General features: G+C 71.5%; 53 protein-coding genes (1 of these 53 running past the window's edge). 21 read left to right on the forward strand and 32 right to left on the reverse strand.

Annotation, left to right across the window (positions count from 1 at the left end; genetic code table 11):
* Positions 1-198 precede the first annotated feature (198 nt).
* Positions 199-615 carry an SSI family serine proteinase inhibitor gene (locus ACIGXX_RS32020; RefSeq protein ID WP_399980829.1) on the forward strand — a complete coding sequence of 139 codons (417 nt, stop codon included), beginning with the start codon at positions 199-201 and terminating at the stop codon, positions 613-615.
* Positions 616-651: 36 nt separating this feature from the next.
* On the opposite strand, the gene ACIGXX_RS32025 is transcribed toward ACIGXX_RS32020, so the two are convergent.
* From ACIGXX_RS32025 to ACIGXX_RS32045, 5 genes are all read right to left on the reverse strand, one after another.
* On the reverse strand, positions 652-813 hold the full coding sequence (locus ACIGXX_RS32025) for a hypothetical protein (protein WP_351164318.1): 162 nt from the start codon (positions 811-813) through the stop codon (positions 652-654).
* An 85-nt stretch (positions 814-898) separates the two neighbouring features.
* On the reverse strand, positions 899-1,849 hold the full coding sequence (locus ACIGXX_RS32030; RefSeq protein ID WP_351164319.1) for a cytochrome c oxidase assembly protein: 951 nt from the start codon (positions 1,847-1,849) through the stop codon (positions 899-901).
* Between the two features lie 129 nt (positions 1,850-1,978).
* Positions 1,979-3,004, reverse strand: a complete 1,026-nt coding sequence (locus tag ACIGXX_RS32035; protein ID WP_351164320.1) for a 6-phosphofructokinase — start codon at positions 3,002-3,004, stop codon at positions 1,979-1,981.
* A 143-nt stretch (positions 3,005-3,147) separates the two neighbouring features.
* Positions 3,148-3,876 carry a glutamine amidotransferase gene (locus ACIGXX_RS32040; protein ID WP_351164321.1) on the reverse strand — a complete coding sequence of 243 codons (729 nt, stop codon included), beginning with the start codon at positions 3,874-3,876 and terminating at the stop codon, positions 3,148-3,150.
* Between the two features lie 40 nt (positions 3,877-3,916).
* A complete protein-coding gene (locus ACIGXX_RS32045; protein WP_249585950.1) occupies positions 3,917-5,155 on the reverse strand; it encodes a MurT ligase domain-containing protein in 1,239 nt (412 codons plus the stop codon).
* Positions 5,156-5,297: 142 nt separating this feature from the next.
* Here ACIGXX_RS32045 and def point away from each other — a divergent pair, with 142 nt between their 5' ends.
* A complete protein-coding gene (def, locus tag ACIGXX_RS32050) occupies positions 5,298-5,837 on the forward strand; it encodes a peptide deformylase (RefSeq protein WP_399980838.1) in 540 nt (179 codons plus the stop codon).
* A gap of 39 nt (positions 5,838-5,876) precedes the next feature.
* Here def and ACIGXX_RS32055 read toward each other — a convergent pair whose 3' ends face one another.
* Complete coding sequence (locus ACIGXX_RS32055; RefSeq protein ID WP_351164324.1) at positions 5,877-6,524, reverse strand: TetR family transcriptional regulator; 648 nt, start codon at positions 6,522-6,524, stop codon at positions 5,877-5,879.
* Between the two features lie 167 nt (positions 6,525-6,691).
* Between ACIGXX_RS32055 and ACIGXX_RS32060 the strand changes: the two genes are divergently transcribed.
* The 3 genes from ACIGXX_RS32060 to ACIGXX_RS32070 all read left to right on the forward strand — a co-directional run bounded on the left by ACIGXX_RS32060 (position 6,692) and on the right by ACIGXX_RS32070 (position 9,161).
* Positions 6,692-7,918: an acyl-CoA dehydrogenase family protein gene (locus tag ACIGXX_RS32060; protein ID WP_351164325.1), complete on the forward strand. Its 1,227-nt coding sequence runs from the start codon at positions 6,692-6,694 to the stop codon at positions 7,916-7,918.
* Positions 7,919-8,080: 162 nt separating this feature from the next.
* A complete protein-coding gene (locus ACIGXX_RS32065; RefSeq protein ID WP_399980843.1) occupies positions 8,081-8,524 on the forward strand; it encodes a MarR family winged helix-turn-helix transcriptional regulator in 444 nt (147 codons plus the stop codon).
* A gap of 88 nt (positions 8,525-8,612) precedes the next feature.
* Positions 8,613-9,161 carry an isochorismatase family protein gene (locus tag ACIGXX_RS32070; protein WP_351164327.1) on the forward strand — a complete coding sequence of 183 codons (549 nt, stop codon included), beginning with the start codon at positions 8,613-8,615 and terminating at the stop codon, positions 9,159-9,161.
* 103 nt (positions 9,162-9,264) lie between these two features.
* Here ACIGXX_RS32070 and ACIGXX_RS32075 read toward each other — a convergent pair whose 3' ends face one another.
* From ACIGXX_RS32075 to ACIGXX_RS32090, 4 genes are all read right to left on the reverse strand, one after another.
* The gene (locus ACIGXX_RS32075) at positions 9,265-10,053 is read right to left on the reverse strand and encodes a GNAT family N-acetyltransferase (protein ID WP_351164328.1); all 789 of its coding nucleotides are present in this window, start codon (positions 10,051-10,053) and stop codon (positions 9,265-9,267) included.
* Positions 10,054-10,103: 50 nt separating this feature from the next.
* Positions 10,104-11,144, reverse strand: a complete 1,041-nt coding sequence (locus ACIGXX_RS32080; RefSeq protein WP_399980846.1) for a PhlD — start codon at positions 11,142-11,144, stop codon at positions 10,104-10,106.
* Between the two features lie 114 nt (positions 11,145-11,258).
* Positions 11,259-12,080 carry a helix-turn-helix domain-containing protein gene (locus tag ACIGXX_RS32085; protein WP_351164330.1) on the reverse strand — a complete coding sequence of 274 codons (822 nt, stop codon included), beginning with the start codon at positions 12,078-12,080 and terminating at the stop codon, positions 11,259-11,261.
* A gap of 455 nt (positions 12,081-12,535) precedes the next feature.
* On the reverse strand, positions 12,536-13,423 hold the full coding sequence (locus ACIGXX_RS32090) for a Gfo/Idh/MocA family oxidoreductase (protein WP_366464322.1): 888 nt from the start codon (positions 13,421-13,423) through the stop codon (positions 12,536-12,538).
* A gap of 221 nt (positions 13,424-13,644) precedes the next feature.
* Between ACIGXX_RS32090 and ACIGXX_RS32095 the strand changes: the two genes are divergently transcribed.
* The 3 genes from ACIGXX_RS32095 to ACIGXX_RS32105 all read left to right on the forward strand — a co-directional run bounded on the left by ACIGXX_RS32095 (position 13,645) and on the right by ACIGXX_RS32105 (position 16,267).
* On the forward strand, positions 13,645-15,123 hold the full coding sequence (locus tag ACIGXX_RS32095; RefSeq protein WP_351164332.1) for an MFS transporter: 1,479 nt from the start codon (positions 13,645-13,647) through the stop codon (positions 15,121-15,123).
* A 22-nt stretch (positions 15,124-15,145) separates the two neighbouring features.
* Complete coding sequence (locus ACIGXX_RS32100; protein WP_351164479.1) at positions 15,146-15,751, forward strand: TetR family transcriptional regulator; 606 nt, start codon at positions 15,146-15,148, stop codon at positions 15,749-15,751.
* A gap of 69 nt (positions 15,752-15,820) precedes the next feature.
* Complete coding sequence (locus ACIGXX_RS32105) at positions 15,821-16,267, forward strand: cupin domain-containing protein (RefSeq protein WP_351164334.1); 447 nt, start codon at positions 15,821-15,823, stop codon at positions 16,265-16,267.
* Here the strand turns inward: ACIGXX_RS32105 and ACIGXX_RS32110 are convergent.
* Positions 16,240-17,184 carry a DMT family transporter gene (locus ACIGXX_RS32110; RefSeq protein WP_399980852.1) on the reverse strand — a complete coding sequence of 315 codons (945 nt, stop codon included), beginning with the start codon at positions 17,182-17,184 and terminating at the stop codon, positions 16,240-16,242. The genes ACIGXX_RS32105 and ACIGXX_RS32110 overlap by 28 nt on opposite strands.
* A gap of 182 nt (positions 17,185-17,366) precedes the next feature.
* Between ACIGXX_RS32110 and ACIGXX_RS32115 the strand changes: the two genes are divergently transcribed.
* Both ACIGXX_RS32115 and asnB read left to right on the forward strand, forming a co-directional pair.
* Positions 17,367-17,942: a TetR/AcrR family transcriptional regulator gene (locus tag ACIGXX_RS32115; RefSeq protein ID WP_399981050.1), complete on the forward strand. Its 576-nt coding sequence runs from the start codon at positions 17,367-17,369 to the stop codon at positions 17,940-17,942.
* Between the two features lie 176 nt (positions 17,943-18,118).
* Positions 18,119-19,960: an asparagine synthase (glutamine-hydrolyzing) gene (gene asnB, locus ACIGXX_RS32120; RefSeq protein WP_399980855.1), complete on the forward strand. Its 1,842-nt coding sequence runs from the start codon at positions 18,119-18,121 to the stop codon at positions 19,958-19,960.
* A gap of 24 nt (positions 19,961-19,984) precedes the next feature.
* On the opposite strand, the gene ACIGXX_RS32125 is transcribed toward asnB, so the two are convergent.
* From ACIGXX_RS32125 to ACIGXX_RS32140, 4 genes are all read right to left on the reverse strand, one after another.
* A complete protein-coding gene (locus tag ACIGXX_RS32125) occupies positions 19,985-20,311 on the reverse strand; it encodes a plasmid mobilization protein (RefSeq protein ID WP_399980858.1) in 327 nt (108 codons plus the stop codon).
* A 224-nt stretch (positions 20,312-20,535) separates the two neighbouring features.
* On the reverse strand, positions 20,536-21,183 hold the full coding sequence (locus ACIGXX_RS32130; protein ID WP_399980861.1) for a formylglycine-generating enzyme family protein: 648 nt from the start codon (positions 21,181-21,183) through the stop codon (positions 20,536-20,538).
* Positions 21,184-21,197: 14 nt separating this feature from the next.
* Entirely contained in the window at positions 21,198-22,418 is a 1,221-nt protein-coding gene (locus ACIGXX_RS32135; protein WP_399980864.1) for an RNA polymerase sigma factor, read from the reverse strand.
* Between the two features lie 11 nt (positions 22,419-22,429).
* Positions 22,430-22,846: a YciI family protein gene (locus ACIGXX_RS32140; RefSeq protein WP_351164341.1), complete on the reverse strand. Its 417-nt coding sequence runs from the start codon at positions 22,844-22,846 to the stop codon at positions 22,430-22,432.
* Positions 22,847-23,047: 201 nt separating this feature from the next.
* Between ACIGXX_RS32140 and ACIGXX_RS32145 the strand changes: the two genes are divergently transcribed.
* A complete protein-coding gene (locus ACIGXX_RS32145; protein ID WP_399980867.1) occupies positions 23,048-23,860 on the forward strand; it encodes an isocitrate lyase/phosphoenolpyruvate mutase family protein in 813 nt (270 codons plus the stop codon).
* 16 nt (positions 23,861-23,876) lie between these two features.
* Here ACIGXX_RS32145 and ACIGXX_RS32150 read toward each other — a convergent pair whose 3' ends face one another.
* Together ACIGXX_RS32150 and lpdA are read right to left on the reverse strand one after the other, a co-directional pair.
* Positions 23,877-26,054: an MMPL family transporter gene (locus ACIGXX_RS32150; protein ID WP_399980870.1), complete on the reverse strand. Its 2,178-nt coding sequence runs from the start codon at positions 26,052-26,054 to the stop codon at positions 23,877-23,879.
* A 208-nt stretch (positions 26,055-26,262) separates the two neighbouring features.
* A complete protein-coding gene (gene lpdA, locus ACIGXX_RS32155; RefSeq protein WP_351164344.1) occupies positions 26,263-27,666 on the reverse strand; it encodes a dihydrolipoyl dehydrogenase in 1,404 nt (467 codons plus the stop codon).
* 203 nt (positions 27,667-27,869) lie between these two features.
* Between lpdA and ACIGXX_RS32160 the strand changes: the two genes are divergently transcribed.
* The 4 genes from ACIGXX_RS32160 to ACIGXX_RS32175 all read left to right on the forward strand — a co-directional run bounded on the left by ACIGXX_RS32160 (position 27,870) and on the right by ACIGXX_RS32175 (position 32,676).
* The gene (locus ACIGXX_RS32160) at positions 27,870-29,273 is read left to right on the forward strand and encodes an 8-oxoguanine deaminase (RefSeq protein ID WP_399980873.1); all 1,404 of its coding nucleotides are present in this window, start codon (positions 27,870-27,872) and stop codon (positions 29,271-29,273) included.
* A gap of 129 nt (positions 29,274-29,402) precedes the next feature.
* Entirely contained in the window at positions 29,403-30,251 is an 849-nt protein-coding gene (locus ACIGXX_RS32165) for an SAM-dependent methyltransferase (RefSeq protein WP_383821637.1), read from the forward strand.
* 260 nt (positions 30,252-30,511) lie between these two features.
* Positions 30,512-31,387, forward strand: coding sequence for a TauD/TfdA dioxygenase family protein (locus ACIGXX_RS32170; protein WP_399981053.1), 876 nt, complete (start codon positions 30,512-30,514; stop codon positions 31,385-31,387).
* A gap of 56 nt (positions 31,388-31,443) precedes the next feature.
* Complete coding sequence (locus ACIGXX_RS32175; protein WP_399980877.1) at positions 31,444-32,676, forward strand: epoxide hydrolase family protein; 1,233 nt, start codon at positions 31,444-31,446, stop codon at positions 32,674-32,676.
* A 27-nt stretch (positions 32,677-32,703) separates the two neighbouring features.
* Here ACIGXX_RS32175 and ACIGXX_RS32180 read toward each other — a convergent pair whose 3' ends face one another.
* Positions 32,704-33,234, reverse strand: a complete 531-nt coding sequence (locus ACIGXX_RS32180; RefSeq protein WP_383821634.1) for a GNAT family N-acetyltransferase — start codon at positions 33,232-33,234, stop codon at positions 32,704-32,706.
* A 138-nt stretch (positions 33,235-33,372) separates the two neighbouring features.
* On the opposite strand from ACIGXX_RS32180, the gene ACIGXX_RS32185 reads away from it, so the two are divergent.
* Positions 33,373-33,759 (forward strand): hypothetical protein, encoded by a 387-nt coding sequence (locus ACIGXX_RS32185; protein ID WP_383821262.1) that lies wholly within the window; start codon positions 33,373-33,375, stop codon positions 33,757-33,759.
* Entirely contained in the window at positions 33,756-34,289 is a 534-nt protein-coding gene (locus tag ACIGXX_RS32190) for an AAA family ATPase (RefSeq protein ID WP_399980881.1), read from the forward strand. Before ACIGXX_RS32185 ends, ACIGXX_RS32190 begins: the two co-directional genes overlap by 4 nt.
* Before the next feature lie 8 nt (positions 34,290-34,297).
* On the opposite strand, the gene ACIGXX_RS32195 is transcribed toward ACIGXX_RS32190, so the two are convergent.
* The 5 genes from ACIGXX_RS32195 to ACIGXX_RS32215 all read right to left on the reverse strand — a co-directional run bounded on the left by ACIGXX_RS32195 (position 34,298) and on the right by ACIGXX_RS32215 (position 40,343).
* On the reverse strand, positions 34,298-35,533 hold the full coding sequence (locus ACIGXX_RS32195) for an RNA polymerase sigma factor (protein ID WP_383821259.1): 1,236 nt from the start codon (positions 35,531-35,533) through the stop codon (positions 34,298-34,300).
* On the reverse strand, positions 35,533-35,883 hold the full coding sequence (locus tag ACIGXX_RS32200) for a YciI family protein (RefSeq protein ID WP_361466942.1): 351 nt from the start codon (positions 35,881-35,883) through the stop codon (positions 35,533-35,535). The genes ACIGXX_RS32195 and ACIGXX_RS32200 overlap by 1 nt, the downstream gene beginning before the upstream one ends.
* A gap of 152 nt (positions 35,884-36,035) precedes the next feature.
* Positions 36,036-36,977: an aminoglycoside phosphotransferase family protein gene (locus ACIGXX_RS32205; RefSeq protein WP_399980886.1), complete on the reverse strand. Its 942-nt coding sequence runs from the start codon at positions 36,975-36,977 to the stop codon at positions 36,036-36,038.
* 143 nt (positions 36,978-37,120) lie between these two features.
* Positions 37,121-37,564: an SSI family serine proteinase inhibitor gene (locus ACIGXX_RS32210; RefSeq protein WP_351164360.1), complete on the reverse strand. Its 444-nt coding sequence runs from the start codon at positions 37,562-37,564 to the stop codon at positions 37,121-37,123.
* A gap of 334 nt (positions 37,565-37,898) precedes the next feature.
* Complete coding sequence (locus ACIGXX_RS32215; RefSeq protein WP_399980890.1) at positions 37,899-40,343, reverse strand: polysaccharide lyase 8 family protein; 2,445 nt, start codon at positions 40,341-40,343, stop codon at positions 37,899-37,901.
* Between the two features lie 156 nt (positions 40,344-40,499).
* Here ACIGXX_RS32215 and ACIGXX_RS32220 point away from each other — a divergent pair, with 156 nt between their 5' ends.
* Positions 40,500-41,183 carry an alpha/beta hydrolase gene (locus ACIGXX_RS32220; protein WP_351164363.1) on the forward strand — a complete coding sequence of 228 codons (684 nt, stop codon included), beginning with the start codon at positions 40,500-40,502 and terminating at the stop codon, positions 41,181-41,183.
* Between the two features lie 89 nt (positions 41,184-41,272).
* Here ACIGXX_RS32220 and ACIGXX_RS32225 read toward each other — a convergent pair whose 3' ends face one another.
* Both ACIGXX_RS32225 and ACIGXX_RS32230 read right to left on the reverse strand, forming a co-directional pair.
* Positions 41,273-42,100: a hypothetical protein gene (locus ACIGXX_RS32225; protein WP_366464304.1), complete on the reverse strand. Its 828-nt coding sequence runs from the start codon at positions 42,098-42,100 to the stop codon at positions 41,273-41,275.
* 227 nt (positions 42,101-42,327) lie between these two features.
* Complete coding sequence (locus ACIGXX_RS32230; protein ID WP_351164366.1) at positions 42,328-43,158, reverse strand: slipin family protein; 831 nt, start codon at positions 43,156-43,158, stop codon at positions 42,328-42,330.
* Between the two features lie 120 nt (positions 43,159-43,278).
* Here ACIGXX_RS32230 and ACIGXX_RS32235 point away from each other — a divergent pair, with 120 nt between their 5' ends.
* Positions 43,279-44,007 (forward strand): class I SAM-dependent methyltransferase, encoded by a 729-nt coding sequence (locus ACIGXX_RS32235; RefSeq protein WP_351164483.1) that lies wholly within the window; start codon positions 43,279-43,281, stop codon positions 44,005-44,007.
* Between the two features lie 20 nt (positions 44,008-44,027).
* On the opposite strand, the gene ACIGXX_RS32240 is transcribed toward ACIGXX_RS32235, so the two are convergent.
* A complete protein-coding gene (locus tag ACIGXX_RS32240; RefSeq protein WP_351164367.1) occupies positions 44,028-44,966 on the reverse strand; it encodes a helix-turn-helix domain-containing protein in 939 nt (312 codons plus the stop codon).
* 244 nt (positions 44,967-45,210) lie between these two features.
* On the opposite strand from ACIGXX_RS32240, the gene ACIGXX_RS32245 reads away from it, so the two are divergent.
* On the forward strand, positions 45,211-45,720 hold the full coding sequence (locus tag ACIGXX_RS32245) for a hypothetical protein (RefSeq protein ID WP_351164368.1): 510 nt from the start codon (positions 45,211-45,213) through the stop codon (positions 45,718-45,720).
* 98 nt (positions 45,721-45,818) lie between these two features.
* On the forward strand, positions 45,819-46,817 hold the full coding sequence (locus tag ACIGXX_RS32250; protein WP_399980898.1) for a D-2-hydroxyacid dehydrogenase: 999 nt from the start codon (positions 45,819-45,821) through the stop codon (positions 46,815-46,817).
* A 31-nt stretch (positions 46,818-46,848) separates the two neighbouring features.
* Here the strand turns inward: ACIGXX_RS32250 and ACIGXX_RS32255 are convergent, their stop codons facing one another.
* From ACIGXX_RS32255 to ACIGXX_RS32280, 6 genes are all read right to left on the reverse strand, one after another.
* Complete coding sequence (locus ACIGXX_RS32255) at positions 46,849-48,051, reverse strand: type III PLP-dependent enzyme (protein WP_399980902.1); 1,203 nt, start codon at positions 48,049-48,051, stop codon at positions 46,849-46,851.
* Positions 48,048-49,865: an IucA/IucC family protein gene (locus tag ACIGXX_RS32260; protein ID WP_399980905.1), complete on the reverse strand. Its 1,818-nt coding sequence runs from the start codon at positions 49,863-49,865 to the stop codon at positions 48,048-48,050. Before ACIGXX_RS32260 ends, ACIGXX_RS32255 begins: the two co-directional genes overlap by 4 nt.
* Positions 49,865-51,091, reverse strand: a complete 1,227-nt coding sequence (locus ACIGXX_RS32265) for an MFS transporter (RefSeq protein WP_399981057.1) — start codon at positions 51,089-51,091, stop codon at positions 49,865-49,867. Before ACIGXX_RS32265 ends, ACIGXX_RS32260 begins: the two co-directional genes overlap by 1 nt.
* Positions 51,091-52,791 carry an IucA/IucC family protein gene (locus tag ACIGXX_RS32270; protein ID WP_399981060.1) on the reverse strand — a complete coding sequence of 567 codons (1,701 nt, stop codon included), beginning with the start codon at positions 52,789-52,791 and terminating at the stop codon, positions 51,091-51,093. Before ACIGXX_RS32270 ends, ACIGXX_RS32265 begins: the two co-directional genes overlap by 1 nt.
* A gap of 512 nt (positions 52,792-53,303) precedes the next feature.
* Positions 53,304-54,518 (reverse strand): acetyl-CoA carboxylase biotin carboxylase subunit family protein, encoded by a 1,215-nt coding sequence (locus ACIGXX_RS32275; RefSeq protein ID WP_399981063.1) that lies wholly within the window; start codon positions 54,516-54,518, stop codon positions 53,304-53,306.
* 107 nt (positions 54,519-54,625) lie between these two features.
* A protein-coding gene (locus ACIGXX_RS32280) for an ABC transporter substrate-binding protein (RefSeq protein WP_399980908.1) crosses the window boundary here: on the reverse strand, positions 54,626-55,390 show its 3' portion. 240 nt of this gene lie beyond the right edge of the window; only the last 765 of its 1,005 coding nucleotides appear in the window; the start codon falls outside the window, past its right edge; the stop codon is at positions 54,626-54,628.

The raw sequence follows: 55,390 nt of genomic DNA on the forward strand, positions 1-55,390 counted from the left end.
GTCAGTTTAGGTGCGCCGTCCCGACGGGAGAAGGGAGCGAAGCCGGGCGACCCGGTCCCTTTGGCCGACAGACGCCCATCCGGGCCGTGCGCCGGACTCGTACGGGTGAGCGCCCGGCGTGTCGCCTTGGCGGGCGGCGGGTGCGGAGGTGGCCTGGCCTGACTCCGACGCAGCTCGTCCCCGTCCCAGGAGGTCCCCATGAGGTCTTGTCCCACACCCCGTACGCGCCCCGCCCTGGCCACCGCCGCCGCGCTGCTCTGCCTGGCCGCGGCCGCGCCCGCCCACGCGGCCGAGGGAACGGCCCCCGGCCGGTCGAGCGGCGTCTTCCTCACCGTCACCGGGGACGACAACGCCTGGGTCCGCGGGGTGCTGCTCGACTGCGTGACCCAGCGGCCCGCACACCATCCGCACGCGGCCGAGGCCTGCGCGGCGATCGACACGGCGCGCGGCGACTTCGACGCGCTGCCGGCGAAGCCGGGAATCTGCACCAAGCAGTACGCCCCGGTCGAGGTGAGCGCGACGGGGCTGCACCGCGGCAAGCCGGTCAGCTGGCACAAGACGTTCGGCAACGCCTGCGAGATGGGGAACTCGACGGGCGCCGTCTTCCGCTTCTGACGGTGTTCGACCGTGCCGGACGCCGTGCGGCGCCCCTCAGGGGGTGCTGCGCGAGAGCACCATCGCCACTGTGAGCATCCCGATGACGACCCAGCCGAACCACAGCCAGCCGTTGCTCCCCAGCGCGACCGTGTACGCGGTCACCGCGACCAAGCCTCCGAGGGTGAACACACCCATCGTCTTCGTCGAATCAGGCATCGCCCTGCCTCCTCCCGGCAGCCCCGGCGCCTCGACGCCGAAACCGCGGCCTGAGACCATCCTGACCCGCGAAGACCCTTTGCCGCTAGCGCCCGCGCGCGGCCAGTGAGGCGAGATAGGCGTTGTACTCCTCCAGCTCCTTGTCGCCGTCACGGTCCGCGGCCCGGTCCGTGCGCCGTGCCTGGCGCTGTTCGGAGCGGTACCACTGGAAGAGCAGCGCAAGCAGCACCAGGACGGAGGGCACCTCGCTGAACGCCCACGCGATGCCGCCCGCGGCGGTCTGATCGGCGAGCGCGTCGATGCCCAGGGACGCGGGCGGGTTCTTGTACGTGCCGACCATCGGCTCGGACGCCATCATCAGCGCGATGCCGAAGAACGCGTGGAAGGGCATGCCGGCGAACAGCTCCAGCATCCGCATGATGTAGCCGGGCCGGTGCGGACCCGGGTCGACGCCCATGATCGGCCAGAAGAAGACCAGGCCGACGGCGAGGAAGTGCACCATCATCCCGATGTGGCCCACCTTGGACCCCATCAAGGTGTCGAAGATCGGCGTGAAGTACAGCGCGTACAGGCTCGCGATGAACAGCGGGATGGTGAACGCGGGGTGCGTGATGATCTTCATGTAGCGGCTGTGCAGGATCCACAGCAGCCACTCGCGCGGGCCCTTGTGGCCGCGGGCCGCCACCGGCAGGCCGCGCAGCGCCAGCGTGATCGGGGCGCCCATCAGGATCAGGATCGGCGACAGCATGCTGATGACCATGTGCTGCACCATGTGCACGCTGAACATGACCATGCCGTAGTCGTTCAGCTTGGTGCACATCACCAGCAGGATGGTCAGCACGCCCGCCACGAAGGAGAGGGTGCGGCCGACCGGCCACTTGTCACCGCGTCGTACGAGCCGGACCACGCCCCAGCCGTAGAGGGCCAGAGCCACCAGGCAGCCGATGAGGAAGAAGGGGTCGGCCGAGAGTTCGAGCCCGCGCCCCAGCGTGAACGGCGGCAGATCCATGTTCATGCCGTGCCCGCTGTGATCCATCCACTGGCTCCTGATTCGTGCGGTTGTGCGCTGTGTGTCCGCACCAGACTAGAACGGCCCCCGGACGCCGACGCGTCCGGGGGCCGTTCGAAAAGGGCCTTCTAAAAGAGCCTCTGGAAGAGCGCGGCTCTACAGCACGCACTCCGCCTCGGCGTAGCGCTCGTCGGGCACCGTCTTGAGCGTCTCGACGGCCTCGGCGAGCGGGACCATCGTGATGTCCGTGCCGCGCAGGGCGGTCATCTTGCCGAACTCGCCGCGGTGCACGGCCTCCACGGCGTGCCAGCCGAAGCGGGTGGCGAGCACACGGTCGTACGCGGTGGGGGTGCCGCCGCGCTGGACGTGCCCGAGGATCACCGGGCGCGCCTCCTTGCCCAGGCGCTGCTCCAGCTCGATGGAGAGCTGGCGGGCGATGCCGGCGAACCGCTCGTGGCCGTACATGTCCTTGACGCCCTCGTCGAAGGCCATCGAGCCCTCGCGGGGCTTGGCGCCCTCGGCGGCCACGACGATCGCGAACTTCTTGCCCGCGGAGAATCGTTCGCCGACCTTCCGCGCCAGTTCCTCGATGTCGAAGGGACGTTCCGGCACGACGATCGCGTGCGCGCCCGCGGCCATGCCCGAGTGCAGCGCGATCCAGCCGGTGTGCCGGCCCATGACCTCGACGATCAGTACCCGCTGGTGCGACTCGGCGGTCGTCTTGAGGCGGTCGAGGGCCTCGGTCGCCACGCCGACGGCGGTGTCGAAGCCGAACGTCACGTCGGTGACCGCGATGTCGTTGTCGATGGTCTTGGGCACCCCGACGATCGGCAGACCGGCGTCCGACAGGAGCCGGGCGGCCTTCAGGGTGCCTTCGCCGCCGATCGGGATGACCGCGTCCAGGCCCAGGTCGGCGAGGTGGCCCTTGGCCCGCTCGACGCCGTCGCGCAGATGCGCGGGCTGGACCCGGGACGAGCCGAGAATCGTTCCGCCACGTGCCAGGATGCCGCCCACCGCGTCCAGGTCGAGCTTGCGGTAGTCGCATTCGAGCAGGCCACGCCAGCCGTCGTGGAAGCCGATGACCTCGTCGCCGTGGTCGACGACGGCGCGGTGCACGACCGAACGGATGACGGCGTTCAGACCGGGGCAGTCGCCGCCGGAGGTGAGGACACCAATGCGCATAGCCCGGGAAACCTTTGCAACGTGGGCCGAAGTCCGGACCACGTCGTCCGGCTGGAACCCCGCCACCCTATAGGCGGGAGGGGGCGGGGCCGCACCGGGCGTCCGACTGCTGGACGGTGCCGCTCACCTGTGCGGCGTGGGCATCAGGCGGGCTGCTGCGCGGCGTTCATGCGCTCGGCGCGCAGCGCGTCGTACCAGCGGTCGTCCGTCGGCGGCAGCGCGTTCACGTCGAGGGCCAGCTTCAGGAGCAGGTCCGCGATCAGCGGGTTGCGGGCGAGGACGGGGCCGTGCATGTACGTGCCGAACACCGTGCCGTTGTACGCGCCCTCGGTGCCGTCGCCCGTGCCGTTGCCGCGGCCCAGTGAGACGCGGGCGAACGGGCGGGCGGAGGGGCCGATGTGCGTGATGCCCTGGTGGTTCTCGAAGCCGGTCAGCGGGGGCAGGCCCAGCTGCGGGTCGATGTCGCCCAGGACGTCGCCGACGCACCGGTCGCCCTCGCCGCGGGTGGAGACCACGTCGAGCAGGCCGAGGCCCGGCTCGCGCTGGCCGAGGTCGTTGATGAACTCGTTGCCCAGGATCTGGTAGCCGGCGCACACCGAGAAGACGATGGCGCCGTTGCCCACCGCCCGCTGCAGGCCGCCGTCGCGGCGCAGCCGCTCGGCCGCCAGGCGCTGCGGGCGGTCCTCACCGCCACCGATCAGGTAGATGTCGCCGGAGGTGGGCACCGGCTGGTCGCTGCGCACGTCGTAGCGCTCGACCTGGAGGCCGCGCTGGTGGGCGCGGCGCTCCACGACCAGGGCGTTGCCCTGGTCTCCGTAAGTGCTGAGCAGGTCGGGGTAGACCCACACCAGCCGCAGGCTGTTGTCGCTCATGCTCATTCGTCCCTACGAGGGTCTAGAGGGTCCGGTGGGGTCAGTTGCCGACGCGGCGGCGCAGGTCCTGGAACGCGGTGTAGTTCGCGATCGTCTCGATCCGTCCGGGCGGCGCCAGCTGCACGGCCTCGTCGAGGGACTCGCAGACCCGGAAGTCCAGGCCCGCGACCTCAAGACGCACCGCGAGGTCCAGCTTGCGGTCGCCCAGTACGAAGATCGGGTGACCGGCCAGGCGGGTGTAGTCGACGTCCCACAGCCAGGAGGTGTCGGTGCCGTCGGCGCCGCGCGCGTTCACGGAGAGCACCACCGGGGTGGGCGGCGGGTCGATCAGCGAGAAGGTCTCGAGCCAGCCCGCCGGGTTCTTCGCGAGCAGCAGACGCAGGTCGCGGCCCTGGAACTGCACGACGTCATAGCGTCCCGCGACGGCCTGCACCTGGTACATCCGCTCCAGGGCGACCTGCGGCGGCACGCCGAAGACGGCGGCGACGGCGGCCGAGGTGGTCGCGTTCGCCTTGTTCGCCCGGCCCGGCAGCTGGAGGTGGATCGGCCAGGCCGAGCCGTGCGGGTCCAGGACGTGGTCGCCGGAGAGCACCCAGCTGGGCGCGGGGCGGCGGAAGCCGCACTCGCCGCAGAACCAGTCGTCCCCGGGACGCTGCATCACACCGCCGCAGGAGGGGCACGACCAGGCGTCGTCCTTCCACTCCTGGCCCGCGGCCACCCACACGACGTTCGGCGACGAGGACGCGGCCCAGACGACCAGCGGGTCGTCCGCGTTCGCGATCACGACCGCCTTGGAGCCCGCCAGGCCCTCGCGCCAGGCCTCCGCCATCATGCGCGTCTCGGCGGCGCGGTCCAGCTGGTCGCGCGAGAGGTTCAGGAGCGCGATCGCCTTCGGCTCCACGTCACGAGCGACACCGGCGAGGTACTTCTCGTCGACCTCGATCACGCCGAATCTGGCGTCCGAGCCGCCCGCGAGGGCCGAGGTGATTCCCGCCGGCATGTTCGCGCCCAGTGCGTTCGACACCACGGGCCCGCTGGCGCGCAGCGCCTCGGCGAGCAGCCGGGTCGTGGTCGTCTTGCCGTTCGTGGCGGAGACGAGCACCACGTCCAGGTGCGTGGCAAGACGCCCGAGCAGGTCGGGGTCGAGCTTGAGTGAGACGCGGCCGCCGATCACCGATCCGCTGCCGCGGCCCGCCGCGCGCGATACCGCCGCGGCCGCCTTGCCCGCCGTCACGGCCAGCTTGGCCCGCGGCGACAGCGGGTCCGTGTTGCCTGCCATCAGTTCTGGATCCTCCTTGCGTACGGCGCCGCGTCTGCCCCCGGCAACGCGATGAACCTCAGCCTATCGAGATCCACTGACTAGCCCGAACCGCGGCACCACCCCGACCCCGGGGCTCTCCAAGGACCGTACCCTTGCGGCCATGCGAAGCGGCTCGATCCCGGGCGCCTCAGGGCGCGTACGACCCCTGACCCTGCTCGGTGCCCCCGTGCTGCACAAGCCCTGTGCGGAGGTCACCGCCTTCGACGCCGAACTGGCGCGGCTCGTCGAGGACATGTACGCCACGATGTACGCCGCCCAGGGAGTGGGTCTGGCCGCCAACCAGATCGGCGTGAATCAGCGGGTCTTCGTGTACGACTGCCCGGACGACGACGATGTGCGCCATCTCGGGTACGTGGTCAATCCGCGCCTCGTGGACGTGGACGGCGTCGTCGTGCGCGGTCCGGAGGGCTGTCTCTCGCTGCCGGGTCTCGAGGCCGCCACGCCGCGCTTCGACCACGCGGTGGTGGAGGGCGTCGACCTGCGGGGGGAGCCGCTGCGGGTGCACGGCACCGGCTGGTTCGCGCGGTGCCTGCAGCACGAGTGCGACCACCTGGAGGGCGGCGTCTACACCGATCACGTCACGGGCTGGCGGCGGCGCAGGGTGCTGCGGGCCGCCGCCAAGGCGTCCTGGAACAGCTGACCTTCGGCGAACGGCCGGCCTTCGGCGGCCGGCCGGTCCTCAGAAGCCGGGGCCGCCGATGCGGTTGCCCGCCGCGGCGAGCCGCCCCCACAGCAGATCGGCCAGGCTGCTGACCAACTCCGCGCGCGAGCAGGGCCGTTCGCCGAGCCACCAGTCGCCGGCCGCGTGCATCATGCCGACGATGCCGTGCCCCCACACGCGGGCGAGCTGCGCGCTGCCCGGACCGAGGTCGACGCGCTCCTCGATGACCTGAGCGAGTTCCTCGCCCATCCGGCGAAGCACCGGGGCGGAGTGCAGGCCCACGTCGAAGCCCTGCTCGCCGGGGGTGAGGGCGTCCGAGGGGTGCATCAGGAAGCGGTAGACCTGTGGGCGGGCCTCGATCGCCGCGAGGTAGGTGTCGAGCGTCTGCTCGACCCGCTCCCTGCGCTCGGCCGGGGCGTCCAGGGCGGCGCGCAGCGATTCGAGCAGCGCGTCGGTGTGCCGTTTGGCGAGCGCGGCGTACAGTCCGCCCTTGTCGCCGAAGTGCCGGTACAGGATCGGCTTGGTGATGCCGGCCTCGGCGGCGATCGCGTTCATCGAGGCGCCGGGCCCGTCACGCAGCACCACCCGGTCGGCGGCCTCCAGCAACTCGCGCCGCCGGCGCTCGGCAGACCGCTGCTGATCGGTCTGCTGTGTGGTGGTCTCCATAGCGTTTCTCTCCCCGCCCGTGCGATTGCGCCCCGCACGCGCAACGTAACACCCCGCGCGGGACGGCCATCGAACGGGCGGCCGGGAGTTGACATCGGCTACCGGCCGGTAACAGACTCCAGTTACCGCAAGTAACGCACGTCTTCACCGCAGGTCCTGGAGGGGTCATGGCCGAGTTCACCATGGAGCTCAACGACGAGCAGAAGGAGGTCCGGGACTGGCTCCACGGGTTCGCCGCCGATGTGATCCGTCCGGCGGCCGCCGAGTGGGACGAGCGTGAGGAGACCCCGTGGCCGATCATCCAGGAGGCCTCCAAGCTGGGGATCTACTCCCTGGACTTCTATGCCCAGCAGTTCTTCGACCCCACGGGCCTGGGCATCGTGATGGCGACCGAGGAGATCTTCTGGGGTGACGCGGGCATCGGCCTGTCCATCATGGGCACCGGCCTGGCCGCCGTGGGCGTCCTCGCCAACGGCACCGAGGAGCAGATCGGCACCTGGATCCCGCAGATGTACGGCGACGTGAACGACGTGAAGGTCGCCGCCTTCTGCTCCTCCGAGCCCGACGCGGGCTCCGACGTGGCGGCCATGCGCACCCGCGCCGTCTACGACGAGGCCAAGGACGAGTGGGTGCTCAATGGCACCAAGACCTGGGCGACCAACGGCGGCATAGCCAACGTGCACGTCGTCGTCGCGGTCGTCGACGCCGAGCTCGGCTCCAAGGGCCACGCCTCCTTCATCGTGCCGCCGAACACCCCCGGCCTCTCGCAGGGTCAGAAGTTCAAGAAGCACGGCATCCGCGCCTCGCACACCGCCGAGGTCGTCCTGGAGGACGTGCGCGTCCCCGGCCACTGCCTGCTCGGCGGCAAGGAGAAGCTGGACGAGCGCCTCGCCCGCGCCCGCGAGCGCGTCAAGACCGGCGGCGAGCGCGTGAAGAACGCCGCGATGGCCACCTTCGAGGCGTCCCGCCCGGCGGTCGGCGCGATGGCCGTGGGCACGGCTCGTGCCGCGTACGAGGAGGCCCTGGAGTACGCCAAGACGCGTACGCAGTTCGGTCGCCCGATCATCGACAACCAGGGCATCGCCTTCCAGCTCGCCGACATGCGTACGCAGATCGACGCAGCGCGTCTGCTCGTCTGGCGCGCCTCGTGGATGGCGAGCACGGGCAAGAAGTTCGAGTCGGCCGAGGGCTCCATGTCCAAGCTGTACGCGAGCGAGGTCGCCAAGAAGGTCACCGCGCAGGCGGTGCAGATCCTCGGCGGCAACGGCTTCACGCGTGAGTACCCGGTGGAGCGCATGCACCGTGACGCCGCGATCTACACGATCTTCGAGGGCACGAGCGAGATCCAGCGTCTGGTGATCGCGCGTACGTTGTCGGGGATGCCGATCCGCTAGTACGGGTGCCGCACGCGCGGTGCGTGAAATACGTGAAAAGTCCGCCCCTGTCGCTTCCGCGGCAGGGGCGGTTTTCCGTGGGCAGGTTGGGCGGGTTGGGCAGGTGGGGAGACGGGCAGGTAAACTTGCAAGGTTACCTGTCCACCTCGTACGGTGACGCACATGAGCGCACCCTCTGACGACCCCACTCCCGAGCAGATCGCGGCCGATCTGTCGAACGTCGTCCGGCTCCTCGTGCGACGCCTGCGCGGTGTGACACCGGCGACCGGGCTGAGCCCCTCGCAGCGCTCCGTGCTCGCCCGCCTCGACCACACGGGCCCCACCACCACCGCGGCCCTGGCCCGCGAGGAGCTCGTCCGGCCCCAGTCCATGCGGCTGACCGTGGGCGCGCTCGAGGAGATGGGGCTCGTCGAGCGGGCTCCCGATCCCGACGACGGGCGGCAGTCCGTCGTCTCCGTGACCGACCAGGGGCAGCGCACCCTCACCGAGATGCGGGCCGCCAAGCACGACTGGCTCTCGACGGTCCTCGCCGACGGACTCGACCCGGCCGAACGCCGCCAACTGACCGATGCCATCGTGCTGTTGGAGCGTCTGGTGCAGAAGTGAGGACGTCCGGCCTTCGGGGCGCGTCGCGCGCCCGCCCCTGACCGTCTGCCTCCCCAGCTCCACCCCCAGTAGGAAAGAGATCCACACCATGACCGCCACCACCCTCGACCCCACCACGGCCCTCGTCCTCGTCGACCTCCAGAAGGGCATCACCGCCCTGCCCACGGCCCACCCCTCGGCGGAGATCGTCGAACGGTCCGCCCGCCTCGCCGATGCCTTCCGCGAGCACGGTCTGCCCGTCGTCCTGGTCCGGGTCACCGGCGGCGCCCCCGGCCGCACCGAGGGGCCCGCACGGGGCGGCGACGTGCCCGCCGACTGGGCGGACCTGGTCCCCGAACTCGGCCGCCAGGAAGGCGACATCGTCGTCACCAAGCAGCAGTGGGGCGCTTTCTACGGCACTGATCTCGACCTCCAGCTGCGCCGCCGCGGCGTCACGCAGGTCGTCGTCGCCGGCATCGCGACGAGCATCGGCGTGGAGTCGACGGCCCGCGCGGCGCACGAGCACGGCTACCACGTCACGGTCGCCGTCGACGCGGTGACCGACATGGACGCCGACGCCCACCGCAACAGCATCGAGAAGATCTTCCCGAGGCTCGGCGAGACCGACACGGCGGAGGCCATCGCGAAGCTGCTGTAGGCACACCGCCGAGGTCAGCGCCGACCCTCGCCGACGCTCACGTAGGCGTCGACGCTCACGTAGGCCGGGAACCGCGCCTCCGGGGTGCCGCTTGCCCGGTGGGTCAGGGCTGGTACACGTACGGCGTCGTCACGCTCAGCGGTTCGAAGCCAAGGCGCCGCAGGATCGGGCGGCTGTCGTCGGAGGCGTCCACCTGGAGGTAGCGGCAGCCTCGGGCGGCGGCGATGCGGGTGCGGTGGGCGACCAGGGCGCGGTAGATGCCCTTGCCCCGCCACCGGGGTGCGGTGCCGCCGCCCCACAGGCCGGCGAAGTCGGTGCCGGGGCAGAACTCCATCCGGGCCGAGCTCACCGGCTCGTCGCCCGCCATCGCGACCACCGCGACGATGGTGTCCGGGGTCTCGGCCAGCTGGGTGAGGACCCGCTTGGCGAGGCGTTCGCCGAGTCCCGAGCCGTCCTCGCCGAACGCCACCGCGTGGGCGTCCGCCATCAGCCGCACGCCGGCCGCGTCCGTCACCGGGAGCAGGCGCACCCCCTCGGGCAGTTCGGGCTCCGTGGGCAGGCCGGCGACCTCGGCCACCATCACGGTCTCCGGCGGCTCGGGGACGAAGCCGGCCGCCCGGAGCCGCTCGGCGAGGTCGGCGGGGCGATCGTGGGAGTGCAGCTTCCACTCGAACTCGCGCCCGAGGGAGGTGTAGTACCGCACCTGCTCGGCGATGACGGCATCCGCCGTGTCCGTGTCGACGTCCGCCCAGTGGACGCCGTTCCAGTCGTGCTCGGCACCGATCTGCCGGACGACGCCCCCGGCGCGCTCGACGCGCGCACCGGGGCTGTCCGTCCGCGCCTCACGCCGGATCTGCCGGTCGTACGCGGCCAGTACCGCTTGGTGATCCATGCGGGCACTTCAGCAGGGCAGGTGGGTCACGGCAACCGAATTAGGGCGGGTCACGCCTGCCAGTGGCAGCGCAGGGCCGCGGTGGCGAAGCCGGGGCCGAAGGCGACCATGACGCCGCGGGCGCCGTCGGCCGGGGGAGCGGCGTGAGTGCGTTCGAGGACCCTCAGGACACTGACACCGCCGAGGTTGCCCTCGTCGGCGAGGGTTTCGGTGGAGTGGCGGGAATCGTGCGGGGTGAGGCCCAGGGCGGTGGTGGTGTCGGAGATGATGCGAGGACTGCCGGGGTGGATGACGGCGAAGTCGGGCTTCTGCGGGCCGTGCCAGTCCATGACGGCGGGCAGTACGTCGTCAGCGGCGGTGAGGGCCCTCTTGGTGGAGTCGAAGTGGAAACCGTCGCTTGCGATCCGCCCCTGATAGCGGTCGAGGCTGTGCGGCAGGACGTACTCGAAGCTGTCGTCGATGCAGATCCCGGGCCCTGATGCTTCGCTACTGAGAACCGCAGCGGAGGCGGAGTCCCCGAACAACGCCTTGTAGATCATCGATTCAATCGTCGTGTCAGCATGGTTGTAGACCGTGGAGATGACTTCGGCGGCGACGACGAGGACCTTGCTGCCAGGGCGGGCGGCCACGAGGTCGGCGGCACGGACGAGGGCCTGGGTGCCCCCCGCGCAGGCCAAGGTCGTCAACGCGATGCGGCGTACCGTGGGCCGCAGGCCAAGCCGGGCGACCAGGTGTACGTCGAGGTTCGGGACGGCCCAGCCGGTGACATGCGCGGTGACGATCGCGTCGATGTCCTCGGCGGCCAGTCCGGCGGCGTCGAGCGCCGCGTGGGCTGCGCGCTCGGCCATGGTGACGGAATCCTGGAAAGCGGTCTCGGCCCGCGCGCTGATCCCGGCCTTGCCCGCGATGCCCGGGGATTCGATGGGACGCGTGAAGTAGCGGGTGCGAACACCGCAGTTGCCCACGACACGGAGTATCGCGCTGAGCCGAGGATGGTCGGGGTGGTGCTCGCGTATGTCGTCCGCGATCTCAGCGGTGGTGATTTTATGGTCGCCGAATATGGTCTGGGGTCTTGAGACGTAGGCGGGCACGGGGTGACTCCCACTGGGCTTGTCGGATGTGGGGGGCGTGCGGCACAACGTACTTCACCGCACTGAACTGGTCCCCCTCCGACAACCGGAGTCTTTGAAGACGTGACCGCCTGGTCAGTGGGCCCGCAGCATGGGCGCGCGGGTGTGGGCGCGCTTCTCGCCGGGATGGAACACCATGATGATCAGCCGGGCGCCGGGCGCCGTCATGGGTTGCGCCGCGCACATGGTCAGCCAGCCGGGGCCCTGCTCGGCGTGGTGGAGGGGACGCTCATCGCCGTCCGGGTGCGAGAAGAAGCCAGTGGTCCCGTAGAGGGGGGCGGCCTCGGGGTCTTCGAGGACTTCCTTCTCTATCTGGCGCAGAACTTCGTCCTCGGGCCGCGCCGCGAGCGCGGCACGCAGTTGCGGCAGCACCATGGGAGCCCAGGCTGTGTGCCAGTCCGTCAGGGACTGGCGCCCGGCGGGGTCGAGGAGCATCCACCGCATCGTGTTGCCGGGCACTCTCCCGTGGGGGAACAGCTCCGCGAAGGGCTCGTTGTAGGCGAGCATGTCCCACGACGCGTCGGTGACGTATGCCATGTGGCCGATGCTCTCGACGGCCTCCTGCCATACCCCGGGGATCTCCTTGCCGGACGACTGGTGCAGTGGCCCCGGAGGCTCCTGCAACAGTGCGAACCGGCAGAGCGACACCCACTCCTGCTCGTTGAGCCCGAACAGCAGCGCCACATCCCGCAGCAGCGACGTCGGCGGATTGGGGTAACTGCCCGACTCCAGACGGTGATACGTCCCGATGGCCCGGTGCAACAGTTGGTCGACCTGGTGCTGGGAGAGGCCGCGGGCCCGTCGCCCCTGACCCGTGGGGCGGCTGAAGCCGTGCGATTCGGGGGCAATGAGGGCGCGTCGTTCGCGGAGCAGTGCGCGGAGCGCCGTCTTGTTCATGGTGGGTAATCCCTCTTGGTGCACGCCGAGTTGAGCATCTGCAGTCTAAATATTCTCAGCAGCTTTGGTAGTAAAGATTGCCCGAAGAAAAACGATCAGCCGGTACGGCATCATGGGCGGAGCGGGACCACCGACCTGCGAGTTCCACCGTCGGCGGGCACGCGGACACAACTGTGGGGCATCTTGACCGGGGAGCTTGAAATTGGCTGAAATTCCTCGGCGTTGGGTACCCCCTAGGCCTATTGGGCCGCTGCGGGAAGAGTATGGATCGGCTGTTCGTAATCCGATGTGTGTGGTCGGAAACGTCGCACTCGGGACGTACGACGCATGACTTCCCGAATCGGTTCCTGGGTCCACTGGCTGCGGCCGGTGCCGTCACTCGCCATTACGTAGCGGCCACGGTACCGGCCGCCCGCGGTTGTCCCGGGCGGTTCAGCGCGTCGGAGGGGCATCGCTCATCCGGCGGGAAGCTGCTCCTCGGCGCGGGCCAGGATCTCCGTCACGCGCAGTCCGAACCGCACATCACAGGCATGCGGCCGGCCGGATCGCGCCGACTCCACGAGCGCGTCGACCGCCGAGCCGAACGCGTCGAGCGCCCGGCCTCCCGACGGCATCAGCGCCGTTCCCGCCTCGCCGCGCAGCTCCACCGTCACCCCCGAAGCCTTCGCCGGCGTGGTCAGGCTCAGCGCCGCCGTGCTCGACGCGCCGCCGCTGTGCCGCAGGATCAGATGGACCAGGTCCGCCCGTCCCGCCGCCGCCGTCACCTCGGTGACATCCCCGAGCACCGGCATCAGGATGGACAGGGCGTGCGGCCCGACGTCCCACAGACCGCCCCGCTGCGCCCGCCAGGGCGAGGAGAAAGGGCTGGTCCCGTCCGGTGAGTAGAACGAGCTGTACCAGTCGGCGCGCCCCGCGAACCAGCCCTCCGTCATCGCCTGCTCCGCCACCCAGGCCGACGTCGGCCCCGCGAAGCGCAGCGTGAAGAAGACGACGGACGCCACCCGGGCCGCTTCGGCCGCCGCGGCGAGGTCACGTGCGGCGCCCACCGTCGTCGCCACCGGCTTGTCCAGGAGCAGATGACAGCCGGCCGCCGCGGCCCGCGCGGCCAGCGGTGCCTGCACGTCCGGCGGCACGGCGAACGCCACGGCGTCGCTAGCGGCGAACAGGTCGTCCACGTCCGCGTACGCCGTCATCGCGTGCGCCGACGCCAGCGCGGCGGCCGCGTCGGGCCGGCGCCCCCACACGCCGGTGAGCTCCACGTCCGGGTGCGCGGCGAGCGCCGGAGCGTGGGTGGACGAGGCCCAGGAGCCCGTGCCGACCAGTCCAATTCGCAGTCTCTTCATGGGCGGCATTATGGCTGACTCCATACCTTCGGCGGTGGCGGCGGCCAGTGCCCGCAAGGCAGTTGGCCGTTCTTCGCCGATGTGTCCAAGTCGCGGATGGCTGGATCTCGTATCCGAACTCGGCAGTAGTGAAAGCCAATTCACCCGCTATGGTGAATTCCCATTCACTTCGCTTCGCCCCCATTCGCTTCTCTGCACTTCGTGTCCGCGCTGGAGTGATCATGAAGCTCGTCCCGATATCTTCCGCGGGCGGCGCAGGCATATGCGCCCGTCTGACGGTTCCGGTGCTGGCCTTCGGCGGCATTCTCATGGCGGTCACGCAGACGGTGGTCGTGCCGCTGCTGCCCGATCTGCCGCGCCTGACCGGCAGCTCACCGGGCGCGGTGTCCTGGCTGGTCACCGCCACCCTGCTGGCCGGTGCCGTCCTCACGCCCGTCCTGGGCCGGGCCGGCGACATGTACGGCAAGCGGCGGGTGCTGCTCGCCGCGCTCGGCCTGATGACCGTGGGCTCGACGCTGTGCGCGCTCACCTCCGACATCCGGGTGCTGATCGCGGCCCGCGCGCTGCAGGGCGCGGCGGCGGCCGTCGTGCCGCTGTCGATCAGCATCCTGCGGGACGAACTCCCGCCGGAGCGCACCGGTTCGGCGGTGGCGCTGATGAGCTCCACCGTCGGGATCGGGGCGGCGCTCGGCCTGCCGCTCGCCGCGCTGATCGTCCAGTACGCGAACTGGCACGCCATGTTCTGGGCCACGAGCGCGCTGGGCGTCATCGGACTCGCCCTCGCCTGGTGGACCGTGCGCGAGTCGCCCGTCCGCTCGCCGGGGCGCTTCGACACCTGGGGCGCGCTGGGTCTCGCCGTGGGCCTGGTCTGCCTTCTGCTCGCGGTGTCGCAGGGCGGGCAGTGGGGGTGGGGCAGCGCACCCGTGCTCGGCCTGCTCGCCGGCGCCCTCGTCGTCCTGAGCGTCTGGTGCGGGCAGCAGCTCCGGTCGGGACAGCCCCTGGTGGACCTGCGCCTCGCGGCCGGGCGGCGCGTGGCGCTGCCGCACGTGGCGGCGCTCCTGGCCGGATTCGCCTTCTACGCCAACTCGCTGGTCACCGCCCAGCTGGTGCAGGCGCCCGTCGCCGCCGGCTACGGACTGGGCCTCTCGATCGTGGCCACCGGTCTCTGCCTGCTGCCCAACGGCGTGATCATGCTGGTGCTCTCACCCGTGTCGGCCCGTGTGTCCACCGCGTACGGCGCCCGGGTGACGCTGGCCGTCGGGACGGCCGTCATGGCGCTCGGCTATGTCGTCCGCATCGTCGACAGCCGTCACCTGTGGGTGATCCTCCTGGGGGCGGCCGTGGTCTCGATGGGCACGACGTTCGCGTACTCGGCCCTGCCCACCCTGATCCTGCGGGCGGTACCCCTCGCGCAGACGGCGTCCGCCAGCGGCGTGAACGTCCTCATGCGCACCATCGGGCAGAGCCTGTGCAGCGCGGCGGTCGCCGCCGTGCTCGTCCGGCACACCACCGTGCTCGACGGGGTGCACGTGCCGACCCTGCCCGCCTATCAACTGGCCTTCGCCATGGCCGGAATCATCGCTCTCGCCGCCTGTGCCGTGGCCCTCGCCATACCCTCGGACCCGTCACCCGACGGCACCGAGCGGACCGCCGGGCGGCCAGGACCCCTGCAGGAGACGGCCCTGGAAGGAAGAAGCTGACGCCTTGAACACCTCTGACGCCATGACCGCGGCGGATTCCGGCGCGGCATCGGAACCCGGGGCGTGCGCCACCGGCCCCGCCCGCCGCGACGCCGAGGCGACGAAGGACGCCATCATCCGCGCCGCCCGCTACCTCCTCGCCCGGCACGCGCACGCCGACATCACGCTCAAGGCGGTGGCCGAACGGGCCGGTGTGAGCGCGCCGTTGGTCCTCAAGTACTTCGGCAACAAGGACGCGCTCTTCGCCCGCATCATGTCCTTCGAGGCCGACGTCGACGCCCTGCTCGACGCGCCCCTGGCGGAGCTCGGCCGGCACATGGTCCACCACCTGCTGACCGGCCAGGCCGAGCACGGCGCCGACCCCATCCTGCGGATCGTCTTCGCCCCGCTCCACCGCGAACAGGGCGACACCCTGCGCGGCAACTTCCGTACGCAGGTGGTGGAGCGCCTGGGCGAGCGCCTCGAAGGACCCGACGCGGGCGTGCGCGCCGAGCTCGCGGTGGGCACGCTGCTCGGTCTGGGCGTGATGTACGGGATAGCGCGCGGGCCGCACTTGCGCGGCACGCCGATCGCCGAGATCACCGAGCGGTACGCGCCCACCGTGCAGGCTTTCCTCACCCCTCCGTGAGGGCCCGAATCCTGAGGGCCCCCGAATCCCGTCGGCCTCCCGAGCCGGCCTCCCGAATGGAGAGCACACATGAGTGACGCGAGTGAACGACCTGCCCTGGCGGCCGAGTTGGGCATGGAGCCGCACCCGGAAGGCGGCTGGTTCGTCGAGACCTGGGCCTCGGGGCACGCCTTCACGCCCGCCGGCTACCCCGGCAAGCGCACGGCGGCGACCGCCATCTACTTCCTGCTCTGTCCGGGAGAGGAGTCCCGCTGGCACGTGGTGCGATCCGACGAGATCTGGCTGTGGCACCGCGGCGGCCCCCTGGACCTGCACCTGGGAGGTGACGGCGAGCTCCCGAAGGAGGGCGCGGCGCCCATGCGGCTTGGGCCGGGCGTCGAGCGCGGCGAGCGACCGCAGATCCTGGTGCCCGGCGGCGTGTGGCAGGCGGCGCGTCCCACCGGCGACGAACCGGCCTTGGTCAGCTGTGTCGTCGCGCCCGGCTTCGACTACGCGGACTTCCGGCTGGCGGACTGACGCGGCCGGCCCGTGGAGGCGTCCCGCGGTGAGCGCACCACCGTGGACGCCGAGTCCTTCCCGCGGTGCACGACCGCGACCGCCGCGAGCCCGACCGCGAGGCCCAACGCGGTCTGTACGCCGAAGGGTTCGCCGAACATCAGGGCGCCCCACAGGGCCGTGACCGGAGCCATCAGGAACATGAGCGTGTTGACCTGCGTGACGCCGGAGCGGCGCAGGATCAGCCAGTAGAGCCCGTACCCGCCGAAGGTGGAGAGCGTCACCAGCCAGCTGATCGCCACCCAGAACGACGCCTCCGCCGGCGGGACCGCGGCGCCGGATCCCACCGCGAGCGCCGTGAAGATGACGGCGCTGGTCACGCAGTGGACGGTCATCGAGACCGCCGGGGCGACCGGACGGGGGGCGCGGCGTTCCAGGAAGGTCGCCGCGACCAGCGAGAACATGCCGATGAACGGCACCAGATAGGCCCACCAGGGAGCGTCGGTGCCGCCGGTGGCGTCCGCCGCGGTCACGATGACGACTCCGCTCACGCCGAGGGCGAGTCCCACCCACTGCGTGCGCGAGACGTACTGGCCGAGCAGCGGCCCGGCCAGGGCGCCCGCCACCAGCGGCTGGGTGCCGTCGATCAGGGCGGTCGTGCCGCTGGAGACGCCGAGCTGTATCGCGTAGTACACGGTGAGCAGATAGCCGCTCTGCGACAGTGCCCCGACCGCCGCCTGCCGCAGTGCGTCGCGCGCCGTGAGTCCGCGCCAGGACGCGCGCGCCACGGTGAGGGCGACGAGCGCGAGCACGAGGGCCAGCGGCAGGAACCGCCACATCAGGACCGTCACCGCACTCGCGCTCCCGGCGCCCAGCTTGGCCCCGATGAAACCCGAGCTCCAGGTCAGTACGAACGCGATCGGGAGCAGGACGTTCATGGCGTTCCTCCGATGGTCGCTGTGGCCCCGACAGGGCGGTCGGGAGCGGTGGCCGAGGTATACAGATCTGTCTACTCGCTGCTCGAGTATACAGATCGGTTTACTATGGAGGCATGGGTGACAGGGTGAGTGAGATCGCGAAGGTGACGGCGGGCTCCGGGAGCGCGCCGCGCAGGATCGTCATGACGCCGGGGGCGCGGCGCGCCCTGGACGCCGCGAGCGCGCTGTTCTACGACCGCGGCATCCACGCCGTCGGGGTGGACCTGATCGCCGCCGAGGCCGGGGTCACCAAGAAGACGCTGTACGACCGGTTCGGCTCCAAGGAGCAGATCGTCGTCGAGTACCTGGCGGCCCGCGACGAGCGCTGGCAGGCCTTCCTCGCGCCGTACGTCGAGGCCGCGACCACCCCGCGGGCCCGCATCCTGGCCGTCTTCGACGCCTCGCGCGACTGGGCCGGGGCGAACAGTGCCAAGGGCTGCAGCATGGTCAACGCGCACGCCGAGATCAGTGACCCCGCGCACCCCGCGTATCAGGTCATCACCGGCCAGAAGGCCTGGATGCTCGCCCTGTTCACCGGCCTCGCCGGCGACATCGCGCCCCGGCGGGCGGCGAAGCTCGGCCGGACGCTGATGCTGCTGCACGAGGGCGCGCTGGTCGCGCACGGTCTGCGGATCTTTCCGGACGCGATCGACCGCGCCCGCGACGACGCGGCGGCGCTGCTCCGAGACGCTCTCCGGTCCACTCCTGCTGCTGACTGAAAGCGCAGGTCGGAGGCCCTTTGGGGAAGTCTTTGCCGTTGGCCGGAATGTGATGTTCCGTGTTACCGGCTCATTGACCGTACGCAGTCGCGAGGGGCACGCTGCTCATATAGCTGCTGTCTACACCTAGTTTCTCGGGTGGTGGCGCACCAGCAGCGTGAAGCAGGAGGTAGCGCATGTGTGGCATTACTGGCTGGGTCTCCTTCGACCGTGACCTGCGGTCCGTCTCCGGCACCCTGGACGCGATGACCGAGACGATGTCCTGCCGCGGCCCCGACGACCGCGGCACCTGGATCGAGGGCCCCGCCGGACTCGGGCACCGCAGGCTCGCCATCATCGACCTGCCCGGCGGGCGCCAGCCCATGACCGCGCGGACACCGCGCGGCACCGTCGCCCTCGTCTACTCGGGGGAGACCTACAACTACACCGAACTGCGCCGCGAACTGGCCGGGCGCGGCCACGAGTTCAGCACCGACTCCGACACCGAAGTCGTCCTGCGCGGCTATCTGGAGTGGGGCGAGGCGGTCGCCGAACGGCTCAACGGCATGTACGCGTTCGCGGTGTGGGACGGCCGGCACGACAAGCTCGTCATGATCCGCGACCGGATGGGCATCAAGCCCTTCTACTACTACGAGACCCCGGACGGCGTCCTGTTCGGCTCCGAGCCCAAGGCGATCCTCGCCAACCCGCTGGCCCGCGCCCGGGTGACCACCGACGGGCTGCGCGAGCTCTTCACCTTCGTCAAGACGCCCGGTCACGCCGTGTGGGACGGAATGAACGAGGTCGAGCCCGGCACCGTCGTGACCGTCGACCGCTCCGGTCCGCGCCGTCACGTCTACTGGCGGCTCGAGACCCGCCCGCACCCCGACGGGCGGCAGGAGTCCATCGCCAAGGTGCGCGAACTCCTCGACGACATCGTGCGCCGCCAGCTCGTCTCGGACGTGCCGCGCTGCACGCTGCTCTCCGGCGGCCTCGACTCGTCGGCGATGACCGCGCTCGCCGCGCGCCAACTCGGCGAGGCGGGCGAGACCGTGCGCAGCTTCGCCGTCGACTTCGTGGGCCAGAGCGAGAACTTCGTGGCCGACGCGCTGCGCTCGACGCCGGACACGCCCTACGTGCACGACGTGGCCAAGGCCGCCGGCACCGACCACCGCGACATCGTCCTGGACTCGCACGCCCTCGCCGACCCCGAGGTCCGGGCCAAGATGATCCGCGCCCGCGACCTGCCCATGGGCTTCGGCGACATGGACGCCTCCCTCTTCCTCCTCTTCCGGGCCATCCGGGAGCACTCGACGGTCGCGCTCTCGGGCGAGTCCGCGGACGAGGTCTTCGGCGGCTATCTGCAGTTCTTCGACGAGGAGGCCCGCAACGCGAGCACCTTCCCCTGGCTGGTGAAGTTCGCCGAGCAGTTCGGCGACGACGCCGACGTCCTGCGCCCGGACCTGACCGCCGCCCTCGACCTGCCCTCGTACATCCAGCGGAGCTACGACACGGCGGTCGCCGGAATCCGGCGCCTCGACGGTGAGAGCGACTTCGAGTTCCGGATGCGCAAGATCTGCCATCTGCACCTGACCCGGTTCGTGCGCGTCCTGCTCGACCGCAAGGACCGCGCGAGCATGGCCGTGGGGCTCGAGGTGCGGGTGCCGTTCTGCGACCACCGCCTGGTCGAGTACGTCTACAACGCGCCCTGGTCCCTGAAGTCCTTCGACGGCAGGGAGAAGAGCCTCCTGCGGGAGGCAACGGCGGACGTCCTGCCGACTTCCGTGTACGACCGCGTGAAGAGCCCTTATCCCTCCACGCAGGACCCCAAGTACGCGATCGCCCTCCAGGGGCACGTCAAGGATCTCCTGGCCGAGCCCGCCCACCCGGTCTTCGATCTCGTCGACCGGGACCGGGTGACGCGGGCCGCGCAGCGCGACGTACCGCAGATCACCCAGGCGTCCCGGCGCGGACTCGAACGCACGCTCGACCTGGCGATCTGGCTCGACCTGTACGAGCCGGAGATCTCCCTGGCCTGAGTGCCGCCGTCGCCGCCGGCGGCGTCACTGCCCTGAGCAGCTGCGGACCGTCGGCTGCGGCGGGACCCGGTCCTCGGGATCGGGTCCCGCCGTGGTCGCGAGCGTGTCCAGGAAGCGCTGGAGCGCGGGCGCGCCACCAGGGCCCAGGCTCCGGCGGATGGGCGGCACGGCCGCCGGTGTGCCGGAGCCGCGCCGGGCGCCGGGGGCGGGGCAGGGGAGATCCGTGGCGTCGACGGTCGCGGCCCGGCGTATGAACTCATCGACCGTGAGGCCGAGCTGGTCCGCGTTGCGCTGGACCGCTTCGTACTCGTCGGGCGTGAACAAGACCTGCACAGGCTTGGCACCGTCCATGAACGCATGATGCCGTCCGAGGGGTGCGCCGCGCGGTGCGGTTGGCATATTCGCGCTCGAAGGCGTGAAACGGAACGGGATGGACATGTCCGATCGGAAATAGAGGTAGGCCCCGACCGGACGGGGGAATCGCGATCGGGACCTACGTACTGTTCAACGGTGAACCAATACCTGGTGTTCCCAGGTCGGGGCCTTGTCGCTGTGAGCTGCGTTACGTGCAGGATTCAACGGGCGGGGGTCCGCGCGACGCGGAATCCCACGTCGTCGATCCGGAACGTCGGATGGCTGCGGCGGCGCACCGAGGCCCGGCAGCTCCAGTGCTCGTCGAACCAGCCGCCGCCACGGAGCACCCGGTAGGTGCCGTACACCTCGGGGTCGTAGAGGTCCCAGCACCACTCCCACACGTTGCCCAGCATGTCGTGCAGGCCCCACGCGTTGGGCTGCTTGCCGCCCACCTCATGGATGCGCCCCGAGCCGTTGCCGCCGTGCCAGGCGATCTCGTCGAGCGGCCCGTACCGCGCGCCGTCCGTCCCGGCCCGGCAGGCGTACTCCCACTCGGCCTCGGTCGGCAGCCGGAATCCGTCGGCGGATTCGTCCCACTCGGCGTCCTCATCGGAGCCCAGAAGGTAGGCGGGAGTCAGTCCCTCCCTCAGGGACAGGGCGTTGCAGAAACGGACCGCGTCCAGCCACGAGACCCCCTCGACCGGCAGCCGGTCGCCGGTCGCGGTGCTCGGCCGCTCGCCGGTGACCTGCGCGTACCGCTCCTGGGTGACGGGGCAGGCCGCTAGTTCGTACGCCGCGACCTCCACCGGCCACCTGCGCCGGGTCCGCCGGTCCGACAGCGTCACCTCGCCCGCTGGGACGCTGATCATCTCGTTCTCCGTGCTCAGGGGGACGACAGGCGGGCCGCACGCATCTGCAGGTAGCGGACCTCGGGGATGCTCAGCGTACGCTTGGCCGCCAACTGGTAGGCGGCGCGGGCCGCTTCCGTCTCGCCCGCCCGCTCCAGGAGATGGGCGCGCACCGCGTCGAGCCGGTGATGGCCCGCCAGCCGGTCCTCCAGCGCGGCGACTTCGGCGAGACCGGCGCGCGGCCCGTGCACCATGGCGAAGGCGACGGCCCGGCTGAGCTCGGCCATGGGTTCGGGAGAGCGGCGTACGAGGATGTCGTACAGGGCGAGGATCTGCGGCCAGTCGGTGGCGTCGGCGCGCTCGGCCTCGTCGTGCAGCGCGGCGATGGCCGCCTGCAACTGGTAGACCCCGGCCGGGCCCTGGGACAGGGCCTTCTCGACCAGCGCCGAACCTTCCTCGATCGCGCGCCGGTCCCAGCGCGAGCGGTCCTGCTCGTCGAGCGGGATGAGCTCCCCGTGGGGGCCGGTGCGGGCCTCGCTGCGGGCCTCGGTGAGCAGCATGAGCGCGAGCAGCCCGGTCACCGCGCCGTCCCGGGGCAGCAGGGTGCGCACGGACCGGGTCAGCCGGATCGCCTCGCGCGCCAGGTCCGCGCGGTGCAGGTCGCTGCCGGAGGTCGCGGTGTAGCCTTCGTTGAAGATCAGGTAGAGCACCTGAAGGACGACCGCGAGCCGCTGGTCACGGTCCTGTGGGCCCGGCTGGCGAAACGGCACCCCCTTGACCTTCGCCTTGGCCCTGCTGATCCGCTGCGCCATCGTCGCCTCGGGCACGAGATGGGCGCGGGCGATCTCGGCGGTGGTCAGACCGCCGACCGCGCGCAGCGTCAGCGCGACCTGCGCGGCCGGGCTCAGCCCGGGATGGCAGCACAGGAAGAGCAGCGTCAGGGTGTCGTCGTCGGACGGCGCGCGGCTCTCGCCCGGTGCGGGCGCCGTGAAGGCGTCCCGGGGCGACAGCTGGGCGGCCTCCTCCTCGCGCCTGCGCCGCGCCTCGTCGCTGCGCAGCTGATCCATCAGGCGCCGCGACGCGACCCTGATCAGCCAGCCGCGCGGGTTCTCGGGAACGCCCTGCTCGGGCCACTGCCGCGCCGCGGAGATGAGCGCCTCCTGCACGGCGTCCTCGGCCTCGCCGAAGTGTCCGTAGCGGCGCACGAGCGCGCCGAGGACCTGCGGCGCGTGCAGGCGCAGCAGGTCCTCGACCACGGCCGTGCCGTTCAGGACGCTTCGTCGGGGCCGCCCATGATGGGGCGGATCACCACGGGGTAGTTCGGCGCGCCCTCGGGGATCGGGCACGTCTGGATGCGGTTGGCGATCTCCGTGACCCGGTCCAGGCTCTCGCAGTCCAGGACCCAGTACCCGGCGAGCACTTCCTTCGTCTCGCCGTAGGGGCCGTCCGTGATGACCGGGCGGCCTTCCTTGTCCACGTCGACCAGCCGGGTCTGCGAGGGCTCGGCCAGGCCCTGTGCCTCGACCATCTCGCCGGACTCGGCCAGGTCGTCGTTGAGCGCGCCCATGAAGGCGAACATCGCCTGCAGGTCCTTCTCGCTCCACGCCGGGCTGGTCGCGTTCGCCTTGCCGCTCTGCGCCTCGTAGTCCGCCTGCGTGCCCTGAACCATCACCAGATACTTCATGATGTCGCTCCTCGACTGTGCGGTGGTCACCCCTTGTGGGCAACTCTCACAGGGGACGTCGGAGCGGACGACCCGTTCTCGACACTACGCCGCGAAGAATTCGGTGCGTCGTCGAAAGAGCGCGCACGGCCGCCGCTGCCCTCCCGGGCCGACCAGGACGTTTCGGCGGCGGCCGAATCGACGCGCGGCTACGGTGCGTGCATGACGTACGCACATCGAGCCGCCGAGTTCCGTGCCCTGCACCGCACCGGCGAACCCCTGCTGCTGCCCAACGCCTGGGACCACGCGTCGGCCGCCGCGCTCGCCCACGGCGGTTTCCCCGCGATCGGCACCACCAGCCTCGGCGTGGCGGTGGCCGCCGGGAAGGCGGACGCCACGGGCGAGACCCGGGAGGAGACCCTGCGCCTGGCCCGCGGCCTGGCCCGGCTGCCCGCGCTGATCACCGTGGACATCGAGGGCGGCTTCAGCGAGCGGCCCCAGGACGTCGCGGACCTCGCGGCGGAGCTGGCCCTGGCGGGTGTCGTGGGCGTGAACATCGAGGACGGGCGCCCGGACGGGACGCTGGCCGACACGGCTCTGCAGTGCGAGCTGATCGGCGCGCTCAAGGAGGCGGCCCCCGACCTGTTCGTGAACGCGCGCACGGACACGTACTGGCTGCGCGCCGGGGGAGCGGGCGAGACCGAGCGCCGGGCGGTGGCCTACCAACAGGCGGGCGCCGACGGCGTGTTCGTCCCCGGCCTCCAGGAGGAGAAGGCCATCGCGGCACTGGTCGATGGCGTGCTCGACGTCCCGCTGAACATCCTCTTCGCGCCCGGCGCCCTGACCTTCGGGCGTCTTGCGGAGCTCGGCGTGCGCCGGGTGAGCAGCGGCTCGCTGCTCTTCCGCGCGGCCCTGCACGGAGCCGTCGATGCGGCTCGCTCGATCGCCCGGGGTGGCGCCGTCCCGGAGGGGCTGCCGTCGTACGCGGACTCCCAGGCGCTCTCGGCGGCCTACGGCAAGGGCGCGGGGCGGTAGCGAGTAGCGGCGGGGGCTAGCGGCGCACTCCGTCCTCGTCCAACTCGCCGTCCCCGTCCGGCCTTTCGTCCCCGTGGTGGCGGGTGGCGCCCGCGTCGCGCTGCTGGTCGCCGTGGCCCGGCCACCATGCCGCGTGCCCGATGAGGGCCGTCAGCGCGGGGGTGAAGATCATCGCCATGACGAAGGCGGCGATGAGGATGCCGAAGGACAAGGAGAAGCCCATCTGGGAGAGCGTCGAGTTGCCCGCGAGCATCAGCGTCGCGAACGTGCCCGCCAGGATCACGCCCGCCGAGCCGATCGTCGGGCCCGAGTGGCGCACCGCCGTGCCCGCCGCGTCGTGCGGGGTGCGGCCCTCGCGGGCCTCCTCGCGCAGCCGCGAGACCATGAGGATGTTGTAGTCCGTGCCCAGGGCGACCACGAACAGATACATGATCACCGGCAGCATGAACATCAACCCGGGCTGGCTGCCGATCTGCTGGAACAGCAGCGAGGTCGCGCCCAGGGTCGCGCCGAAGCCGAGGGCGACGGACAGCATCAGGTACCACGGCGCGACCAGGCTGCGCAGCAGCAGGCCGAGGATGACCATGATGGCCAGCGCGGCGACCGGGAAGACCACCGAGTAGTCGCGGTCCACGGCCTTGTTGATGTCGACGTACACCGCCGTCGTCCCGCCGACCAGTGCCTCGGTGCCGGTCGGCGCGTCGTCGTGGGCGATCGGGCGCAGGCGGTCCTTGACGGTCTCCAGGGCCTTGTCGGAGGCGGGCGGATCGGTGAGGACGACGGAGAACGACGCCGTCGTACGGTCCGTGCTCAGGCGGGGCGCGGAGACCTCGCCCACGCCCTGGACGTCGTCCAGCTGCCCGCGGAAGGCGGCCGTGCGCGCCGCGGGGAGCGGTCCGTCGTCCGTCGAGGTGAGGTAGACGAAGGTCGGGTCGGTGGTGCCCGCGGGGAAGCCCTTCTGGAGGTCGTCCAGGGCGACCATGGACTCCTTGTCCTTGGGCAGCGAGGAGCCCGCGAGGTCGAAGTTGGCCCGGTAGCCCAGCGCGCCCAGCGTCAGCACGCCCATGAACAGCGCCGACACCAGGGCCCAGACGGCGGGCTTGCGGGCGATGGAGGTGCCCAGGCGGGCGAAGCCGGTGCCCTGCGGCTCCCGCTGCCACGACTTCGAGGGCCAGAACACCTTGGTGCCGAGCAGCGAGACGACGGCGGGGACCAGCGTGAGTCCGGCGAGCAGCGTCACGAAGACCGCGATGGCCAGGGCCGGGCCCATCGAGCGCAGCATGCCGAGCGAGGAGAGCGTCAGGGCGGCGAAGGCGACGATGACGGCGCCCGCCGCCGATGTGATCGCCTCGCCGACCCGCTCGACGGCGTGCACCATGCCGGCCTTGGGATCCTCGCCCGCCCGCAGCGCCTCTCGATAGCGGAAGAGCAGGAACAGGATGTAGTCCGTGCCGACGCCGAACAGGACGACGGTGAGGAGTTCCTGGATGGAGGAGTCGGCCTTCATGTCGAAGGCCTTGTTCGCGGAGGCGATCAGGCCGGTCGCCATCGGCGAGATGAGGCCGATCAGGACCACGGGAAGCAGCGCGATGATCGGGCTCCGGAAGATCACCAGGAGCAGCACGATGATGATCACGATCGTGCCGACCCCGACGAGCAGTCCGGCCCGCTCCGACGCGTCGCTCTCGTCGAGCGCCTGCGCGGCGGAGCCGGTGATCCCGGCGGACAGGTCCGTGCCCTTCAGCTCGGGCTTGAGATCGGACCGCAGGTCCTTGACGGCGTCCTGCTGCGCGGTGTCCTCGGGGTTGGTGAGCTTGGGCATCGCGACGACCGACGTCTGCACGAGCTTGTTGGGCGAGACCGCGCCGGGCACGACCGCCTGCACCTCGGGGATCTTCCTGGCCTGCAGGTCCTTGGAGACGCGGGTGACGTCCGCGGAGTCGGCCGCCGTCAGCTTTCCGCCGTCCGAGCGCTGGAAGACGATGATCGCGCCGACGTTCTGCTGCTGGGGGAACTCCGCTTCTTGCACGTCCGCCGCGCGGATGGACTCGTAATGGTCCGGCAGGAAGCTCGCCTCGTCGCTGCTGGAGGTGAGTTTCGGCGCCAGGGAGATCACGGCGCCGGCCGCCACGACCCACGCCAGGATGATCCACCACGGGCGACGGACCACGAATCGGCCCAGGCCAGAGAACATCGGCTGCTGCCTCCCTCGCCCCCGAGGCGTAACAGAGCGTCCTGACCAAGGATCTTCCGGACCGGGCGGCCCCGCCACTTGAGCCGTTCGGCGCAAGGGCGGGATGCGCCCGGGGACGTCCGACGGCGTCCGCGTGCCGTGACGCCCGCCCGCGTGCCATGACGCCCGGGGCGCCCGAGGGCGCCCGCCTGCCGTCAGCAGCTGGTCATCAGAAGTTGATCATGTGTCCGGCCAGGCCGTGCACCGCTTCCTTGACCGCCTCGCCGAGCGTGGGGTGCGCGTGGACGTTGCGCGCGACCTCGTGCACGGTCAGGTCCCACTGCTGGGCCAGGGTCAGCTCGGGAAGCAGCTCGGTGACGTCCGGGCCGATCAGGTGGGCGCCGATGATCTCGCCGTACCGCGCATCACTGATGATCTTGACGAAGCCGACGGTGTCGCCCAGGCCGTGCGCCTTGCCGTTCGCCATGAACGGGAACTTGGCGACCTTGACGTCGAAGCCCTTCTCCTTCGCCTGCGCCTCGGTCCAGCCGAAGCTGGCGATCTGCGGCTGGGAGTAGGTGGCGCGCGGGATCATCGGGTAGTCGAGCTCCATCGTCTCGGCGCCCGCGATCGTCTCGGCGGCCACGACACCCATGGACTCGGCGGTGTGCGCGAGCATCAGCTTCGCGGTGACGTCACCGATGGCGAAGATGTGCGGCACGTTCGTCCGCCCGTGGCCGTCGATGTCGATGGCGCCCCGCTCGGTCACCGCGACGCCCGTCGCCTCCAGGCCGAAGCCCTCGACGTTCGGAGCGAAGCCGATGGCCTGCAGGACCTTGTCCGCCTCCAGGACCTCCTGCTTGCCGTCCTTGCCGGTCACCGTGACCTTGACCTGCGGGCCCGACTCGTCGATCGACTCGACGCGGGTCGAGGTCTTCACGTCGATGCCGAGCTTGCGGTACTGCTTGGCCAGCTCCGTCGAGACGTCCGCGTCCTCCAGGGGCGCGATGCGGTCGAGGAACTCGACGATGGTCACCTTCACGCCGTAGTTGTGCAGGACGTAGGCGAACTCGATGCCGATGGCGCCGGCGCCCGCGATCACGATGGACTGCGGCACGGAGTCGGCGAGGATCTGCTCCTCGTACGTCACGACCTTCTCCGAGCGCCGCGTGCCGGGCAGCAGCTTCGGCGTCGCGCCCGTGGCGATGATGCAGTTCTCGAACGTGATGGTGTCCGTGGAGCCGTCCGACTTGGCGACCTGGAGCGTGTTCGCGTCCAGGAACGTGCCCCGGCCGTCGAACTCGGTGATCTTGTTCTTCTTCATCAGGAAGTGGACGCCCTTGACGCGGCCGTCGGCCACCGTGCGGCTGCGGTTGAACGCCTCGCCGTAGTCGAAGGACACGTTCCCGTCGACCTTGATGCCGTACGTCTTCTGCTCATGCGTGAACAGATGGGCCAGCTCGGCGTTGCGCAGCAGCGCCTTGGTCGGGATGCAGCCGACGTTGAGGCAGACACCTCCCCAGTACTTCTCCTCGACGACCGCTACCCGCTTGCCCAGCTGGGCGGCGCGGATGGCGGCCACATAGCCGCCGGGTCCTGCTCCGAGCACGACGACGTCGAAGCGGTCTTCCATGGGGAGGTCCTCTCTGGTGGTACGTATCTCGCGTACGGGTGGTGTTCTCGCCGATGGGACGGAACCGCTGGTGCACAACGCCCGATGCCTCGATCATGCGGCATGTGGCCGCCTCGGCGGCGGGCGGGTGCCCCGGTGGCGCGGCGCACGAGTGGGCCACGCGACTGGTCGGTCAAGTAGCGCCCCTCTGCCGGAGGTTCACTGTGCCCCACGATCCCCGTCCCCACGTCCCGCACAACCCGGACGTCACCCCCGCTCTTCCTGATCTCCTTGTGAAGGACGCCTCACTGCTCGTCGTGGACGGCGAGCGCGAACTGCCCGGAGGCTGGGTCGCGCTCACCGACGGCCGGGTCAGCGCCGTCGGCGGCCCCGGCGGCGAGCCCGAGGCCCGGCGGACCGTCTCCGCGGGCGGGCGCCTCGTCACCCCCGGTCTGGTCAACACGCACCATCACATCTACCAGAACCTCACCCGCTCCTACGCGCCCGCCGTCAACGGCTCCCTCTTCGACTGGCTGACCACCCTGTACCCGCTGTGGGCCGCGCTCGACGAGGAAGCCGTCCACGTCTCGGCGTACGTCGGCATGGCCGAACTCCTCATGGGCGGCTGCACGACCTCGATGGACCACCTCTACGTCCATCCCCGCCCGTACCTGATCGACGCCGAGATCAGGGCCGCCCGCGACATCGGCTTCCGCTTCCACGCCACCCGCGGCTCCATGACGCGCTCCGTGGACGACGGAGGCCTGCCGCCGCGCAGCGTCACCCAGACCGACGAGGAGGTCCTCGCCGACAGCGAGCGGCTGATCGCGGCCCACCACGACCCGGCACCCGGCGCGCTCGTGCGCGTCGCGCTCGCGCCCTGCTCGCCCTTCTCCGTCACCAAGGAGCTGATGACGGCGACCGCCGAGCTCGCCGAGCGCCACGACGTACGCCTGCACACCCACCTCGCGGAGGACCCCGACGAGGACACCTACTGCCAAGAGGTCTACGGCTGTCGCCCTGTCGAGTACTTCGAGGACGCGGGCTGGATGAGCGACCGGACCTGGGTCGCGCACTGCATCCACCCCGACGACGGCGAACTGCGGCGCCTGGCCGCCGCCGGAGTCGGCGTCGCACACTGCCCCAGCTCGAACATGCTCATCGGCGGCGGTACCGCCCGCGTACGCGAGATGCGCGAGCTCGGCCTGCCGGTCGGCATCGGCTGCGACGGCTCCGCGTCGACCGACCACGCGTCGCTGTGGATGGAGACCCGCGCCGCGCTGCTCCTGGGCCGCTACCGCGGCGGACCCACCGCGATGACAGCGCGCGACGCACTCGACATGGCGACCCGCGGCTCCGCCCAATGCCTGGGCCGCGCGGACGAGTTGGGGCATCTGCGCCCCGGTGCCTGCGCCGACCTCGTCGTCTGGGACCTCCATGAGGTCGCGCTGGCCGGGGCGTTGAGCGATCCCGTGGAGGCCTGGCTGCGCTGCGGGCCCGCACGGGCGTGGACCACGGTCGTGGCGGGCCGCGTCCTGGTGGACCGGGGCGAGCCCGTCCTGCCCGGTCTCGCGGACGCGCTGCGGGACCACGCCCGGATCGCACGCCGGATGCAGGCGGTGGTGTGAGGCACTCAACCGCCTTTATCGGCAAGCCTGTTGGTGATCCGGTCCCGGGTGCGCCCGGCCGAACGCCACCGGATAGTGTCGCCGCGACCGAGCAACCCATGTCCCTCTGGGAGAGGTGGAGAACGCGTGGTGGCCGCAGACGACCAGCCCGAGACGATGTCCATACCCTTCGACGTGCCGACGTCGGCACGCGCCTACGGCTGGATGCTCGGCGGCAAGGACAACTACGCGGTCGACCGCGACTTCCTGCTGCGGACGCTGCCCGACTTCCCCGAGTGCGTCGACATCGCCCGGCAGAACCGCGAGTTCCTCTTCCGGGTCGTGCGCCATCTGACCCGGGCGGGCATCCGCCAGTTCATCGACATGGGCTGCGGCCTGCCGACCGACGACAACGTCCACCAGGTCGCACGGCGCTTCGCACCCGACACCCGCGTCGTCTACGTCGACATCGACCCGATCGTCCTCGCGCACGGCAGAGCGCTGCTCGCCGACGACTCCACCACCACCGTCATCAACGGCGACATGCGCGACCAGGACGCCATCCTCGGCCACCCCGACATGACCCGCCTCATCGACTTCGACGAGCCGGTCGCGGTGCTCTTCCTCTCGGTGGTGCACCACCTCACCGACGCCGACGGCCCCCGCCGCGTCCTGCGCACGATCATCGACCGGGCGGCGCCCGGCAGCTACCTGGGCCTCTCGCAGGTCGTCGCCGACGACCCGGCGCGCGGCGCCGCGATGAGCGCGCACATCTCCGGCGGCGGCGTCCCCTGGCAGACCCGCACCCCCGCCGAGCTCGACGCGTTCCTGGACGGCCTGGAGCCGGTCGAGCCCGGCCTGGTGAACCTGGTCGACTGGCGCCCCGACGCCGACCAGCCCCCGCTCGCCCCGGTCCACGAGGACCTGGCCCCCTACCTGGGCGCCACCGAGCAGAGCAAGGGGATCTACGAGTACGGGGGTTTGCTCCGCAAGGCATAGCCATACACAATGGCGTGCATGATCCAGCACCTGACCGCCGCCGTGAGGACCTTCGGGGTCCCGTGGCGGTGCGGGTGCGAGCGATCGGGTCGCTAGCTGCCCGGGGATGCGTCTCCAGCCACCACGGAGTTCCGTCTCCGTACCGCCACCCGCTCACTCGCCACTGAAGGATCACCATGGCCGTGGTTTCCCCTGCCGTTTCCTCCGCTGCTCCCGTCGCCTCTCCCACGCTCCGCGAGGCCCGCGTACCCGCCGACGGCATGTACGAAGGCCGCCGAACCCTGCGCCGCGTACCCGAGGGCTGGGAAGAGCGCCCGTACGAACTGATCGACGTCGTCCCCCAGGGGAGGCTCATCGGCGCCGAGATCCGTGGCGTCGACCTCGCGCGGCCGCTCACTCCCGCGCTGCGCGAGGAGCTGGGCCGCGCCCTTCTGGAGTGGAAGGTGCTCTTCTTCCGGGGCGCCAAGATCACCTCCGAGCAGCAGCGCGCCTTCGCCCTGAACTGGGGCGAGTTGGAGACCAATCCGCTGCTCGCGCGAGGGTCGGCCGACGACGTCGTCCGGTTCGACAAGGGCGGCAGCGCCACCCCCACGTACGAGAACGTCTGGCACGCCGACGTCACCTTCCGCGAGCGCCCCGCGCTCGGCGCCGTCCTCCAGCTGCGCGAGGTGCCGCCGGTGGGCGGCGACACGATGTGGGCGGACATGGCGGCCGCGTACGACAACCTCCCCGACGAGGTGAAGGCACGCATCGAGGGGGCTCGCGCGGTGCACGACTTCATCCCCGGCTTCGCCCGCTTCTACGGGCCCGAGAAGCTGATCCCGCTCCAGGAGCAGTTCCCGCCGGTCACCCACCCCGTCGTGCGCAGGCACCCGGAGACCGGGCGCAAGATGCTCTTCGTCAACACCTCCTTCACCACGCACATCGTGGGCATGGAGCGGGCGGAGAGCGACCGGCTGCTGAGCTACCTGGTCCGCCAGGCCCAGGTCCCCGAGTACCAGGTGCGATTCCACTGGCAGGCCGGTGACGTCGCCTTCTGGGACAACCGCTCCACCCAGCACTACGCGGTCGACGACTACGCCCCGCACCGTCGCGTGGCCGAACGTGTCGCGATCGCGGGCGACCGCCCGTACTGATCCGTCGGCCACCGGCGGGCGACCGCCGGTGGCCGGGACCTTTCGGAAGGAACCTCATGTCAGCCGCAGCGCGCTTCCCGTTGACACCCGAGCCGATCCACGTCCCCGACGCGGTACTCGACGACCTCAGGACGCGGCTGCGGCTGACGAGGTGGCCCGACGACACGGGCAACGACGACGGGTACTACGGAGTGCGCCGCGGCTACCTCCAGGAGCTGGCCGAGTACTGGCTGCACCACTACGACTGGCGCAAGGCCGAAGCGGCCATCAACTCCTACGAGCACTACCGGGTGAGCGTCGACGGCGTGCCCGTGCACTTCATGCGCAGGCCCGGCGTCGGCCCCGCCCCCACCCCGCTCATCCTCACGCACGGCTGGCCCTGGACCTTCTGGCACTGGTCCAAGGTCGTCGACCCGCTCGCCGATCCCGCCGCGTACGGCGGCGACCCGGCCGACGCGTTCGACGTCATCGTCCCCTCGCTGCCCGGCTTCGGCTTCTCCGCCCCGCTGGCGGACCACCCCGACATGAACTTCTGGAAGGTCGCCGACCTCTGGCACACCTTGATGACCGACACGCTCGGCCACGAGAAGTACGCCGCCGGGGGCTGCGACATCGGCGCCCTCGTCGCCGGTCAGCTCGGCCACAAGTACGCCGACGAGCTGCACGGCATCCACATCGGCTCCGGCCAGAAGCTCGATTTCTTCAACGGTGACCGGGGCTGGGACCTCAGTGGCGGCCGGCCGATCCCCGAGGGCCTGCCCGAGCCCGCCCACCGCCAACTGCTCTCCCTGGAACGGCGCTTCGCCGCCCACCTGGCCGTCCACGTCCTGGGTCCCAGCACCCTCTCCTACGGGCTCAGCGACTCACCGGTCGGACTGCTCGCCTGGATTTTGGAGCGCTGGGACAAGTGGAGCGACAACCGCGGCGACGTGGAGAGCGTCTTCTCCAAGGACGATCTCCTCACGCACGCCATGATCTTCTGGGTGAACAACACCATCGGCACGTCGGTGCGCTACTACGCCAACGCCAACCGCTACCCGTGGACGCCCTCGCACGACCGGCATCCGGTCGTCGAGGCCCCCACCGGCCTCACCTTCGTCGGCCACGAGAACCCGCCCGGAGTCACCACCACCGAGGAGCGGATCCAGAACTGGCTCGCCGGTGACCGGGCCGACTGGTACCGGCACGTGAACCTCAACGCGCACGAGAGCGGCGGCCACTTCATCCCGTGGGAGATCCCCGAGGGCTGGGTGGGCGACCTGCGCCGTACGTTCCACGGCCGACGCTGAGGCGTCGCCCGCGCCCCTCATGCGGGCTCAACGCTCCAAGGAGCGCTGCCACTTGACTTCGCCGTCCTGCCGCTCGTCCGTGGGGGTCAGCCCCGCGGCGGTGGCGACGGCGGCCGATGCCCGGTGGTCGGGGTGGACATGGGCGATGATGCCGCGCACGTCCGGCTGCCCCGCGAGCCAGTCGACCAGGCCGCGGGCCGCCTCGACCGCGATGCCCCGCCCCTGCCAGGGAGTCCCCACGACCCAGGCGATCTCCGCGACCAGCGCGGCGCCGCCGTCGGCGGCGGGGCCGACCGTCGCCTGCACCGTCCCGGCCAGGCGGTCCTCGTCGCGCAGCCGCAGCACCCAGTTGCACCAGGAGACCGCCGGGTCGGGGGAGCCCGCGGTCATCCGCCGGTAGCGGGCGCGCAGGGCCCGCGGATCGTCCGGAGAGCCGCCGATGAAGGTGTGCAGGGCGGGATCGGCGAGCACGTCGGCCATCTCGTCGGCGTGCTCGACCCGCAGAGGTACGAGGATCAGGCGGGCGGTGCCGATCTCCTGGGCGTGGACCGCGGTCATGGACGACTCCCTCGGCGGGTTCATGGACGACTCCCTGAGCGGGCCGACGCGGCACGCAGCGTAGCCGAGGGGCGCGTGGGCAGGGCGTGCGGGTGAGCGCGGGCGGGGTTGTCAGTGGTGGCTGCGAGGATTCCGGCCATGAACCCGCCTCGCCTCACCGACATCGAGAAGGCCGTGCGCGCCAGTTGGGGACCTGACACCTACCCGTCGGACTCCTCCCGCGCCCGGCCCCCGGACAACCCGGCCCGAGGCCAGTGCGGCGTCATCGCGCTGGTCCTCCAGGACCTGCTAAGCGGCGAGCTGATACGGGGCGAGGTGCGCGTGGCCGACGAGTGGACCGACCACCACTGGTGGAACCGCCTGGGCATGGGCTTGGAAGTCGACCTCACCCGCGAGCAGTTCACCCCGCAGGAGATCGTCACCGGGGGCGTCGTCATCCCCCGCCCACCCCAGATCCGCCGCCTCCGCGAGGAGTACGAGTTGCTGCACGCCCGGGTCCTGGAGAGGCTGGGCGGCCCACGGTGACGGAGGAACCACCCCGCCTGATCGTGCTGCGCGGCAACTCCGGCTCGGGCAAGTCCACCGTGGCCCGGCAGCTGCGGGACCGCTGTGGCCGGGGCCTGGCCGTCGTCGGGCAGGACGCGGTGCGCCGGGACATCCTGCGCGAGCACGACATCGCGGGCGCGGCCAACATCGGGCTGATCGACACCATCGCGCGCTATTCACTGGCCCACGGCTTCCACACGGTGGTCGAGGGCATCCTCACCGCGTCCCGGTACGGCGACATGCTCCGGTCCCTGTACGAGGACCACGCGGACCGTGCCTTCTGCTACTACCTGGACGTGCCCCTGGCGGAGACACTGCGCCGCCACGCGACCCGCCCGCAGGCGGCCGAATTCAGCGACCGCGACCTACGCGACTGGTATCGCGAGGGCGATCGCCTCCCCGGGGGCATCGAGCGGATCGTCCCCGAGACCAGCACCGTGCGCGAGACGGTCGAGCGCGTCATCGCCGACAGCGGTCTCGCCGCCGGGCCCGGGGCCACGACCACGTGAGTCTCGGCTCACGCCTCGGGCAGGTTCTGGCGGCGGGCGAGCAAGAAGGATCGTTCGGTGGCGTTCTCCGTGCGGGTGAGTGCGGCGTCGTACGCGCGTGCCGCCTCGGCCGTGCGGCCCAGGCGGCGCAGCAGGTCGGCGCGGATGGCGTGGAAGAGGTGGTAGCCGTCCAGGGCGAGCTCGTCGACCAGGGGCAACGCCTGGGCGGGGCCCTTGACTTCGGCCACCGCGACGGCGCGGTTGAGGGCGGCGACCGGGCTCGGGGCCACGGCAAGGAGCTGGTCGTACAGCTGGAGGATCTGGCCCCAGTCGGTGGCGGCCGCGGTCGGCGCGTCGCTGTGCACGGCGTTGATCGCGGCCTGGATCTGGTAGGGCCCCGGCCGATCGCGGCGCAGGCAGCGGCGGACGAGCTCCTGGCCCTCGGCGATCAGGGCGCGGTCCCACCGGTCACGGTCCTGGTCGGCGAGGAGGACGAGCCCGCCGTCCGCGGTGGTCCTGGCCGCGCGCCGGGACTCGGAGAGCAGCATCAGCGCGAGCAGGCCCACGGCCTCCGGCTCGTCGGGCATCAGCTCGGTCAGGAGCCGCCCCAGGCGGACGGCCTCCGCGCAGAGGTCGTCGCGGACGAGCGCGTCACCCGCGCTGGCCGTGTGCCCCTCGTTGAAGACGAGGTAGACCACGGCGAGGACCGCGCGGAGCCGTTCCGGCAGGTCGGCTTCGTGGGGGATCCGGTACGGGATGTGCGCGTCGCGGATCTTCCCCTTGGCCCGCACGATCCGCTGGGCCATCGTCGGCTCCGGCACCAGGAAGGCGCGGGCGATCTCCGTGGTGGTCAGCCCGCCCAGGAGACGCAGCGTGAGGGCGATCCGCGCGGCGGGGGCGAGCGCGGGATGGCAGCAGGTGAAGATCAGACGCAGTCGGTCGTCGCGCACGGGTCCCTCCCCGGCCGGTGGCTCCTGGGCGTGCAGCAGCGCGGCCCGCGCGTGCCGGTCGTCGCGGGACGCCTCCCTGCGGAGGCGGTCGATCGCGCGGTTGCGGGCGGTGGTGATGATCCAGCCCGCGGGGCTCGGCGGCAGGCCGGCGGACGGCCATCGCCGCACCGCCGTGGTGAACGCTTCCTGGACCGCCTCCTCGGCGATGTCGATGTCGCCGAAGACACGGACCAGGACGGCCACCGCGCGCCCGTACTCCGCACGGAAGACCCGCTCGATCACCTCGGAGGTGACCTCCGGGGAGCCCGTCGCCACTAGCAGGTTCCGTGCTGAAGGGGCCTGACCTCGACGGGCAGTGTGATGGCGCGGGCCACCTTGCGCCCCCATGCGAGCGCCTCGTCCAGATCGGCCGCCCGGATGACGGTGAACCCGCCGAGATGCTCCTTGCCCTCGACGTACGGGCCGTCGGTCGTGAGCACCTCGCTGTCCTTGACGCGCAGGACGGTCGCCGTGCTCGACGGGAAGAGACCACCGGCGAACACCCAGGCGCCCGCCTCCCTGAGCTCGGCGTTCACCGCTTCGACGGCACGCATGATCGGCTCGAGGACCTCCGGAGCCGGTACGCCGCCGTCGGGCTGGTAGACGCTGATCAAGTACTGGTTCATGGCTGCTTCTCCCTGGTGAATCGCACCCGTCGCCGGTCTCGTGCCGGCCTCTCACTGTCCATACGAACGGCGACCGGTCGGATCGACAGGGGGGGGCGAAGGACCTGCCCGGTCGCGGTGGCCGCCCGGTGCCTTTCGCCGGGCGATGCCGGTCAGTGGTCGGAGATGATCGCGTCGAGGTGCCGCAGCGCCGCCGTCACCCGCGCCGGATCGTCGAAGAACGGGTCGTCCGGGACGGGCAGCGAGCCCGCGAGAGCGATCCCGCGGCCCCGCGCCCACGTTGCGTCGTCGACGCCGACCGCCGCGCGGAAGGCGCCGCGGGCCTCGTCCGGCAGGAACAGCCAGGCGGGCAGCAGGTCGACCGCGGGGTCGCCCACGGCCAGCGTCCCGAAGTCGATGACGGCGCTCAGGCGACCGTCGACGGCCAGGAGGTTGCCGGTCGCGAGGTCGCCGTGGACCCACGTCGGCGGACCGTCCCACGCGGGTGCCGCGAGGGCCGCGTCCCACACGGCCGTCACCGCGTCGCTGTCGACGAGCCCCGCCACCCTCAGCTTCGCGATCTTGGACCGGACGAGGGAGTCGGCGAACAGGGAGTCGCACTCGGTGCCCACGCGTGCGCCGCGGAAGGCGTTGCTGAGCCGGGGGCCCGGGCCGCCCGTGGGGTCGATCCTGCGCAGGGCGGTGACGAACCCGGCGAGGTCGGCCGCCGCCCCGAGCGGATCGGCGAGCGAGTCGGTGGTGGCCGTCTCGCCCTCCAGCCACCGGTACACCGACCAGGGGAAGGGGTAGCCCTCACCGGGCTCGCCCCTGCCCAGCGGCTCCGGTACGGCGAGCGGCAGCCGCGGGGCGAGCCACGGCAGCCACCGCTGCTCCGCCTCCACCTGCCCGACCCACCGGCGGTAGCGCGGCAACCGTACGGACAGGTCGTCGCCGAGCCGGTACGTGGCGTTGTCCATGCCGGACAGCGGGACCGGCGTGAGCGGCAGGTCCGCCCACCGGGGGAACTGCGCCGCTAGCAACCGGCGGACCAGGTCCGTGTCGATGGTCGGATCGCGATCGGGCTCGTGGTCCTCGTCGGGTCCTTCTGATGGCATGGGCAACCCCCGGTCATGCAAAGCGCCTTGGACATCGCTCAGGGCGTCGTCCAAGGCGCTGTCGTGGATGTCGAGGCCTCATCCCACCGTCGGGGCCGAGGTCGCGTCCACTCAATTACCGCCGGTTGCGCGGCAGATGGCGATCAGAACGTGAGGGCCGCGCCTTCGGAGAGGCTCGCCCGCATCTCGCAGTCGTTGCCGAAGCTCTGCGACCACGCGACTCGCCTGCCCTGCCACACGCCGTCGACGGTGACCACGACGGGCTTCCATTCCTTCGTACAGGCCATGCCGGACGACGTGCCGACCAGCTGCGCGAACTGGGCGTCGACCGCGCGCAGTTCGGCGCAGGCGGCGGACGCCGAGGGGTGGGTCCCCGAGGCCTTGGGCGAACAGTTCAGGGTCACGGCGCGCTGCATGATCGCGGTGTCCGCCTCTTCGCCCTGGCCGACCGCCATGACCAGCGACGAGGGCGCGTAGAGGCTCGCGGAGGCGGCCTGCGGCTGGGCCTGCGCCGTGCCAGCGGTTCCGGACATCACGCAGGCGGCCACGACAGCGGTGGCGCCCACCGTCTTGAGGAAGAAACGCACGTCAAGTCTCCTTTGTTGCGGGTGTGTTGCTGGTTGCAGACGGGAGTCTTGCCGGTGCGGAGAGTGAGCTCCAAATGTATGGTCGATTTCCGGATGCATGTGTCCGCTGAGCGGTCGCCGGGCGGCTGTTCGGGCAGCTCAGGATGGGCGGGGGAGGCAGGGGAGGGCGCGCGAAGGGTGTCCAACATGTGGACCGGAAGCGATGGTGCAAGCAAGAACAACCGCTTGACCTGCGAAAACAATTGATCTGATTTTCTACCGGAATCGATGGTCGACCGGAAAGCATCGGTGCTAAGGGCTCCGGAGCCGCGGCGACCGAGCACCGGCCCCCGCCTCAGCCGAGCCTGACGGTGATCCTCTGTGTCATCCCCTTCGTGCCGCTGAGATCCCCGAAGGTCAGCTTCAGGGAGGCGCCGGTGACCGCCGACGTGACCGTGGCGGGTTTGGCCGTCACCGCGGACACGGCGCGGTTCCAGGTGAGGGTCAGGGAGGTCTGCGCGCGCATCGGGTCACTCACGCAGACGACCGCGGTGCCGTCGCTCTTCTCGCTGATCTGCACGGAGCAGGGCGCGCTCGCGGTGAGCTTGCCCACCGTGCCGCCGAACCAGAAGTTGGCCCCGGTGAATCCGAGGGAGGGAACGGAGACCCCCTGCTGGCTGTCGGAGTTGGCCGGCACCTGGAGCCAGCCGGTCTCCGCCGACCTGGCCGCCGTCTGCGCCGCGCTCGCGCCGGGCATCAGGGCGTAGGCGTACGTCCCGTTCGTCGGGGCGGTGCCGTGGTCGACGTACAGCGTGAGGTACGTGCGGGCGATCGCGGTCGTGGTGCCGCCCTTGTTGATGTCGCTCCACTTGCCGGAGCGCTCCTCGCGCAGCGCCTTCACCGTCGCTCCGCCGGGGAAGACGTAGCCGCCGTGGCCCCCGATGTGCGCCCACTTGGCGCCCGTGAGGGTCGCCGACCAGGGGGCGCCGGTGGGCTTGGCGGCGCCGTCCACCTGGAAGGGTGCGGTGCCCGTGGGGCCGAGGTTGCGGTTCTCGACGGTCGTCTCGACCGCCGCGCCGTCCGTGCAGACGATGCCCGCGCCCAGGCAGACGATCGCGTCGTCCAGGCAGAACCACGACTTCTTCGCGCGCAGAGTGCTCTGCAGGCCCTTCACGTACTGCCCGATGGAGGCCCGTTGGCCGTCACTGGCGCCGCCCACCCACTTCACGTCCGGCATCGACGCACCCCAGTCGCCGCCCGCCGCGTCCGCGAGCGCCTTGCGCGAGGCCGTGATGCCGGGCAGCCGGTAGGGGTCGACGGTGGGCCAGAAGGCGTCGCTGTACTGCCCGTTGGCGTAGGTGTCGCCCCACCAATAGAGCATTCCGGAGCCGGTGTGCCAGCCCCGCAGATTCTCGCCGTTGCCCGTCTCGTAGTACGTGATGCGAGGATCGGCCATGCTGATCGAGGCCGCCCAGCCGGGGCGCCGGTGCGTGGCGCGGGCCATGTTGGGAAACAGGCGGTGACCGGTGGGTTCGGCGATCGCGGTCACCGACGCGTCGGCCTCGACCCCTGCGAGACGGGCCAGACTTGTCAGGCCGAGCGAGGAGTCGCCCAGCGGCGGGCTGTAGTAGTCCCGCCGCATCCAGCCCTTGACCAGGCCGCGCCAGCGCGCGTTCTCGGCCGCGCTCGCGCCCTGGCCGAGGAGTACGACGGCGGACATGATGGGATGCCCGCGCCGGTGGTCGTCGGCCTGGATCTTCTTCGCGTCGGATGCGGAGAGCCCGCGGCTGATGGCCCGGCCCGCCACACCGTCCATGACGAGGCCGTTGAAGATGAACGGGGCCCACGCCTTCTCCACGGCGTCGAAGACGATCTGCTTCTTGGCGTCCGTGACCTCCCAACTCGATCCGCGCAGCAGGGAGAAGAGCATGCCGAGGCCGCCGAGCATCACCGATCCGTACGACCCCGTGTAGGGCACGGTGGTGTGCTGGATGAACGAGCCGTCGGTGTAGAGGCCGTCGCCGGTGCTCACGTACGGGAAGACGGGGGAGAGGGCGTCCCTGGCCAGCGCGATCTTCGCGGAGTCGGCGCCGACGACCCCGCGCAGCGCGAGCACGCGGCACAGGTCGACGCGGTTCGCGCCGGTGCTCGTGCCGGTGTAGCTGCCGACCGCCGAGTCGGGCACGAAGTGGTCCACGGCCTGGCAGTAGTTGGCCACTTGGGTCGCCGACAGGTGGTCGTACATCAGCACGCAGACGTCGAGGAGGTGCTGCGGGGCGCCTATCTGCCAGCTGTACCAGTTGCCGAACCGCGCCTGGTTCTCGTTGTAGACCTGCGTGTGGAGATGGTCGAGGCCGGTGAGGATGTCGGCCTTGAGGCCCGCGTCGCCGGTCAGGCCCGTGCCCTCCTGCCGGTAGGCCTGGGCCATGGTGTTGAGCCTGCTGTAACCGGTCACCACGTTCGCCGAGTAGCCGTAGGACTCCTGGTCGGTGTCCGGATCCGGATCGGCGTACGAGGCGTCCGGCCACAGGGAGCCCGTGGCGGGGGCCATGGTGGAGCGCAACTCTCTCGCGGTGGCGCCGAGTTCGGCGAGTCGGCTCTTGAAGGGCTCGGCGGTGGGGGAGAAGCCCTCGCCGAGGATCAAGGTGCGCCACTTGGTGCGCAGCGTCTCGTACGCGTCGGCCGCCGGTGCCGGGGCCGCTGCCGCCTCGTCGGAGGGCAGCGCGCCCGAGGCCGTCAGGGCGAGCGCGGAGCCGCCGGTGGTGAACAGGAAGGCGCGGCGGGACCAAGGAGAGTGCATGGGGTCTCCGATGGTGGTGGGGGAGGGGAGCACGAGAGAGGGGAGGGGAGGAGAGAGGCGGAAGGGGCTCGGGAGCCACGCGAAGAGCAAGCGCTTTCTAGCATGGGTCTAGGCCACTGCTCAATGGGTCGCGCAACGCGCTGTAGCGTCAGGGGTATGAACGATCACGCAGTGGTGGATGTGGGCGACGTACGCCTGGCCTATCGGACCTGGGGCGACTCGTACGGAGCGCCCGTCGTGCTGCTGCACGGGCTCGGCGATTCCTCGGCGAGCTGGGAGCAGGTCGGACAGCTGCTCGGCCAGGAGTGGCGGGTGTACGCCCTCGATCTGCGCGGGCACGGGGAGAGCGACTGGCCGGACGAGTACTCGGTCGAGCTGATGCGCGACGACGTGCTCGGCTTCCTCGACGAGCTCGGCCTCGACCGCGTGGGCGTGGTGGGCCACTCCATGGGCGGGGTGGTGGCGTACCTGCTCGCTCAGGAGCACCCGGACCGCGTCGAGCGCCTCGTCCTGGAGGAGACGCCGCCGCCCTACCCGCGCGACATGGTCGAGGCCCCGCGCCCCGAGGGCGCCCTCGACTTCGACTGGCCCGTGTCCCCCGCGGTCCGCGCCCAGATCTTCGACCCCGACCCGGAGTGGGCCGAGCGGCTCGGCGAGATCGTCGCACCGACCCTGATCGTGGCGGGCGGCGCGGACAGCAGCATGCCGCAGGAGCGCATCCCCGACATGGCCACGGAGATCCCCGACACCCAGCTGATCACGATCCCGGTCGGGCACTCGGTGCACGAGGCGAGCCCGCAGCAGTTCGCGGAGCAGGTCAGCGAGTTCTTCACCAGCTGAGTCGAGCCGGTCCGTGTCGGGGCGGCGGACGGTGCGGCGGACGGTGCGGGGCGTGGGGCAACCATGCCCCGCACCGCGTCCGTCAGGGCTTACGCCGACCGGGGCCGTGACTGGTAGAGGCGTGTGTAGTAGCGGCCCTCCGCCTCCAGGCCCGTGGGGTCGTCGCCGGCCTTGAGTACCTGGTCCACCGCGTTGCTCTGCTCGGTGGGGTCACTGAACAGCCGCTGCGGATAGGTCCGTTCGGGATCGGTCTCGGTGTCGAGGCCATGGGCGTCCAGGACGGCCAGGATCTCCTTGAAGGGCACCGTACGCAGGACGAACGCGCTCACCCACACCGGGACGCGCGTCGCGTCGAGAAGCGCGTCGAAGGTGTGGTGGGTGATGTAGCCGATGCCTCCGGTGACGGTGATCAGGCCGACGCGCCCCACCGCATCGCGCAGCCCGGCGCTGGGCGGGTGCCGCTCCAGGTTCTCCGCATAGGCCTCGTCGAGCAGCCCCACCTCCAAGGCGTAGCGGGTCGCGTTCTCGGCCGTATCGAGGCCGATGACCGGGACCGCGTCCGCCCGCCGCCGCGATGCGTAGAACTCCTTGTCGGACTCGATGAGTTCGCCGCGGGTGAGGGCGGCGGTCTCCGCGCTGGTGTAGTGCGCGTACAGGTCCGCGAGCGTGAGGTCGTGGTTGAGCAGCGCCGCGTTGATCCCGTAGGAGCAGCAGAGGTCGAGGACCGTGACGGGGAGGTGGGTGCCGCGCTCCGCCGACCGCTGGGCGAGCGTGTCCCGGAAGACGTCCTGAGCCTGGTGCGGTATCTCGTACTCCAGGGGGGCCAGCGTACGGAAGTAGGCGCGGGGGTCGGGCTCGTCGTAGATGTCGTCGAACCGGGTCTTGCCTGCCGGGGTGGTGGTTCGGGCACCGGTCATGAGGCATGCCTCCTCGTGCTGAGTGGCGGGTCTACGGTGGCGATACGTCTACCTGACCCATGGCTCAACCCGATAGACCTCCTGGCGGTAACCGGCCATGACAGCGGTCGCGCGTCTCCTCGGCCGCCCCGGCCCGCGCCCTGTGCACGCTGGTCAAAGGCCGATGATCCGCACCTGTCCGACAACTCCCGCGAAGCTGGTTCAGGCCCGAACGGCTGGGACCATGCCTACGCCGCCGCGGGCCGTTCCGGGATCTGCTCCGCCGCGGGGGCGGGTGGTGCGGGTGACATCGTCTGTGCCTGCTGAGCCTTCTCCAGGAAGCGCAGCAGCTCCACGGGGAAGGGCAGGACGAGGGTGGAGTTCTTCTCCGCGGCGACCGCCACCACCGTCTGAAGGAGCCGCAGCTGGAGTGCGGCGGGCTCGTCCGCCATCTCGTGCGCGGCCTCGGCCAGCTTCTTGGAGGCCTGCAGCTCGGCGTCCGCGTTGATCACGCGGGCCCGCCGCTCGCGGTCGGCCTCGGCCTGCCGGGCCATCGAGCGTTTCATCGTCTCCGGGAGCGACACGTCCTTGATCTCCACCCGGTCGATCTGCACGCCCCAGCCCATGGCAGGGGAGTCGATCATCAGCTCCAGGCCCTGGTTGAGTTTTTCGCGGTTGGAGAGCAGATCGTCCAGGTCGCTCTTGCCGATGATCGAACGCAGCGACGTCTGCGCCATCTGCGAGACCGCGAAGCGGTAGTCCTCCACCTTGATCACCGCGTCCGCCGCGTCGATCACCTTGAAGTAGATGACGGCGTCCACGCGCACCGTGACGTTGTCCCGGGTGATGCCGTCCTGCGCCGGTACCGGCAGCGTCACGATCTGCATGTTCACCTTGTTCAGCCGGTCCACGCCGGGGACGATCATGGTGAATCCCGGCTGGCGGATCTCCTCCCGCAGCCGGCCCAGGCGGAACACCACGCCCCGCTCGTACTGCTTGACCACGCGCGCCGCCGTCGCCACGTACACGAATCCCGCGGCCGCCACCGCGGCCCCTGCTGTGAGCAGCTCTTCGACCATGACGACCCCCCTATCTTCCGAGTCGCCGTCATTACCAAGATATGCCCAGGTTTGTCCATGGTCGAGCCCTTGCCGCCCGCCGCCGACCGGGGTGGGACGCCGCTGACTAGGGTGGGGACGGTGTTCACCTCCCAGGGACCCACGCTCCGCGAACTGACCGTGCAGGCGCTCTCCTCCATCGAGGACGGCTACGACCTGCTGGCCCCGAAGTTCGATCACACCCCCTTCCGCACGCCCGACCGGATGCTCGACGCGGTCGCCGACACGCTGGGCGGCCTGGGGCCGTTCGACGCGGGGCTCGATGTCTGCTGCGGCACCGGCGCGGGCGTCGAGACGCTGCTGCCGCTGTGCCGGGAGCGGGTCACCGGCGTCGACTTCAGCGCCGGGATGCTGGCCCAGGCCCGGGCCGCCGTCGCCCGTCGGGACGGCGGGCCCGCGGTGCAGTGGGTGCGGGCCGACGCCCGTGCCCTGCCCTTCACCGAGGCCTTCGACCTGGCGGTGAGCTTCGGGGCGTTCGGACACTTCCTGCCCGCCGAGCGGCCGCAGCTGTTCGCCGAGGTGCACGGGGCGCTGCGGCCCGGCGGCGTCTTCGCCTTCCCCGTCGGCGCGCCGCAGCGCATGACCTCGCCGCTGTACTGGGCGCTGCTCGGTTTCGACGTGGCGATGCGGGTGCGGAACCAGCTGTGGCGTCCGCCGTTCGTCATGTACTACCGGACCTTCCCGCTGCGCGGTGTGCTCGACGACCTGCGCGGGGCCGGGTTCACGGTGCGGCTGCACCCCCTGGAGGCATTCGGCCGCCGCGCCGACGGCAGCCCCCACTGGTGCCTCGTCGAGGCACGGAAGGCCTGAGCCTCACCCGGGTCCCTGGCCTATTGGAACGCCCTGCGGTAGGCCTGCGGGCTGACGCCGGCCACGCGCTTGAAGCGGTCGCGGAAGGCGGTGGGCGAGCCGAAGCCGACCTGGACGGCGATGCGCTCGACGGAGTGCCCCGTCGTTTCGAGCAGGTGCTGGGCCTGCCGGATCCGCGTGCGGTGCAGCCACTGCAACGGTGTGCTGCCCGTCTGCTCCCGGAAGCGGCGCAGCAGGGTGCGGGTGCTCATGCCCGCACGGCTCGCGATGTCCTCCAGGGTGAGCTCGCGCCCGGCGTTCTCCTCAAGCCAGCGCAGGAGCGGTTCGAGCTCCGATCCCTGCGGTGTGGGCGGCGCCTCGGCGACGATGAACTGCGCCTGGCCGCCCTCGCGTTCCAGGGGCATCACCGAGAGACGGGCCGCGTCCGCGGCGACGGCGGAGCCGTAGTCCCTGCGGATCAGGTGCAGGCACAGGTCGAGCCCGGCTGCCGCGCCGGCGGACGTCAGGATCTGCCCGTTGTCGACGTAGAGCACGTCCGGGTCGACGTCGATGTCGGGATGGCGTTCGGCGAGGCTCGCCGCGGCCATCCAGTGCGTGGTGGCGCGGAGCCCGGACAGGAGACCGGCCGCGGCGAGCGTGAAGGTGCCCGCGCAGATGGAGGCGATCCGCGTGCCGTCGGCCGCCGCCTTCCGCAGCGCGTCGAGCACCGCGTCGGGGACCGGCCGGGACACGTCGGCGACGCCGGGCACGATGATCGTGTCCGCGTCCGCGAGCCCCTCCAGGCCCCACGGCGCCTGGAGCGTGAACAGACCGGCGTCGATCCGCGGCGCGGCGGCGCAGACCCGCACCCGGTAGCCGGCCCGTCCGCCCGGCAGTCGGGTGCGGCCGAAGACCTCGATGGGGGTGGACAGGTCGAACGGGACGACGGTGTCCAGCGCCAGGACGGCCACGGTGTGCATGGCGGCAACGTACGACACAGCAGCCGTCCCGCCAAGCGCGTGCGCGGCAGATGAGGCCCGGTCGTGCCCCATCGACCTGCCGAGAGGCTGCTGGCGACCGGCCGGGGCAGGCGATGGCGGTATCTGTGCGAAGCCTGTCACTAATGCCACTGGTCGGCGGGCGGATGCGCTGGCTAATCTCGGCGGCCGGGTCCCGATCGGGAGCCGCCAGATCCCCCGTTCTTCGAATCCCGAGGGCCCCGCCGTGACCAAGTTCTTCCTGACGCTGCATGTGCTGGCCGCCATTCTCGCCGTGGGCCCGGTCACCGTCGCCGCCAGCATGTTCCCCCCGGCCCTGCGCCGCGCACAGGCCGACCCGTCGGACGCGTCGGCCCTCGCGTCGCTGCGGCTGCTCCAGCGCATCTGCTCGGTGTACGCGTTCGTCGGCGTCGCCGTCCCCATCACCGGATTCGCGACTGCCGCCAGCCTGGGCGTGCTCGGCAGCGCCTGGCTGATCGCCTCGATCGTCCTCACGATGGCCGCGGCCGTGGTGCTCATCATCCTCGTCCTGCCGCGTCAGGAGGCGGCGCTCGACGCGGTGACCGGGGCAGGAGGCGACGGCGTACGCGGTGAACTGGCCGACGGGGCGGGCGTGGTGGCCGTGCGGGAGCGCACCGGCGCCCAACTCGCCATGTACACCGGCGTGTTCAACCTCCTCTGGGCTACCGTCACCGTCCTCATGATCGTCAGGCCCGGCTCCACGACCGGCGCCTGAACCGGCGGGCGGATCGCTGTTGACCCCCGTGGAGCGCAAGCCCTAAGTTCGGTGAACGTGCGTTCACCAGCGCTTTCCGTACCACGGGGGTATCAGGAATGGTCCGTGCACCACACGCTCAGCAGGCCCTCGACCGGGCCGACCTGCCGTCGGACGCCGTCCTGTACGTGGAGCTGGCGCTCGACACCGCCGAACAGGAGCGGCTGCGGGCCGTCGCGCCGGGCCAGGTCTGGTTCGCCGAACCGGACTCGCAGTCGGCCGACGACGCGCGTGTCCTCGCCGACTCCCACATCGCCATCGGCAACCCGAGGGCGGACTGGGTGGAGAGGGCGCGGCAGCTGCGCTGGTTACAGCTCGCGTCCGTCGGCATCGACCGCTACACCGGCCTCGACTGGCCGACCCTGGGCCGGCGCCTCACCGTCACCAACCTCGGCGGGCTCTTCGCCGAGCCGGTCGCGCAGACCTGCCTCGCGGGCATCCTCGCGCTCTACCGCGGCATCGACGTGCTGGCCGGACTCCGCGCCAGGGAGTCCTGGTCGAAGCTCGACGTACGGCCCGGCCTCCGGCTCCTGGGCGACGCGAACGTCCTGATCCTGGGCAAGGGGTCCATCGCCCTGCGCCTGGCCGACCTCCTCGCGCCCTTCGGCTGCTCCGTCGCGCACTTCGCACGGAGCCGCGGCGACATCGCCACCCGCGAGGAACTCGACGCCAGGCTCCCCGAGTTCGACATCGTCGTGGGCCTCCTGCCGGGCACGTCCGAGACCGCCGACCTCTTCGACCGGCGCCGCATCGACCGGCTGCGCCCCGGCGCGGTCTTCGTGAACGCCGGCCGCGGCACCCTCGCGGACGAGGAGGCCCTGGTCACCGCCCTCGCGTCCGGCCGCCTCGGCGGCGCGGTCCTCGACGTCACACGCGAGGAGCCGCTGCCCGCCGGGCACCCGCTGTGGAGCTGCCCGAACGTCATCCTCACCCAGCACACCGCGGGCGGCTCGCGCGACGAGACGGAGCGGATCATCGACCTGTTCGCGGACAACTGGCGGCGGCTGGCCGGCGGGGAGCCGCTGCGCAACGTCGTGCGGTGGTCCCAGGGGTACTAGAGGGCTGGGAGCAGGTCGGGACGGCATGCGGTCAGAGGAAGTGGAAGCCCGGCCTCGGGTGCATCAGGAAGTCGTGGTGCGAGATGTTCCACGCGTACGCACCCGCCATCGCGAACACCACCCGGTCCCCGGCCCGCAGCCCCGCCACCGCCACCCGCCGGGACAGGACATCCTTCGGGGTGCACAGCTGCCCCGCGAACGTCACCCGCTCCTGCCGCGCCTCGGACCGCGGCCAGGGATGCGGCCACGGCTCGCGCGCCGGAATCACGGTGCAGGGCTGGTCGTGGCCCTTGGCCGCGGGGGTGCGCAGATGGTGGGTGCCGCCGCGCACGACGGCGAACTCCTCGCCGTGGCTCTGCTTCACGTCCAGGACCTCGGTGGCGTACCAGCCGCAGTACGCGGTCAGCGCCCTTCCCGGCTCGATGCGGAGCGTCAGTTCAGGGTGCGCCGCGCAGAGCCGGGCCAGGCCGTCGCCGTACGCGGCCCAGTCGAAGTGGGCTTCGGGGTCGGCGTAGTCCACGCTCATCCCGCCGCCGACGTTCACCTCCGTCAGCCGGATGCCGTGCCGCCGTGCCAGCGCCTGCGACCAGGTCACGATGGACTCGGCGACCGCCAGCTGCCGCTGCGCGTCCAGGCCGCTGGCCAGATGGGCGTGCACGCCGAGCAGATGCAGCTGGGGGAGGCCGCCGTCGGTGAACCGGGCGACCACGGAGTCCGCCTCGGCCGGGTCGATGCCGAACGGAGTGGGGCGCCCGCCCATCGCGAGGGAACTGCCCGCCAACGACTCGGCGTTGAGGTCGAGATTGAACCGGAGCAGGACGCCGACGCGGGTGTGCGGCGTGACGCGGGCGGCGATCGCGGCCAGCATCCCCAGCTCGTACGCGCTCTCCACATGGAAGCGCTCCACGCCGAGTTCCAGGGCGGCCGTGATCTCGTCCGGCGTCTTGCCGGGGCCGCCGAAGGCCAGCGGGCGCCCCGCCACCGCCTTGGCCACATGGGCGAGTTCACCGCCCGAGGAGACTTCGTAGCCGTCCACGTGCGGGCCGAGCGCGGTCAGGATCTCCGGCTCCGGATTGGCCTTGGCGGCGTAGTAGAGCTCGACCTGCCGGGGCAGCGCGGCACGCACGGCGGCGGCATGCGCCTCCAAGGCCGTCACGTCGTAGAGATAGGCGGGCAGTCGGTCCGAGGCCAGGCCGAGAGCGTGGTCACGTACGGCGGGAGTGGGGGCGGTCATCCGGCGGTGCTCCAAGGTGTGTCGGTGCGGGCACCCAGGTCCCGTACGTGCTCGGCGAGCGGAAAGGGGGAGGTGAGACGGACGTACCCCGCGTCCCGGTCGGCCTTGCGCTCCCAGCGGGTGAGCAGGTTGGCCTTGGCGGGCAGCGGCACTCCGGCGAGCAGGGCGCTGAGCCGGGGCGGGCAGCCGTACGTGTCGGCGAACTCCTGCACGGTGGCGCGGACGTGGGACCACAGGGCGGGCTCGGTGTGCGGGTGGAGGTCGGCGAGCGCGGCGAGCAGTTCGGCGACGTGGTTGACCAGGAGGCAGTAGACCACGCGGTCCCAGCCGCGCTGCGCGTCGTACGTCATCGGGTCCGCGACCTCGGGCGGGAGCGCGGCCAGGGTCTGGGCGTGACGCTCGGGGAGGAGCTTGGTGCCCTCCAGGTCGCGGAAGAGGACCTGGGCGGGCATGCCGTCGTCGTCGACGCAGATCAGGACGTTCTGCAGATGCGGTTCGAGCACCAGGCCGTGGTCGAAGTAGGCGGCGAGCACCGGCGGCAGCAGGAGCCGCAGATACGTACGCCACCACTCCAGCGCCCGCTGCGGCCCCGCCCCCGCAAGGAGGCGGGAGATGTGGCCGGGGCCCGTCGGGTACTCGTCCGCCACGGCGGCGGCCAGCAGCGGCGTCGTGCCGGGAAGGAGCCGTCCGGCCAGGCCTTCGCGGACGATGACCCCGAAGCCTTCCAGCAGGGCGAGGTCGGGACGGCCGTCGGGACCCGGGAGCGCCAGGCTGCGGTAGGCGGGCTCGCGGAGCACGGCGCTGCCCGGGAAGCGGGCGGCCAGGTCGTCCAGGGTGCTTTCGAGTACGCGGGTGAGGGCGACGGCGCCCGACAGTTCGTAACTGGCGTTCTTGCGCAGGCAGTTGGTGATGCGGACGTTCAGGCTGAACTTCAGGAAGGTCTCACCGTCGTACAGGGTGCGCACGGACGCGGTGGCCGCGAAGGGGGAGCCGCCGGGACCCAGGTCGACGACGTCCCGGCGGTCCAGGGCGGCGCGCAGCCCCGGGTGCTCCCGCAGCAGGTCGTACTGCCAGGGGTGCACGGGCAGGAGACGGTAGCCGTCCGGCACGGTCCCGAGGCGGTCGAGCGGGGCCGTGGCGCCCGGCCGCGCCGACTCCTCGGCGATCAGGTGCTCCCGTACGGCGAGGTGGCGCAGCGGGAAGGAGGCGGCGGTCTCGGGGGCGTACGCGGACCAGTCGGCGAGGTCGCCGCCGCGGGCCTTGGGGGTGGGGTGGAAGCGGTGGCCGAACAGCAGGGACTGCTCGGACGCGAGGTAGTGCGCGAGCCACTTCGGGGCCGATGCGGTGGAGGTCGCCGGACGGTCGGCGGCGATCGCGGCGCTGACGCCTTCGTGGCTGGAGGCGATCTGCTCCAGGAACTCCTCGTTGCGCACGCCCGTACGCAGCGAGAGCTCGGCGTGCGTGTACTCGGCAAGGCGCGGCCAGTCCACCTCCACCCAGGCCCCGTCACGCTGTTCGGTCACCGGGCCGGTGAAGCGATGGGCGCCCAGCAGGGATGCGCGGCGCAGCGCGACGCGCAGGAGGACTCCGCGGCGCGGCAGCCGGAGCAGGAGCTCGCCGTCGACGACGGCGGTCTGGTGCTCGGGCCCCGAGACCTCGCGCAGCAGACAGTTGAGGAGGGTGTGCGTCACCGCGTGGTCGGCGCTGGGCAGACGGGTGGGCGCGGCGCCCGCGACGGGGGCGCCCGCGATGAGGGCGGCGGACTGGGCGGGCGCCCAGGACGGGGTGGAGAACGTGCCGGTCGGCAAGGACATCAACGGCTCCAGCGGATGCGGGGCGAGCGGCGGAACAGGGCGGGAAGGGTGGCGGCGGCCAGGGCGACCAGGGCGATCGCGGTACCGGTCAGGAGGGGCGCGGGCAGGCCGAGGAGGCTGTTGCCGGCCGCTGCCGCGAGACCGGCGGCGACCGCGCCCCCTTTGGAGACGAGCTCCAGCGTGCCGAACATCCCTCCGGGGGGTCTGCCGTGGGCGCACTCGGCGGCCAGCACGGACAGGCTGACGAGGCCGAGGGTGAGGCCCGCGCCGAGCAGCAGTCGTACGCCGGTGAAGGCGGTGAGCGAGTCGGCGGCGCCGTGCGCGGCCAGACCGAGCGCGATCAGAGCGAACCCGGCGGCGATCCCCTGCATGGGGCGGCGCTCGACGGCCTGGTGCACCCGCAGTGCGAAGAGGAGATAGCACAGGTGCGGCAGGGCGAACAGCGCGCCGGACACGACCGGCGATACACCGGGTATTCGGTCCTCGACCAGCGCGATCAGATACGGGAAGGAGATGACGGTGGAGAAGACGAAGGCGAACTCGAAGGCGTAGAGCGCCCGGAGCGGGGCGAGCGGCACGGCGGCGTCCGGCACCGCGGTCGGCGCCGCATCGCAGAGCGCCGCCGTGGGTTCCGGCAGGGCGGCGAGCATCGCGGCCGCGGCCAGCGGCAGGACGGCCAGCAGGGCGTACTGGCGGTGCGGCGAGATCCACGGGGTCAGTGAGCCGACGACGATGGGTGCCAGCACGAGCGCCGCCCGTGCGGCACCCTGCATCAGGGTGAGCGCCTTGGACAGGCCCGAACCGGTCAGCGCGGCGGCGAGATAGCCGTTGGACGCGGCGAACGTGCCGCCGAGGATGCCCTGCAGCACCAGTGCCGTGACGAACGCGCCGAGGGAGTCGGCCCAGCCGGCGAGCAAGAAGGAGACGGCGAGGCCGAGTTGGGCCCGCAGGAGCAGCCGTTTTCGGCCGAAGCGGTCGGCGGCGCGGCCCCACAGGGGGGCGCCGAGCGCGCCGAAGACGGTCGGGACGACGTACAGGAGGCCGGCCCAGCGGGCGCCGGTGTCGCCCAGTTCGGGGAGGATCGCGGTGAGGTACGGGGGCAGACCGAGCGCGGCGAAGGACGCGACGAAGTAGCAGGCGGCGACGGCGTGGACCTGGCGGCGCCCGAATCCCGAGCCCACGGTCGGGCCCTCCGTAAGGGCGTGCGCCGACGATGCGGTGGCCATCATGAATTCCCCGTCTGCCGCAGGTAATTGGGCCCTGTCGTGTAGTGCTTGTTGATGTCGGCGGCCCCGGAGCGCTCCTTGGAGAGCAGGGTGCCCGCGGTGACCATCGCCTTGACGGGCAGCTCCGCCGCGTCCAGGACGTGCGCCCGCAGCAGCGCGCCCGGCTCGCCGGGGCCCGTGCCGAGGCGCTCGACGGCCTCGGCGAGCCGGGCGCGCACGAGCCGGAGCAGCCGCTCCAGGGGCGCGTGGCCGTGCCGGGCGAGCCCGAAGGCGTAGGAGCCCGCGCAGAGGTGGAGGGTGATGGTGGTGAACACGTCGAGCACGGGCCGATCCCCGTCGACGAAGATCCGCGCGTCGTCGAACTCAGCTGCTTCGGGCGCCTGTTGACCCATGACGTCACGCAGGCGGGCGAGATTGACGCGCGGCCCGTCGTTGTCCTTGAACAACAGCCGCAGCCGAGTGGGGCCGCCCAGGGCTTCCTCGTCCATCACCAGCGAGATGTTCTGCTGGTGCGATTCCAGGGCCACTCCGTAGGCGAAGAGGGTGGTCTGCCAGTCGAAGAGGAGGGTGAGCGTGGCGTCCAGGAGGGCGAGGGGGTCGCCGCCGTAGAAGCGGTCGGCCAGGCGGTCGATCAGGAGCCGGTCACCGCCGGGTGCCGGGCACAGGAGCGCGGCCATCGGCACGACCGCGGCGCCGTCGAGGCCGGCGGGGTAGCGGCGCAGGAGGGCGGCGACGAGTTGGTGCCCGGCGTGGGCGTAGCGGGTCTCGTCCGCGTGCAGGATCACCCCCTGGAACCGGGGTTCGCGGGCGATGACGGCTTCGACCAGCCGTTGCCCGGCAGCGCCGTCGACGAGGGTGCCCGGCTTGATGGTGCGCCGGTTGCGCAGGCCCAAGGTGGCGGTGGCGAGCGGGAGTTTGAGGTGCTGCGCGGGGTGCGAGGCGAGGGCTACGGTGCGCATCGAGAGGGTGGGCACGACGTCGGGCCCGGGCCGGTCGAGCAGCTGGGCCCGCCCCTCGAGCCCCGCTTCCCGCAGCGCGTCGCGCAGGGTTGCGCCCGCGGTCAACGGGTGTACGGGGAGTACGAGATGACTCCCTTCGAGTTCGGGTACGCCCGCCTCGCGGGGTGCAAGCCAGTCGCCGACGTCACCGCCGACGGTGACGGCATCGCGGGGCAGGACGAGCTGGCGCAGCGCGAAAGTGGGGTGGAACTCGGGTGCGTAAGCGCGCAGGTGGGCGACGGAGAGCCCGGAGCGACCGCGCGAGGTCGGATACACCGGATGGTCCGCACGCGCGGCGAGCGTGTCATGGCCGAGCCCACCCGCGAGCCCGGACCAGGCGGCGGGGTCCCCGCCGTACCGCTCGGTGAGCAGGCGCTCCGCCTCGCCCCTCGTCCCGGCATGCAGTCGCATGGCGTCGAGCGTCTGCGCGCACTCCGCCGCGAAGGCATCGAAGCCGCCACGGTCGACGGGGTCGGCGAGATCACGCAGCGCGGACAGGATGCTGCCCGCGTCGGCGAGTTCGCCCCCGTCGGACTCCCACCGCAACAGGGGAAGCCGGGCGGCGTACGTCCCTTGATAGCCGTCCGGTCGGACAGGCATGAGCAGGGCGTCGCCGGGACGCCCGCACGAGCCGGACACGGCCCCGATGACACTCCCGTCCCGCGCCGGTGCCGGACGCACGCCACCGCTCGGGGCCGCCACCCCCGAGCCGCCCGCATCCGGGCCGGTGCCGGGACGGGGCGCGGCGGTGGCGGTGTCGTCGGTGCTTGTGGAGCTTCCGGGTGACGTGACGGGTGGGTTCGCTGTCGGCAGGGCATGAGGGCTGCTCCCGCCCGTGTCCGCACGGTCACCTCCCACCACTGCCACCACGCCCGGCGGAACCGCCATCGGCAGGTCGCCCCCGCCGCTCCCGCCCGCGCCCTCGCCGGGCCGGGGTGCGGGCAGCCTGGGGGCGGCTTCAGTCGGCGCGGAGGCATTCCGCTGCGCCACGGCCGCTCCCGTCACCGGCAGCCTCAGCCACAGGCCGTCCGGGTGGCGGACCGCACTGCTTCGGGTGCGCCACCCCGCCACGTCCTCGCGCAGGAGCGCGCTCAGTACGCGTAACAGGAGCTCACCCTCGACGCCCAAGCCCAAGCCGGAGCCCGAGCCCGAGCCCGAGCCCGTGCCGACGTTCCCACCGTCGGCCGTCGGAGGCGTCCCGCCCGTCAACCGCGTCACGGCGTGATCTCCCAGTGGTTCTCGGCGAGGAAGTCCGCCACGGCCCGGTCCACCGCCGCCTGTTCGGTGCCGGTGGCGCGGACCACGCCCAGGAAGTCGCGGTTGGTGCCGTGGAGTTCGTGATGCTCGCCGATCTCGCGCAGAGGGCGGTACGTCAGCCGTACCCCGCCCACCGTCACTTCGGTCGCGCCCGGCGCGGCCGTCAGCGTTCCGGCTCTCTGCGCGCACGGATAGTCCAGCCGTGCCCGGCCGTCCGTTCGCGCGCCCAGGTCCGTGGGGAGCGGCTCGCCCAGATGCGTACGGAGGATGTGCTCGAAGAGCGGTATGTCCAGGAGCTGGGCGAGGATCAGGTCGCACTGGTCGCCGATGGCGCGGTAGTTGACCTCGATGAGCCGCGCCCGTCCCTCAGCCACCACGAACTCGGTGTGGCATGCCCCGAACCCCACGCCCAGCACGTCCAGTTGGGCCAGGACCTGAGCGGTCACCGCCTCCGGGTGCGCGGGGACGAACGTCAGCCGCTCCTCTATGAAGTACGGCGGCGGCGACACCTCCGTACGGAAGCCGCCCAGGACATGCCGGACGCGGCCGTCGCCGAGCGTCTCCAGGGTGCACAGCTCCCCGGCGAGGTACTCCTCGACGACCAGGGCCGCCCCGGGGCGGCGCGCCTGTATCTCCGCGCACCGCCGCACCAGGTCGCCCGGCGCCTCGACCAGCACCACGTCCTCGCTCGCCACGCCCTCCCGCGGTTTGACCACGCACGGGAACGGCACGTCGAGCGCGCTGAGTTCGGCCGCGTCCTGGCCCGCGGCGAGCTCGGCCGACCAGACCGCGTCGGCGCCCGCAGCCGCGAGATGGCGACGCATCTGCGCCTTGTCCTTGGTGCGCAGGGCCACCCGCCAGTCCTTGCCGGGCAGCCCGAAGTACTCGGCGGCCAGGGCGGCCTGGGTCTGGAGGTGGTCGCTGTTGGTGAAGATCGCGTCGGGGGGATGGTGTGCGGAGATCCGGCTGATGACGGCGCGGAAATCGCGTACGTCGCACTCCAGGATCTCCGGAGTCTCCGGGGATTCGAGGGTCTCCTGGGCAGACCCGTGCCGGTGGGCGTCCGGCTGATCCGTGAGGAGGGTGATCTTGAGGCCGAGCCTGCGCGCGGCGGGCAGAAAGCCTTCGGTGACCGAGTCGGTGGGGTTGCGGGCAAGGACGTACAGCCGCATGGGCGAGTCCACTTCCGGGTGCGTGCGGAGGTGCGTGTGGGGGGTGAGGCGGGGAGGGCGGGCCGGTGGACTGCCCGCCCCGAAGGCGCGAGACCTGCTGCGCCGACCTACTTCGCCGGCAGCTCGACGCCCGTCGCCTTGGCCACGTCCTCAAGGACGTGCTCCGCGGCCTGGACCCCGATGCCCGACATCCACGTCTCGTCCGGGACGGTGAAGACCTTGTCCTTCTTGACGGCCTTCAGGTCCTTCCACACCGGGTTGGACGTGACGTCCTTCTGCTGGGTCTTGTCGGGGGAGTCGGCCACCGTCACGAAGATGAGGTCGGCCTCGGCCTTGTCGATCTGCTCGGGGCTGACGTCCAGCATCGTCGTCTCCGGGTCGGAGGAGTTCTGCGACGCGGGGCGCGTGAGGCCGATGTCGTCGAGGACGATGCCGCTGTAGGCGGACTTCTGGTAGAGCCGGGTCGGGCCCGCGATGAAGCGGACGACCGAGGCCGAGGGCATCTTCCCGTCGTACTTCGCCTTGATGGAGTCGCCCAGGGCCTTGGCGCGCGTCTCGTAGTTCCCCAGCGCCGTGTCGGCCTGGCTCTCCATGCCGAGGGCCTTGGCGTGGACCTTCAGGTTCTCCTTCCAGGGGGAGCCCGTGGTCTCGGTGAAGACGGTCGGCGCGATGGCGTCGAGCTTGTCGTAGACCTTCTCGTGCCGGACCTTCGAGGACAGGATCAGGTCGGGCTTGAGGGAGGCGATGAGCTCCAGGTTCGGCTCCTCCATCGGGCCGACGTCCTTCACCCCGCCGATCTTGTCCTTGAGGTACGAGGGGAAGCCGCCCGCGGTCTTGAAGTGCGGGGAGACCGCGCCGACCGGCTTGACGCC

The sequence above is a fragment of the Streptomyces sp. NPDC055243 genome (assembly GCF_044544025.1).
In the GTDB taxonomy this organism is placed as follows: domain Bacteria; phylum Actinomycetota; class Actinomycetes; order Streptomycetales; family Streptomycetaceae; genus Streptomyces.

Excerpts from the sequence above, each read along its gene's own strand:
- ACIGXX_RS32065 (WP_399980843.1), top strand. The coding sequence starts at position 8,081 with ATGAGCGCACCCTCTGACGACCCCACTCCCGAGCAGATCGCGGCCGAT.
- ACIGXX_RS32090 (WP_366464322.1), bottom strand. The coding sequence starts at position 13,423 with ATGAAGAGACTGCGAATTGGACTGGTCGGCACGGGCTCCTGGGCCTCG.
- def (WP_399980838.1), top strand. The coding sequence starts at position 5,298 with ATGCGAAGCGGCTCGATCCCGGGCGCCTCAGGGCGCGTACGACCCCTG.
- lpdA (WP_351164344.1), bottom strand. The coding sequence starts at position 27,666 with ATGGAAGACCGCTTCGACGTCGTCGTGCTCGGAGCAGGACCCGGCGGC.
- ACIGXX_RS32075 (WP_351164328.1), bottom strand. The coding sequence starts at position 10,053 with ATGGATCACCAAGCGGTACTGGCCGCGTACGACCGGCAGATCCGGCGT.
- ACIGXX_RS32100 (WP_351164479.1), top strand. The coding sequence starts at position 15,146 with ATGACCGCGGCGGATTCCGGCGCGGCATCGGAACCCGGGGCGTGCGCC.
- ACIGXX_RS32055 (WP_351164324.1), bottom strand. The coding sequence starts at position 6,524 with ATGGAGACCACCACACAGCAGACCGATCAGCAGCGGTCTGCCGAGCGC.
- ACIGXX_RS32125 (WP_399980858.1), bottom strand. The coding sequence starts at position 20,311 with ATGGACGGTGCCAAGCCTGTGCAGGTCTTGTTCACGCCCGACGAGTAC.
- ACIGXX_RS32275 (WP_399981063.1), bottom strand. The coding sequence starts at position 54,518 with ATGCGGCTGTACGTCCTTGCCCGCAACCCCACCGACTCGGTCACCGAA.
- asnB (WP_399980855.1), top strand. The coding sequence starts at position 18,119 with ATGTGTGGCATTACTGGCTGGGTCTCCTTCGACCGTGACCTGCGGTCC.
- ACIGXX_RS32040 (WP_351164321.1), bottom strand. The coding sequence starts at position 3,876 with ATGAGCGACAACAGCCTGCGGCTGGTGTGGGTCTACCCCGACCTGCTC.
- ACIGXX_RS32240 (WP_351164367.1), bottom strand. The coding sequence starts at position 44,966 with ATGCACACCGTGGCCGTCCTGGCGCTGGACACCGTCGTCCCGTTCGAC.
- ACIGXX_RS32105 (WP_351164334.1), top strand. The coding sequence starts at position 15,821 with ATGAGTGACGCGAGTGAACGACCTGCCCTGGCGGCCGAGTTGGGCATG.
- ACIGXX_RS32060 (WP_351164325.1), top strand. The coding sequence starts at position 6,692 with ATGGCCGAGTTCACCATGGAGCTCAACGACGAGCAGAAGGAGGTCCGG.
- ACIGXX_RS32180 (WP_383821634.1), bottom strand. The coding sequence starts at position 33,234 with ATGACCGCGGTCCACGCCCAGGAGATCGGCACCGCCCGCCTGATCCTC.
- ACIGXX_RS32225 (WP_366464304.1), bottom strand. The coding sequence starts at position 42,100 with ATGACCGGTGCCCGAACCACCACCCCGGCAGGCAAGACCCGGTTCGAC.
- ACIGXX_RS32030 (WP_351164319.1), bottom strand. The coding sequence starts at position 1,849 with ATGGATCACAGCGGGCACGGCATGAACATGGATCTGCCGCCGTTCACG.
- ACIGXX_RS32115 (WP_399981050.1), top strand. The coding sequence starts at position 17,367 with ATGACGCCGGGGGCGCGGCGCGCCCTGGACGCCGCGAGCGCGCTGTTC.
- ACIGXX_RS32250 (WP_399980898.1), top strand. The coding sequence starts at position 45,819 with ATGGTCCGTGCACCACACGCTCAGCAGGCCCTCGACCGGGCCGACCTG.
- ACIGXX_RS32200 (WP_361466942.1), bottom strand. The coding sequence starts at position 35,883 with ATGAACCAGTACTTGATCAGCGTCTACCAGCCCGACGGCGGCGTACCG.
- ACIGXX_RS32045 (WP_249585950.1), bottom strand. The coding sequence starts at position 5,155 with ATGGCAGGCAACACGGACCCGCTGTCGCCGCGGGCCAAGCTGGCCGTG.
- ACIGXX_RS32230 (WP_351164366.1), bottom strand. The coding sequence starts at position 43,158 with ATGGTCGAAGAGCTGCTCACAGCAGGGGCCGCGGTGGCGGCCGCGGGA.
- ACIGXX_RS32265 (WP_399981057.1), bottom strand. The coding sequence starts at position 51,091 with ATGGCCACCGCATCGTCGGCGCACGCCCTTACGGAGGGCCCGACCGTG.
- ACIGXX_RS32020 (WP_399980829.1), top strand. The coding sequence starts at position 199 with ATGAGGTCTTGTCCCACACCCCGTACGCGCCCCGCCCTGGCCACCGCC.
- ACIGXX_RS32095 (WP_351164332.1), top strand. The coding sequence starts at position 13,645 with ATGAAGCTCGTCCCGATATCTTCCGCGGGCGGCGCAGGCATATGCGCC.
- ACIGXX_RS32070 (WP_351164327.1), top strand. The coding sequence starts at position 8,613 with ATGACCGCCACCACCCTCGACCCCACCACGGCCCTCGTCCTCGTCGAC.
- ACIGXX_RS32085 (WP_351164330.1), bottom strand. The coding sequence starts at position 12,080 with ATGAACAAGACGGCGCTCCGCGCACTGCTCCGCGAACGACGCGCCCTC.
- ACIGXX_RS32025 (WP_351164318.1), bottom strand. The coding sequence starts at position 813 with ATGCCTGATTCGACGAAGACGATGGGTGTGTTCACCCTCGGAGGCTTG.
- ACIGXX_RS32145 (WP_399980867.1), top strand. The coding sequence starts at position 23,048 with ATGACGTACGCACATCGAGCCGCCGAGTTCCGTGCCCTGCACCGCACC.
- ACIGXX_RS32260 (WP_399980905.1), bottom strand. The coding sequence starts at position 49,865 with ATGTCCTTGCCGACCGGCACGTTCTCCACCCCGTCCTGGGCGCCCGCC.
- ACIGXX_RS32215 (WP_399980890.1), bottom strand. The coding sequence starts at position 40,343 with ATGCACTCTCCTTGGTCCCGCCGCGCCTTCCTGTTCACCACCGGCGGC.
- ACIGXX_RS32170 (WP_399981053.1), top strand. The coding sequence starts at position 30,512 with ATGTACGAAGGCCGCCGAACCCTGCGCCGCGTACCCGAGGGCTGGGAA.
- ACIGXX_RS32220 (WP_351164363.1), top strand. The coding sequence starts at position 40,500 with ATGAACGATCACGCAGTGGTGGATGTGGGCGACGTACGCCTGGCCTAT.
- ACIGXX_RS32255 (WP_399980902.1), bottom strand. The coding sequence starts at position 48,051 with ATGACCGCCCCCACTCCCGCCGTACGTGACCACGCTCTCGGCCTGGCC.
- ACIGXX_RS32140 (WP_351164341.1), bottom strand. The coding sequence starts at position 22,846 with ATGAAGTATCTGGTGATGGTTCAGGGCACGCAGGCGGACTACGAGGCG.
- ACIGXX_RS32130 (WP_399980861.1), bottom strand. The coding sequence starts at position 21,183 with ATGATCAGCGTCCCAGCGGGCGAGGTGACGCTGTCGGACCGGCGGACC.
- ACIGXX_RS32175 (WP_399980877.1), top strand. The coding sequence starts at position 31,444 with ATGTCAGCCGCAGCGCGCTTCCCGTTGACACCCGAGCCGATCCACGTC.
- ACIGXX_RS32110 (WP_399980852.1), bottom strand. The coding sequence starts at position 17,184 with ATGAACGTCCTGCTCCCGATCGCGTTCGTACTGACCTGGAGCTCGGGT.
- ACIGXX_RS32035 (WP_351164320.1), bottom strand. The coding sequence starts at position 3,004 with ATGCGCATTGGTGTCCTCACCTCCGGCGGCGACTGCCCCGGTCTGAAC.
- ACIGXX_RS32150 (WP_399980870.1), bottom strand. The coding sequence starts at position 26,054 with ATGTTCTCTGGCCTGGGCCGATTCGTGGTCCGTCGCCCGTGGTGGATC.
- ACIGXX_RS32205 (WP_399980886.1), bottom strand. The coding sequence starts at position 36,977 with ATGCCATCAGAAGGACCCGACGAGGACCACGAGCCCGATCGCGATCCG.
- ACIGXX_RS32185 (WP_383821262.1), top strand. The coding sequence starts at position 33,373 with ATGAACCCGCCTCGCCTCACCGACATCGAGAAGGCCGTGCGCGCCAGT.